The 57,671-nt window shown below is 48.8% G+C and carries 46 protein-coding genes and 1 pseudogene (1 of these 47 running past the window's edge); 26 read left to right on the top strand and 21 right to left on the bottom strand.

Going from position 1 to position 57,671, the window contains the following annotated elements:
- Positions 1 to 418, bottom strand: the 5' end (the start) of a protein-coding gene (locus AC2VDX_RS13675; RefSeq protein WP_378181537.1) for a TrkH family potassium uptake protein. The gene continues 917 nt to the left of window position 1, outside the view; the window shows 418 of its 1,335 coding nt (coding positions 1–418); the start codon lies at positions 416 to 418; its stop codon lies beyond the left edge, outside the window.
- A 92-nt stretch (positions 419 to 510) separates the two neighbouring features.
- Between AC2VDX_RS13675 and AC2VDX_RS13670 the strand changes: the two genes are divergently transcribed.
- The 5 genes from AC2VDX_RS13670 (at position 511) to AC2VDX_RS13650 (ending at position 5,923) form a co-directional block, all read left to right on the top strand.
- Positions 511 to 1,377, top strand: a complete 867-nt coding sequence (locus AC2VDX_RS13670) for a methyltransferase domain-containing protein (RefSeq protein ID WP_378181540.1) — start codon at positions 511 to 513, stop codon at positions 1,375 to 1,377.
- 54 nt (positions 1,378 to 1,431) lie between these two features.
- On the top strand, positions 1,432 to 2,409 hold the full coding sequence (locus tag AC2VDX_RS13665; protein ID WP_378181543.1) for a homogentisate phytyltransferase: 978 nt from the start codon (positions 1,432 to 1,434) through the stop codon (positions 2,407 to 2,409).
- 70 nt (positions 2,410 to 2,479) lie between these two features.
- A complete protein-coding gene (locus AC2VDX_RS13660; RefSeq protein ID WP_378181546.1) occupies positions 2,480 to 2,944 on the top strand; it encodes a tetratricopeptide repeat protein in 465 nt (154 codons plus the stop codon).
- Between the two features lie 30 nt (positions 2,945 to 2,974).
- Positions 2,975 to 4,678: a uroporphyrinogen-III C-methyltransferase gene (cobA, locus tag AC2VDX_RS13655; protein ID WP_378181549.1), complete on the top strand. Its 1,704-nt coding sequence runs from the start codon at positions 2,975 to 2,977 to the stop codon at positions 4,676 to 4,678.
- 705 nt (positions 4,679 to 5,383) lie between these two features.
- Positions 5,384 to 5,923 (top strand): phycobiliprotein lyase, encoded by a 540-nt coding sequence (locus AC2VDX_RS13650; protein ID WP_378181552.1) that lies wholly within the window; start codon positions 5,384 to 5,386, stop codon positions 5,921 to 5,923.
- A gap of 155 nt (positions 5,924 to 6,078) precedes the next feature.
- Here AC2VDX_RS13650 and AC2VDX_RS13645 read toward each other — a convergent pair whose 3' ends face one another.
- Together AC2VDX_RS13645 and AC2VDX_RS13640 are read right to left on the bottom strand one after the other, a co-directional pair.
- Positions 6,079 to 7,848 (bottom strand): diflavin flavoprotein, encoded by a 1,770-nt coding sequence (locus AC2VDX_RS13645; protein WP_378181555.1) that lies wholly within the window; start codon positions 7,846 to 7,848, stop codon positions 6,079 to 6,081.
- 108 nt (positions 7,849 to 7,956) lie between these two features.
- Positions 7,957 to 9,675, bottom strand: a complete 1,719-nt coding sequence (locus tag AC2VDX_RS13640) for a diflavin flavoprotein (RefSeq protein ID WP_378181558.1) — start codon at positions 9,673 to 9,675, stop codon at positions 7,957 to 7,959.
- A gap of 142 nt (positions 9,676 to 9,817) precedes the next feature.
- Here AC2VDX_RS13640 and AC2VDX_RS13635 point away from each other — a divergent pair, with 142 nt between their 5' ends.
- Positions 9,818 to 10,576, top strand: coding sequence for a pantothenate kinase (locus AC2VDX_RS13635; RefSeq protein ID WP_378181560.1), 759 nt, complete (start codon positions 9,818 to 9,820; stop codon positions 10,574 to 10,576).
- Between the two features lie 164 nt (positions 10,577 to 10,740).
- Here AC2VDX_RS13635 and AC2VDX_RS13630 read toward each other — a convergent pair whose 3' ends face one another.
- Entirely contained in the window at positions 10,741 to 11,568 is an 828-nt protein-coding gene (locus tag AC2VDX_RS13630; protein WP_378181563.1) for an alpha/beta fold hydrolase, read from the bottom strand.
- Between the two features lie 73 nt (positions 11,569 to 11,641).
- Positions 11,642 to 12,097 (bottom strand): NUDIX domain-containing protein, encoded by a 456-nt coding sequence (locus tag AC2VDX_RS13625; protein ID WP_378181566.1) that lies wholly within the window; start codon positions 12,095 to 12,097, stop codon positions 11,642 to 11,644.
- A gap of 691 nt (positions 12,098 to 12,788) precedes the next feature.
- On the opposite strand from AC2VDX_RS13625, the gene AC2VDX_RS13620 reads away from it, so the two are divergent.
- The 3 genes from AC2VDX_RS13620 to AC2VDX_RS13610 all read left to right on the top strand — a co-directional run bounded on the left by AC2VDX_RS13620 (position 12,789) and on the right by AC2VDX_RS13610 (position 13,474).
- The gene (locus tag AC2VDX_RS13620) at positions 12,789 to 13,001 is read left to right on the top strand and encodes a hypothetical protein (protein WP_378181569.1); all 213 of its coding nucleotides are present in this window, start codon (positions 12,789 to 12,791) and stop codon (positions 12,999 to 13,001) included.
- Positions 12,985 to 13,179, top strand: coding sequence for a hypothetical protein (locus AC2VDX_RS13615; protein ID WP_190414631.1), 195 nt, complete (start codon positions 12,985 to 12,987; stop codon positions 13,177 to 13,179). Before AC2VDX_RS13620 ends, AC2VDX_RS13615 begins: the two co-directional genes overlap by 17 nt.
- 148 nt (positions 13,180 to 13,327) lie before the next feature.
- A complete protein-coding gene (locus AC2VDX_RS13610) occupies positions 13,328 to 13,474 on the top strand; it encodes a hypothetical protein (protein ID WP_378181572.1) in 147 nt (48 codons plus the stop codon).
- Here AC2VDX_RS13610 and argH read toward each other — a convergent pair.
- The 6 genes from argH to AC2VDX_RS13580 form a co-directional block, all read right to left on the bottom strand.
- Entirely contained in the window at positions 13,426 to 14,829 is a 1,404-nt protein-coding gene (gene argH / locus AC2VDX_RS13605) for an argininosuccinate lyase (RefSeq protein ID WP_378181575.1), read from the bottom strand. The two genes, AC2VDX_RS13610 and argH, sit on opposite strands and share 49 nt — an antisense overlap.
- Before the next feature lie 186 nt (positions 14,830 to 15,015).
- Positions 15,016 to 15,246, bottom strand: a complete 231-nt coding sequence (locus AC2VDX_RS13600; protein WP_378181670.1) for a hypothetical protein — start codon at positions 15,244 to 15,246, stop codon at positions 15,016 to 15,018.
- A 296-nt stretch (positions 15,247 to 15,542) separates the two neighbouring features.
- Positions 15,543 to 16,961 (bottom strand): PP2C family protein-serine/threonine phosphatase, encoded by a 1,419-nt coding sequence (locus tag AC2VDX_RS13595; protein ID WP_378181578.1) that lies wholly within the window; start codon positions 16,959 to 16,961, stop codon positions 15,543 to 15,545.
- Positions 16,962 to 17,353: 392 nt separating this feature from the next.
- Positions 17,354 to 17,605 (bottom strand): hypothetical protein, encoded by a 252-nt coding sequence (locus tag AC2VDX_RS13590; protein ID WP_378181581.1) that lies wholly within the window; start codon positions 17,603 to 17,605, stop codon positions 17,354 to 17,356.
- Positions 17,606 to 17,844: 239 nt separating this feature from the next.
- Positions 17,845 to 18,828: a GntR family transcriptional regulator gene (locus AC2VDX_RS13585; protein WP_378181584.1), complete on the bottom strand. Its 984-nt coding sequence runs from the start codon at positions 18,826 to 18,828 to the stop codon at positions 17,845 to 17,847.
- A gap of 196 nt (positions 18,829 to 19,024) precedes the next feature.
- Entirely contained in the window at positions 19,025 to 20,188 is a 1,164-nt protein-coding gene (locus AC2VDX_RS13580; RefSeq protein WP_378181587.1) for a polysaccharide deacetylase family protein, read from the bottom strand.
- 367 nt (positions 20,189 to 20,555) lie between these two features.
- Here AC2VDX_RS13580 and AC2VDX_RS13575 point away from each other — a divergent pair, with 367 nt between their 5' ends.
- From AC2VDX_RS13575 to AC2VDX_RS13550, 6 genes and pseudogenes are all read left to right on the top strand, one after another.
- A complete protein-coding gene (locus tag AC2VDX_RS13575) occupies positions 20,556 to 21,302 on the top strand; it encodes a dienelactone hydrolase family protein (protein ID WP_378181590.1) in 747 nt (248 codons plus the stop codon).
- Positions 21,303 to 21,365: 63 nt separating this feature from the next.
- Positions 21,366 to 22,268, top strand: a complete 903-nt coding sequence (locus tag AC2VDX_RS13570; RefSeq protein WP_378181593.1) for a S1 RNA-binding domain-containing protein — start codon at positions 21,366 to 21,368, stop codon at positions 22,266 to 22,268.
- A gap of 128 nt (positions 22,269 to 22,396) precedes the next feature.
- Positions 22,397 to 23,494, top strand: a complete 1,098-nt coding sequence (locus tag AC2VDX_RS13565) for a DNA cytosine methyltransferase (RefSeq protein WP_378181596.1) — start codon at positions 22,397 to 22,399, stop codon at positions 23,492 to 23,494.
- 18 nt (positions 23,495 to 23,512) lie between these two features.
- Positions 23,513 to 23,668, top strand: a pseudogene (locus AC2VDX_RS13560) (BsuBI/PstI family type II restriction endonuclease); the annotation flags it as partial.
- Between the two features lie 124 nt (positions 23,669 to 23,792).
- Positions 23,793 to 24,398, top strand: a complete 606-nt coding sequence (locus AC2VDX_RS13555) for a glutathione S-transferase family protein (protein WP_378181599.1) — start codon at positions 23,793 to 23,795, stop codon at positions 24,396 to 24,398.
- 275 nt (positions 24,399 to 24,673) lie between these two features.
- Positions 24,674 to 25,948, top strand: coding sequence for a S41 family peptidase (locus tag AC2VDX_RS13550; RefSeq protein ID WP_378181602.1), 1,275 nt, complete (start codon positions 24,674 to 24,676; stop codon positions 25,946 to 25,948).
- Between the two features lie 260 nt (positions 25,949 to 26,208).
- Here AC2VDX_RS13550 and AC2VDX_RS13545 read toward each other — a convergent pair whose 3' ends face one another.
- Together AC2VDX_RS13545 and AC2VDX_RS13540 are read right to left on the bottom strand one after the other, a co-directional pair.
- Entirely contained in the window at positions 26,209 to 27,069 is an 861-nt protein-coding gene (locus AC2VDX_RS13545) for a fructosamine kinase family protein (protein WP_378181606.1), read from the bottom strand.
- 72 nt (positions 27,070 to 27,141) lie between these two features.
- Positions 27,142 to 28,440 carry a M16 family metallopeptidase gene (locus tag AC2VDX_RS13540; protein WP_378181607.1) on the bottom strand — a complete coding sequence of 433 codons (1,299 nt, stop codon included), beginning with the start codon at positions 28,438 to 28,440 and terminating at the stop codon, positions 27,142 to 27,144.
- A gap of 405 nt (positions 28,441 to 28,845) precedes the next feature.
- Here AC2VDX_RS13540 and AC2VDX_RS13535 point away from each other — a divergent pair, with 405 nt between their 5' ends.
- The 3 genes from AC2VDX_RS13535 (at position 28,846) to AC2VDX_RS13525 (ending at position 36,440) form a co-directional block, all read left to right on the top strand.
- Positions 28,846 to 30,732, top strand: coding sequence for an ATP-binding protein (locus tag AC2VDX_RS13535; RefSeq protein ID WP_378181610.1), 1,887 nt, complete (start codon positions 28,846 to 28,848; stop codon positions 30,730 to 30,732).
- 48 nt (positions 30,733 to 30,780) lie between these two features.
- Positions 30,781 to 32,310, top strand: coding sequence for a C-3',4' desaturase CrtD (gene crtD, locus AC2VDX_RS13530; RefSeq protein ID WP_378181613.1), 1,530 nt, complete (start codon positions 30,781 to 30,783; stop codon positions 32,308 to 32,310).
- Between the two features lie 698 nt (positions 32,311 to 33,008).
- Positions 33,009 to 36,440: a hypothetical protein gene (locus tag AC2VDX_RS13525; protein WP_378181616.1), complete on the top strand. Its 3,432-nt coding sequence runs from the start codon at positions 33,009 to 33,011 to the stop codon at positions 36,438 to 36,440.
- A 58-nt stretch (positions 36,441 to 36,498) separates the two neighbouring features.
- Here the strand turns inward: AC2VDX_RS13525 and AC2VDX_RS13520 are convergent, their stop codons facing one another.
- On the bottom strand, positions 36,499 to 38,763 hold the full coding sequence (locus AC2VDX_RS13520; protein WP_378181619.1) for a chromosome segregation ATPase: 2,265 nt from the start codon (positions 38,761 to 38,763) through the stop codon (positions 36,499 to 36,501).
- A 203-nt stretch (positions 38,764 to 38,966) separates the two neighbouring features.
- The gene (gene hslO / locus AC2VDX_RS13515; RefSeq protein ID WP_378181622.1) at positions 38,967 to 39,866 is read right to left on the bottom strand and encodes an Hsp33 family molecular chaperone HslO; all 900 of its coding nucleotides are present in this window, start codon (positions 39,864 to 39,866) and stop codon (positions 38,967 to 38,969) included.
- Between the two features lie 698 nt (positions 39,867 to 40,564).
- On the opposite strand from hslO, the gene AC2VDX_RS13510 reads away from it, so the two are divergent.
- Complete coding sequence (locus AC2VDX_RS13510) at positions 40,565 to 40,954, top strand: hypothetical protein (RefSeq protein WP_378181625.1); 390 nt, start codon at positions 40,565 to 40,567, stop codon at positions 40,952 to 40,954.
- Here AC2VDX_RS13510 and AC2VDX_RS13505 read toward each other — a convergent pair.
- The 6 genes from AC2VDX_RS13505 to hisD all read right to left on the bottom strand — a co-directional run bounded on the left by AC2VDX_RS13505 (position 40,877) and on the right by hisD (position 45,579).
- A complete protein-coding gene (locus tag AC2VDX_RS13505; protein ID WP_486928178.1) occupies positions 40,877 to 41,128 on the bottom strand; it encodes a hypothetical protein in 252 nt (83 codons plus the stop codon). The two genes, AC2VDX_RS13510 and AC2VDX_RS13505, sit on opposite strands and share 78 nt — an antisense overlap.
- A 162-nt stretch (positions 41,129 to 41,290) precedes the next feature.
- Positions 41,291 to 42,160, bottom strand: coding sequence for a DUF928 domain-containing protein (locus AC2VDX_RS13500; protein WP_378181631.1), 870 nt, complete (start codon positions 42,158 to 42,160; stop codon positions 41,291 to 41,293).
- 103 nt (positions 42,161 to 42,263) lie between these two features.
- Entirely contained in the window at positions 42,264 to 42,590 is a 327-nt protein-coding gene (locus tag AC2VDX_RS13495; RefSeq protein ID WP_378181634.1) for an adenylate/guanylate cyclase domain-containing protein, read from the bottom strand.
- Between the two features lie 117 nt (positions 42,591 to 42,707).
- Entirely contained in the window at positions 42,708 to 43,346 is a 639-nt protein-coding gene (locus AC2VDX_RS13490) for a Uma2 family endonuclease (RefSeq protein ID WP_378181637.1), read from the bottom strand.
- Between the two features lie 480 nt (positions 43,347 to 43,826).
- Positions 43,827 to 44,252, bottom strand: coding sequence for a universal stress protein (locus tag AC2VDX_RS13485; protein WP_378181640.1), 426 nt, complete (start codon positions 44,250 to 44,252; stop codon positions 43,827 to 43,829).
- A gap of 19 nt (positions 44,253 to 44,271) precedes the next feature.
- Positions 44,272 to 45,579, bottom strand: coding sequence for a histidinol dehydrogenase (gene hisD, locus AC2VDX_RS13480; RefSeq protein WP_378181643.1), 1,308 nt, complete (start codon positions 45,577 to 45,579; stop codon positions 44,272 to 44,274).
- A 204-nt stretch (positions 45,580 to 45,783) separates the two neighbouring features.
- Here hisD and rpsT point away from each other — a divergent pair, with 204 nt between their 5' ends.
- From rpsT to AC2VDX_RS13445, 7 genes are all read left to right on the top strand, one after another.
- A complete protein-coding gene (gene rpsT / locus AC2VDX_RS13475; RefSeq protein ID WP_378181646.1) occupies positions 45,784 to 46,116 on the top strand; it encodes a 30S ribosomal protein S20 in 333 nt (110 codons plus the stop codon).
- Positions 46,117 to 46,223: 107 nt separating this feature from the next.
- Complete coding sequence (locus AC2VDX_RS13470) at positions 46,224 to 47,024, top strand: TatD family hydrolase (RefSeq protein WP_378181673.1); 801 nt, start codon at positions 46,224 to 46,226, stop codon at positions 47,022 to 47,024.
- Between the two features lie 25 nt (positions 47,025 to 47,049).
- Entirely contained in the window at positions 47,050 to 47,232 is a 183-nt protein-coding gene (locus tag AC2VDX_RS13465; protein ID WP_378181649.1) for a hypothetical protein, read from the top strand.
- A 519-nt stretch (positions 47,233 to 47,751) separates the two neighbouring features.
- Positions 47,752 to 51,069, top strand: coding sequence for a DNA-directed RNA polymerase subunit beta (gene rpoB / locus AC2VDX_RS13460; protein WP_378181652.1), 3,318 nt, complete (start codon positions 47,752 to 47,754; stop codon positions 51,067 to 51,069).
- Between the two features lie 92 nt (positions 51,070 to 51,161).
- The gene (locus AC2VDX_RS13455) at positions 51,162 to 53,039 is read left to right on the top strand and encodes a DNA-directed RNA polymerase subunit gamma (protein ID WP_378181655.1); all 1,878 of its coding nucleotides are present in this window, start codon (positions 51,162 to 51,164) and stop codon (positions 53,037 to 53,039) included.
- A gap of 22 nt (positions 53,040 to 53,061) precedes the next feature.
- Positions 53,062 to 53,286: a hypothetical protein gene (locus AC2VDX_RS13450; RefSeq protein WP_378181658.1), complete on the top strand. Its 225-nt coding sequence runs from the start codon at positions 53,062 to 53,064 to the stop codon at positions 53,284 to 53,286.
- Positions 53,249 to 57,328 carry a DNA-directed RNA polymerase subunit beta' gene (locus AC2VDX_RS13445; protein WP_378181661.1) on the top strand — a complete coding sequence of 1,360 codons (4,080 nt, stop codon included), beginning with the start codon at positions 53,249 to 53,251 and terminating at the stop codon, positions 57,326 to 57,328. Before AC2VDX_RS13450 ends, AC2VDX_RS13445 begins: the two co-directional genes overlap by 38 nt.
- Positions 57,329 to 57,671: the final 343 nt, after the last annotated feature.

The following is a 57,671-nucleotide window of genomic DNA, read 5'->3' as shown; positions in this document are numbered from 1 at the left end:
CCAGCATCAGTAAAAAGATCCCAGTTATTTCAATAATCAGCGTAGTGGCAATGATTGAGCGCACCAATTCCACCACACCGGCTAATCCTGGCTTGTCGAGCGATTGTTGAATGGCGATTTTCTCTCGCAGTCCAAACTTGCGCCCTAGCAACAGCAACAGGCACGTCGTCGCTGTCATGTAGCCCAATCCGCCTACCTGAACCAGCAAGACAATGAACAATTGCCCCCAAAATGAATAAAATTTCCCCACATCGACCACGGATAAACCAGTCACGCAGACGGCAGACGTGGAAGTAAATAGCGCGATTACCGGATTGCTCCAACTGCCGTCACCGATTGAAAACGGCAGCATCAATAAAATCGCTCCCAACGTGATGACGGCAAGAAATCCCAGGCAAATGGTTCTGGCAACAGTCATGGTCTAGCGGTCTATCTGAAAAAGTCTTTTTAGAGCTTACTGCTTTCCGAGTTCTGGTAGGCTAATTTTCAGCAACACCGCCTGAAAATTTCATGACTTCAACTCTTTATCAACAAATTCAGCAGTTCTACGACGCTTCCTCTGGTCTGTGGGAACAGATTTGGGGCGAACATATGCACCACGGATACTATGGCGCTGATGGCACTCTGAAAAAAGACCGGCGGCAAGCGCAGATTGACTTAATTGAAGAATTGCTCAAGTGGGCTGAGGTGCCGGTAGGGGAAGGTTTGACCGCCCCCGCAAATATCCTCGATGTCGGCTGCGGGATTGGCGGCAGTTCTCTTTACTTGGCGCAAAAATTTAACGCATCGGCAACGGGAATCACACTGAGTCCCGTCCAGGCGGCTAGAGCCAAAGAACGGGCAGCAGTGGCCGGATTGAGCGATCGCACTTCGTTTCAGGTGGCAGACGCCCTGAATATGCCCTTTGCTGACGATTCCTTTGACTTTGTATGGTCGCTCGAAAGTGGCGAACATATGCCAAATAAACAGAAGTTCTTGCAGGAGTGCTACCGGGTGCTGAAGCCGGGGGGAACTTTTCTCATGGCAACGTGGTGTCATCGTCCTGTCGGGGGAGCAGATGGGCAGCTGAGTGATGATGAGCGGAAACATCTGGCGGAAATTTACCGTGTATATGCTTTACCTTATGTGATTTCGTTGCCAGAATATGAAACGCTGGCTGGCAAATCCTTTGAGAATATTCGCACGGCAGATTGGTCAACAGCTGTCGCACCATTTTGGGATATCGTGATTGATTCGACTCTCGATCCCAAAGCCGTTCTGGGTTTGCTTTTCTCTGGCTGGACAACGATTCAAGCGGCGCTTTCACTCGGATTAATGAGCCGGGGCTATGAGCAAGGATTGATTCGATTCGGATTGCTCTGTGCGACTAAGAAATAACGTTTGGGAACAAAAATTGCTTAAAATCAAGCCTGAGTATTCATTCAGGCACGCATGAGCCAGATTTCTCCTGAAAAGTCTTCCCTTCCCAAAACCAGTCCTTCTGAGTCCCACCCAGCGCCTCGCAATGGTTCCTGGCTTTACTCCTTATGGAAGTTCTCCCGCCCCCATACGATTATTGGCACCAGCCTGAGTGTGATGGCGTTGTACGCGATCGCGCTGGCGACAGCCTCCACGGGCGTTACCAGCGCGAGTGTCGGGCAGTTTTTGGGTGCTTGGATTGCCTGTCTGGGCGGAAATGTCTACATTGTCGGGCTAAATCAGCTCGAAGATGTGGAAATTGACAAAATTAACAAGCCCCATTTGCCTATTGCTGCCGGTGAATTTTCTAGGGCGCAAGCTCAAATTATTGTCGCCATTAGTGGAAGTGTGGCGCTGCTGTTGGCACTTCTCCTGGGACGATTTTTACTGTTCACGGTGGGTATTAGTTTAGCAATTGGCACTGCCTATTCTCTGCCGCCGATTCGGTTAAAGCGATTTCCATTTTGGGCGGCGCTGTGCATTTTCACCGTGCGCGGAGTTATTGTCAATTTAGGACTGTTTTTGCACTTCAATTGGGTATTGCAAAAAAGTCAAGTGATTCCGACATCAGTCTGGGCGCTGACTATTTTTGTGTTGGTGTTTACGTTTGCGATCGCTATTTTTAAAGACATCCCCGACATGGAGGGCGATAAGCAGTACAACATCAACACGTTTACGATTCAACTCGGCAAGCCAGCCGTCTTTAATCTCTCTCTTTGGGTGATTATGGTCTGTTACCTGGGCATGATTGTGGCTGGGGTGTTATCGCTAAGTGCGGTTAATTCCACATTTGCGATCGTTACTCATGTATTCGCACTCTTGTTGCTGTGGTGGCGCAGCCGGAGTGTAGATTTGCAGGATCAGAGCGCGATCGCATCTTTTTACCAATTCATTTGGAAACTGTTTTTCTTAGAATATCTGATTTTCCCCGCTGCCTGTCTTTTAGCCTAAGAAATGTTAAAACCCTCGTCAAGGTAAGCTTAAGCAAAATAGGGCTGCTAGAAGTGCCGGAGGGCTACCAATGGTGGAAACGGAAACATCTCAACAAGCTTATTTTCTGGCTGCGGCTGTAGTCGGGATTAGTCTAACACTCCTAGGTTTTTTCCTGGGGAAGACATTCATCGCTTCAAACTTTTTTAAGAAAGGGGTGACACTTTATAAACAAAAAGACTATGCAGGTGCAGAGGCAGCTTTTCGCCAAGTGATTGTGCGACACCGCACCAATGACATGGCTCGATTGCTGTTGGGAAATGCTCTGATGGCGCAAGATAAGATTGACGAAGCTACGCCCATATTCCGGGAATTGATTGAGCGATCGCCCAAAAATGTCGATGCTTATTTGAGGTTGGGAGACACTCTGATGAAACAAGACAAAATCGAGGAAGCGATCGCAGTCCTTCAAAAAGCTAGAAACTTATATAAAGCGGGCACAACCGAGCAACAACAACTCGATCAACTCATCCAGGAAATGGATAGCCCGAAATAAGCTGCAAATTCCTTTGATTACAGCCAAATAATGACTGAGCGTACCGGAAAAGTATATCTGGTGGGGGCGGGACCCGGAAATGTTGCTTACCTCACCGTCAGGGCACAACATCTGCTCGTTGAGGCACAGGTGTTAGTCTACGACGCCCTCGTGGATGCCCAGTTGTTGGAGTTGGTGCCAGACAGTTGCTTGAAGTTGGATGTGGGCAAACGCGGTGGACAACCCAGCACACCGCAAGCTGAAATTAACCAACTGCTGGTAGAACACTGTCAGCAGAGAAAGCGAGTCGTGCGGCTAAAAAGTGGCGATCCGTTTATTTTTGGGCGTTCTACTTCCGAAATTCAGGCATTAATTGCCGCTGGGTGTGCTTTTGAAGTCGTACCGGGGATTTCTTCAGCGTTGGCAGCACCTTTGCTAGCGGGGATTCCGCTGACAGATCCGGTGATGAGCCGAGGTTTCACGGTGATTACTGCCCATGAACCGGATGTTTTGGACTGGGAGGCGCTGGCGCGGATGGAAACGCTGGTAATCTTGATGGGTGGGCGCAATCTCGATGAAATTGTCTATCAGTTGCATCGATATGGGCGATCGCTTTCTACTCCCGTCGCCGCGATTCGTTGGGCGGGAACGCCTCAACAACAAGTCTGGACAGCTACGCTGGGCACTATCGTTGAGCAAACTAGGGGCGAATCTCTCTCTCCCACCGTCATTGCCATCGGGGAAGTCGTCGGTTTGAGAGAATACTTGCGATCGCCAGATGCACCAGTCGTCGAGGCTGGTTTAGCTAAAATGTCGCCAGAAAAATCAGATCGACGCCTAAATCTGCCCGTACAATCATCAGAATCTTCAACCCAAAACTCAGCACGGGTGAGTTTATCAGACATACCTATGGGAAGCCACAGTTCTCAGAAAACCTCGTCCCTAACTACTCAAAACTCTTCCCAACCGCTAGCTGGGAAAACTATCCTGGTGACACGCGCATCTGGACAATCGGGTGAGTTTTGCTTGCGCCTCCAAGAAGAAGGCGCAACGGTGATTGAGATGCCGACGCTGGAAATTGGCCCTGCTTCCAGTTGGGAAGAATTGGATAATGCGATCGCGCACTTATCCGATTTCGACTGGTTAGTTCTCACTTCCACCAACGGTGTTGATTACTTTTTTCAACGGCTGGAAGCGCAAAATCAAGATGCCCGTGCCTTATCTGGTGTCAAAATTGCTGTTGTCGGCAAGAAAACCGCCCAAAGTCTCAAGCAGCAAGGCTTACAACCCGATTTTATTCCCCCAGAGTTTGTTGCAGATTCTTTGGTTGAATACTTTCCAGAACCGTTGACAGGCAAAAAAATTCTGTTTCCCAGAGTAGAAACGGGTGGAAGAGAAGTCTTGGTGAAGGAATTAACCGCCCAGGGTGCAGAAGTGGCAGAAGTGGCGGCTTATCAATCTCGGTGTGCGGAAGCGATCGCACCCGCAGCTTTAGACGCCCTCCAGCGACAGGCAGTGGATGTTATTACTTTTGCAAGTTCTAAAACCGTGCAATTTTTTGGTCAATTAGTCGGCGAAATCGATAAATTGCCCCTACAAGGTGTCTGTATCGCCTCAATTGGCCCCCAAACTTCTAAAACCTGTCTTTCTCTGCTGGGGCGAGTGGATGTAGAAGCCCCAGAATACACTTTAGACGGCTTAACGCAAGCGATTGTCCAGTGGGCGACATCTGAGGGAAATGTCAACAATCGCTGATGTCTAGAACATCGGTACACTCATCAATTTGCTTGCCCGCAAATCTGTAGAATCCCCCAAAAGCCTCTCTGTGAAAGGGGAAAATAAAACCTTTCCGGCTCCCTCTCCGTTGCGGGGAGGGCTGGGGAGGGGTTCTTTCAGGATCAGGACTTACGCAAATATCACCACATCTGCCACCGCAACCACAGGGGGATTGCCCCTACAAAGCGCTATATGTATAAACTTTGCGTAAGTCCTGAGTTTTCCGGCTCCCTCCCCAGCCCTCCCCGCAACGGGGAGGGCTGGGGAGGGGTTCTTTCAGGATGGCTGTACCGACGCTCTAGAAAATCTGGGGGAGAAAAGAAATTTTCCTCCTTTCCTCGTGCCCTTAGGGTATAGAGGGTTTTGAGATTCTTCCGGATGACAGAGCCGATAGTAAGTATTTTTAGCTATTATCTATTATTAAGATTGTTAACAGTGTCTTGCGTTTTGGCAGCCTTACTACTCTGCCTGGGGTGGTACGCCAGCCAAGTACGAGATAGCTGACCAGATCGAGTGACGCTCAACTGTACCCAGATCGGGTGTCACGAGAAAAAGCGACTTGCATAACCGTTTATCAGATTGCTTGCATAAATGTCAAATAAAAGGGTGATAAGTCCCATAGCTACCTAGCAAAAATTGACGCTTGCAAGAACTCTATTTCACTTCGTATGAGGACTGGTACTGGTGACATCACTAAGACAACTTGCCCAAACAGATGAGGAATCCTTAATTGCAGCGTTTTTTCAGGAATCAGAGGGCAAATGGCGCTCTGAAAGACGCTACTATACGCTGCCGGATGGAGAAACCAAGGAGATGGTTAGTCTGATTACCGTCCGGTTTCTGGAACAGGGAAGCTCCGAATTGGTGCATTTGGCAGAGTTACACAAATTGGAAGATCCAGCAGCGCTAATTTGTGGTTCTTATGTAGAGTGGAACAGCACAAATTCAGTAACGGGGCGCAAAGAGTCCAAGGGTTCGACACTGTTTGGCGCATTAGGAACCATACTATATCGCGATCGCGGCTTTGCCACTCCCAAACCAGTCACAGCCGAGTATTATTTCTCCAATCCCAAAACTTTGTGCTTGCGGACAGAGTACAGAGACTCTTCATTTGAAGAAGAATTAAAACTGATTGGTCGAAGCTACCGCACCCGGCAAACGATCATCTCCCGCGCCGGAGAACAGCAAATGATCGGTCAATATCTGGAAAAGCGCCTTAACTAGGACGAAAGCGGTCAAATGCATAGGGCAGAAAGTCGGGGCTAATGCCAATGCCTGTGTCGCTAATTTGGATTTGGGCAAAGAAAGTTGAAGGTTGCGGGTTATTGGCTTGAGAGTTAGTGGGTTGCAGGTTAGTTAAAAGTTGCAGATGGCGTTATTTAATAATGGCTACCCGATTTTCGGTGATGCACAGCGGTGACGCCTTCTTGCTGTAACACCTTGCCATTTTCCACCACAGCGTAGACCAACCAGTGATCGCCACATTCCATCCGGTTGCGGACAATGCATTCCAGATAAGCTAGGGCGTCGGTGAGAATCGGACAACCATTTTGGGCGTCTTGCGTAGCGACATCGGCAAATCGGTCTTCAGCGGGGCCAAAAGGTTTAAGAAAATGCTTCATCAAGCCGATGTGCTTACCTTCTCCCAGAATATTTAAAACAAATTTTTCGCCAGAATGCATCAGCGATTCAATCGCTCGATCTTTGGCGACAGCAATAGTTAAACCGGGGGGATTAAAAGTTGCCTGAGACACCCAAGAAGCCAACATCGCCCCGCTGAGTTCGCCTTGTTTCGTTGTTACGACGGAAAGAGAGCCAACCAGATGCCCTACCGCTTGTTCGATCTTGGCAGATTGCGAGGGCGAAATGGGTTGCACTCCTAACTGTTGTCGGGCAACTTTGGCTTTCTTAGCTTTTTTCAATGTTTGGGCGAAGTCTGTCCCGGCTTCTTCGCAATATTTCAGCGTCACCTCGGTGGGTTTAAATTTGACCCGAATCGGGTCGAAGCCAAAGCGATATCCAGCATCTTTTAACTTGCCTTCTAGTAAATCAATCGCTTCCCCACTCCAGCCATAAGAACCAAAAACACCCGCCAGCTTGCCTTTGCTAGCGTTGGATAGGACAATACCCAGTGCAGTTTGAATCGGCGTGGGAGCATGACCACCGAGGGTAGGAGAACCCATGATAAACCCATCTGATTTTTCTACAGCTTCTTGAATTTCAGAGGGTTCGGCAAATTCGCAGTTAATCGATTCGACAGCAACCCCCGCTTTGGTAATGCCACTAGCGATCGCTTGCGCCAAGGTCGCCGTATTCCCATAAGCTGAAGCATAGAGCAGCGCCACGCTCGTTTCAGTTGCCCTTTGCTGCTGGTTCCATTGCCGATAAGCTTGAGTCAGCGGGATCAGACTGTAGCGCACCAACGGCCCATGACCCGTAGCATAGAGCCTAGCTGGCAACTCCTGTGTCAGTTTATCCAGCGCTGTTTCTACTTGCCGAGCGTGAGGAGCCATCAGACAATCGTAATAGTAGCGCCGATCTTCGCTAAACACCGTCCACCCTTCATCTAACACCTGATCGCCGCAGACGTGCGCCCCGAAAAGCTTATCGGTATACAAAATTTCGGTTAGGGAGTCGTGGGTACAAAGGGCGTCAGGCCAACGGGGACTGGGAGTGGGGATAAATTGTAAGTAATGACCTTTGCCTAAATCGAAAGTTTCTTCCCCCCGCATCACAGCAATTTGCAGATTGTGTTCTTGTAAAGTGTCTGGGAAAGTACTTTCAAAAAGATTTCGCAGCAGGATTGACCCTGGATTTGAGCAAACAAAAGTAATTTGAGGAGCCAGTTTTAGTAAAGCATTCAGCGTAAAAACTCGGTTAGGATTGACGTGCCCTAAAATTACATAATCCAGTTTTTCTAGGTCAAACCGCTGCTGTAAAGCGGAGATAAAAATGTCTGTAAATGATTCTCCTGGCGGATCGATGAGCGCTGTTTTATCCGCTTGAATCACATAAGAATTAGCGGTTGTGCCCCTTTGTAGAGCATATTCGATTTCAAACTTAAGCCTGTCCCAAGTGCGCGATCGCAACACAGTTGTATCTGCACCAATCGGGAGAACCTGAACATCGCGGGGTTTAAAGACTTTCATAGGTCACGGATTGGGACTAAGAGCAATTTTGTTTCTTCCCGCCAAGACGCCAAGAAGTAATTAACCTTTATTTTCTTTGCGCCTTGGCGTCTTGGCGCGAACCAAATCCTAATAATAATTTCCGATCTTACGATGGTGAACAGCTGTGAGCGCGTCGGGTTTGGAGACACGACCCGCTTGAACAGTGCTGTAAACTATCCAATGATCGCTGCATTCCATGCGACTTGCAACTTCGCATTCCATATAAGCGACAGCTTCCGTCAGAATGGGGAAACCGTTCTCCGCTGGCTGAATTTTGACTCCGGCAAATCGATCCGCGCCAGGGGGGAATCGTTTTAAAAAGTGCCGCATCAAATGTTGATAATTTCCCTCTTCTAAGACGTTGAGGATGAAGCGATCGCCTACTTGCATCATGGACTCAATTGCCCGGTCTTTCGCTACGGCTATTGTGAATCCTAGGGGTTGGAAGCTGGCTTGTGCCACCCAGGAGGCTAACATGGCACCTTTGACTTCGCCTTTTTTGGCGGTAATGATGTATAGTCCACCGCTGATCCGTCCCAGTGCTTTTTCTAAGTCGGCATCAAGGGACTTAATCTGTTTGATGTTGCGATCGCGGGTGAGCAATTGTCCCAAGTCAGTTCCGGCTTCTTCACACAGCTGATAGATGGCTTCTCCTGGCGTGTCTTTAATCCGAATCGCTGGAAATGCTACTGTCAGCCCTAACTCTCTAAATTTACTCACCAGCGGATCGACGGGTTCATCATCTCCTCCGTAGGACTCCAGAATGCCAACCGCTTGTTTTTCCTTGGCAGCGGCTAAAACGGTGCCAATCGCAGTTTGGGCGGTGGCAGAGGCGGCTGGGGGTGTGGCAATGACTAAGCCAGATGAACGCCCCACTAATTCTTGCACTTCCTGGGGATCGGCGGATTTCAGGTCGAGTGTCTCGACGGCGACGCCAGTTTTGGTGATACCTTTGGCGAGGGATTGGGAAAGGCGATCGCTATATCCATAATCGGAGACGTAAAATACCGCTACTGTCGTCTCTCCCTTGGTTTGAGCTTGACTCCACTGCCGATAACGTCCCGTCAGTTCCACGACGTTGTGGCGCAGCAGAGGGCCGTGTCCGGTGGCGATGGTGTGTACTTCCGGCAGTTCTCCCATCCGCTTCAGTGCAGATAGCACGGAACGGGCATTGGGAGCCATCAGGCATTCGTAGTAAAAGCGATAATCGGCTTCGATGGCGGCTAAATCTTCGTCAAAGGTGCTATCTGAGCAATAGTGCAAGCCAAAGGCATCGCAGGTATACAGGATTTGGGTTTTGTGGTCGAATGTGAAAATGGTGTCGGGCCAGTGCAAGTTGGGGGCAATCACGAATTCCAATTCGTGTCCGTTGCCTAAATCCAACTTGTCGCCATTTTTGATAATTCGCCGCTCAAACGGCTGATGCACAAAATCTTCGATAAACTGGATTGCGACTTTTGACCCGACTACCGTTACCTGAGGAGCCAGTTTCAAGATGTCTTTGACTAATCCGCTGTGGTCTGGCTCGGTGTGGCTGATAATCAGGTAATTAATTTCTTTTGGGTCAATGAGTCCATGTAATGCATCCAGATATAGCTGGCGAAACTTTTCGTGGGAGGTATCCACTAAAGCCGTCTGCTCACCCCGAATGATGAAGGAATTATAGGTGGTGCCGTTTTGCAGTCCAAATTCAATGTCGAAGCGATCGCGATCCCAGTCAAGCGAGCGAATCGCTGTGGTGTCAGGGGCGATTTCGCCTGTCTGCATTGTGAGGCGTTTTTGGGTTCGGTCGGTGAGCGCTACCATCTCTGGTCTCCTTCTGTTGCAACCCATTTAGGTATTTTTTCTTCTTTCATTCTGCCACGAGTACCTTGTAAAGATTTATTAAAAAACCTATGAGTGAGTTAAGAGTTCTAAAAGTGTCGAACCCGCAGAGGCACTGAGGACGATGAATTGGCTAGGTTTGATGATTGGAAATTCGCGGCTGCACTGGGCGTACTTTGAAGGAGAGACGCTTCACAAAGCCTGGGATACTCAATATCTTACGGAAGCATCTGTCAAGGAGCTGGCGCAGGGTTTGACGGCTGGTGACTTACCAGCGGAAATAATGTCACCACCCAGTCAGCTACCTATTTATCTGGCTTCGGTGGTTCCGGAGCAAACGGCACTTTGGCAAAGTTATCCTAATGTTCGCAACATTACTTTAGACCAATTGCCGCTGGAGAAACTTTATCCGACGCTGGGAATTGACCGGGCTTTAACGGTGTTAGGTGCTGGCGAAGTCTGGGGTTTGCCTTCTTTGGTAATTGACGCCGGAACCGCATTAACATTTACGGGTGCAGATGTCAATAAAAGGCTGGTGGGTGGGGCGATTTTGCCTGGGTTAAGGTTACAGCTACAATCTCTAACTCAAAGAACTGCTGCCCTGCCACCCATAGAATTACCCCAAGAAATGCCGCCGCGTTTTGCTGTAAATACAGCGGAGGCGATTCAGAGTGGCGTTATCTACACTGTCGTGGCTGGAATTAGAGACTTTATCCAGGCTTGGTGGCAAGAATTTCCAGGCAGTCGGGTGATTTTGACGGGAGGCGATCGCACTATTTTACTTTCCTACCTGCAAACCCAGTTTCCTGAAATAGCAACTCAGATAATTAGCGACCCCAATCTGATTTTTATGGGAATGCGGTCAGTCGTCATTAGTTCTTAGCCATTCGTAAAGCTACTAAGCTCAAATCCGCTTAATTATTCACAATCAAGAGAAACCTCACCCCGTCTTCAGCTCCAGCTCCGGCTCCCCTCTCCGCAAGCGGAGAGGGGTTGGGGGTGAGGTTCTTTTATTAACTCCAGTAAAAGCGCACAGCCTATGCGCCCCTACTGCTTACTAACGAAACCTCGAATATACTGAGCCACGACATCTGGCAGCGCTTCGGGTAAATCGTTTCCCCCATAGCTAATAATTTCCAACTGAGCTGATGGAGTTAAGTCGGCGTAGGCTTGACTTTCGGCAATTCTAGAACGACTGTCTCGCTCGCCTTGCAAAATTAAAACGGGGACTTTCAGCCACTCCAGTCTTTCCTTCAATAATTCTGCTTGAATTTCGGCGCGACGGCGTTGAAATAATAGCTTGTCGGTGGTGGGAAACTGCACCGACTGTTCTTGTCGCCGCGTCTTTTGCCCAGTGCGCTGGCGAGGAAACAGGCGATTGTTAGAGACACGATTGAGCGCATCTATGAGCGATCGCCACCAGGAGGATACCATCTTAGACAAGCGTTTAAATAGAGATGGGCGCGATCGCTCTGTTCTTAATCCCTCAGCTTCTACTCCAATTGGAGCTGACAGCACTAATCCGCGCACCTGTTCCAAATATTTCAGCGCGAAGCTTGCCGCAATCCATCCTCCCAGCGAGTGACCAATTAAATAAACTTCCCGCTGGTTTAACGCTTCTAACAACTCAGCGAGACATTCCACCTCTAACTCAATCGAGTAGTGGACATCTGGGCGTTCTGAGTCCCCAAAGCCAAGTAAATCTGGGGCAAAGCAGTGGTAATCTTGACTCAAACAATCGATGACAGGTAGCCATTGACTGCTATCGTGAGCCGATCCATGTAAAAAAACCAAAACTGGCCCTTGACCGACTTCTCGCCAGAAGATTTGTCCTTGGGACAGCTTAATTCGAGAATTGCGTAACGGTAGAGTCATCCTAGATTTTAGATTTTAGATTTTAGATTTTAGATTGACGATGGATTCACGCATCCAAAATCGAAAATCCTGCTCATGCGAGGGTTGTCAAGCCGTTCAAGTAGTCCTGCAACTGCTGGTCGTGGTCATGGCAGAGTTTCCCTTGAGGCAATGATGTCACAGAGAAAGCTTTTACTTCCATAATTTCCAGCGTATCCCGAACCTGCATTTCTCCCTGCACTTCTGCTTCTAACGCTACACAAATCGAATGAATTCTGGGATCGCGGTCTGGGGAAGAGTAAACTCCCACTAACCGGCGAATTTTTACTAACTCCAGTCCGGTTTCTTCCGCCAACTCCCGCCGCGCTGATGTCGGAATGTCTTCACCCCAATCGACAATGCCGCCAGGAAAACCCCATTCACCCGTATCTGTGCGTCGAATGAACACAATTCGACCATCCGGCAAAATCGGGATGATAGTTGTGCCAATGATGGGATGGCGGAAAATAATCCCTAGCACTGTTTGTATAAATCGCCATGACTGACGCATAGACAAAAGAAGCTTTACTTCAACGCAGGAAGGAACTTTTACTTTTAGAGTCAATTTTTGAGCGGGAAGTTCTCCGATGACAGATAAAATTTAAACCTTTGCAAAAGTAGGGTTTCCCCAATGGCTGACTCCGCATGGTTCTGGGGATGCCAGAATTGCTTATTCATCCACCTCTACAAATTCAAATTTTTAAATCTGCAAGAATTTCCGCTTTTTGAGATTCAGGTCTTACCTTAAGATAAATCTTCTCAATGTTACCATCCGAGCTGATCGCTCATCTGCGGCGCTGAATGCATATCAATGGCTTGCTGCGGAATTTTTCAGCTCTTTGCTGTCGTTGCGGCTGGCAATTTTACCCACCAAAGGAGCAGTATCGCTGAGTTTTAGGGACATGGGGATGTTTTCAACCGCAGCAAGTCAGGGCTTTTTAATAGGCTGCTGACAGGCTGTTATGATATACGTTACGGATGCAAGTTCGGTCACGTCAGTCAGCGACCTGCCGTTTTTAGGCTAGCCTGTTTCGGTGTTTCTTCCACAGGTTTGAAGGCAGAGGCTTCCAGCGCCCAAAAAATGCTCTGGGGGAGCAACTCTCTTTCTGGATTCGCTTGGTCAAGAGTACGTTCTGAGAAGTTGCTAGAGACGCTTTAATTTCGCAAAAAGAGACGGCTATTTCGGCACTGGATGGTGCAAAATGAATGGGGCGTCAGATGCAGCTCAAACCTTGCCAGACCGCAGGAGAACCCCCCAAAAGAGGGCGATCGCGGCAGATTGGCAGATTCTAGCACCTGCTTTTACAAGCCTTGGGCGTGACTGGCAACACCAACAAGCATCAGGTGCGGGGGAAAACCCAAAGGCACCATTTTTAGTTGTATATCAAAGAGGTGAACATGGCGAAGCGCCGTAACCCTAAGAAAGAAAAGGCGCAGCGTAACCAAGCATACGCCCGCAAGTTTCGTAAACGTCAAACTACGGGTCGGTTCTCTAAATTCCGGCGTCAAAGATCGCCTGGAGAGAGAACTAATGAGGAGGATGAAGACAAAATGGGAGGAGGCATGGGAGCAATGGGCGGCGCGATGGGTTAGCCATTGATTAAGTGCTGAGGAGTGAGGGCTGAGGGCTGAGGGCTGAGGGCTGAGGGCTGAGGGCTGAGGGCTGAGGGCTGAGGGCTGAGGGCTGAGGGCTGAGGGCTGAGGGCTGAGGGCTGAGGGCTGAGGGCTGAGGAAGAAGAAAATGCTTCCTCTGCTACTAAACTCTCTTGCGAAATTGAGAAATCCCCTATTGAGTCCTCATTACTCAGTCCTCAGTCCTCAGTCCTCAGTCCTCATTACTCAGTCCTCAGCCCTATTGTCAGCACTCAGCCGAGACTGGGCAGCTTGAATCGCTTGTCTCACCTGCTCGAATCCGGTACCGCCGTAACTGTTACGAGCGGCAACTACTTGTCTTGGAGAGATGGCTTCATAGATGTCTGCCTCAAAAGCTGGGTGCAATTCCTTCCATTCTTCCAAGCTCAAATCCTTGAGAAGTTTACCGGCAGCGAGGGAAGTTTTTACGACCTTGCCAACGAGATTGTAAGCTTCCCGGAAGGGGACACCCCGCGCTGCTAGGTAATCAGCGACATCTGTCGCGTTGGAGAAATCTTCCGCGACGGCTTCTGCAAGGCGAGAGGTACGAAATTCTATCCCCTCGCGCAACAAAATGGTCATTGCTTCCAGGCAGCCTTTAACGGTCTTTACGCTGTCAAATAGGCTTTCTTTGTCGTCTTGTAAGTCTTTGTTGTAAGCCAAGGGTAGCCCTTTCATCAGCACTAGCATTCCTTGCAGATGCCCAAAAACGCGACCTGTTTTGCCCCGCACGAGTTCAGGCACGTCGGGGTTTTTCTTTTGGGGCATGATGCTGGAGCCGGTGGCGCAGCTATCTTTGAGGGTGACAAAGCCGAATTCGTGGGATGACCAGAGGATGACTTCTTCTGATAGACGGCTGAGGTGAACCATGATCAGGCTGGCGCTACAGAGAAATTCAATCGCAAAGTCGCGATCGCTCACGCCATCCATACTGTTAGCATAGACCCCATCAAAGTTCAGCAGTTTGGCGGTGTAGTGTCGATCGATGGGGAAAGTGGTTCCGGCAAGCGCACCACTCCCCAAGGGCGAGACATTGACGCGCTGATAGACTTCTCCTAGCCGCTCCCAGTCCCGCTCTAGCATTTGAAAATAGGCGAGGAGGTGGTGAGCTAAAGAGACTGGCTGGGCGCGTTGTAGGTGCGTGTAGCCGGGAATCAGGGTTTCGACGTGATTCTGGGCAAGGTCGATGAGAACTCCCTGAAATTCGCGCAACTGGCTGCGAATTTGGGAAATTTGATCTCGCAAGTAGAGGCGGGTGTCGGTGCCTACTTGATCGTTGCGCGATCGCGCCGTGTGCAGTTTTTTGCCGACATCTCCGGTAATTTCTGTCAGTCTGCGCTCTACCGCAAAATGAACATCTTCGGCATCTATCCCTGGGTTGAAGTTTCCTTCCCGGTATTCCTGGCGGATTTGTTCTAAGCCTGCGACTAGCTGTTGTGCCTCCGACTCTGAAATAATGCCGGTATGGGCGAGCATTTTGGCATGGGCAATAGAGCCGGTGAGGTCATATTCGATGAGTTCGATGTCGAAGCCGATACTAGCGTTGAAACGAGCGATCGCAGGATGCAATGCCGATTCAAACCGTTGGCTCCAAGTTTTTTGTTCAGTCACGAGCTTGTTGTTAACGTTGGAAAGTTGACAGATTGAAAGGCGTGCCGGTTGAAAGTTGCTTTGGCGAACAGGTTGAAGCTTGCCAAAGCAAGCATATTACTCAATAGCAAATTTCAGCACGAGTAAGTTGTATCAAAACATTCAACCTTTCAACCTTCCAACTCTTAAACCTTCAAATGCCCTTAACTAAGCCGTAATTCCTCGAATCAGGTATCCAAAAAACAGCCCAATTAGGAGTGCCCAGACTTGTCCTGATTTAATGAAGTAGTTAAAGGCATTTTGCATCTGATCCAACACCTTTGGGTCTCTGATTTGCTGCGCCAAGACGGGCCAATTGACCGGCGAGTGCGAAAGCCACACCGATACAGTATCGTAACCGTGGGTCAAATTGGGCAACAAACCGATTATTTCGTGCATTTCGTTAAGCACCATGAGTCTGATTTCCTCACAACAAATAGAGATGTTGGCAGTTGCTCGCGCATCCGTTCAGATTGTATTAACACTAAAGCTGACACCTTGGCTAGTGGGAAGGCCTTAGCTATACCTGATTAGTTATTTGTCATATGCTAATGATTAATGACTAAGTAGGCGGGATTAATTATTTGTAGGACGGGTTAGCGATAGCGTAACCCATGCAGGTGTTGGGTTTCAAGGGCGTTTTCCCCGCTCTACGAAAATCTTCAATTTGATTGCATCCGCCTACTTACTGACTACTAACTTTTGACCTGCATCACCACTAGCGTCATATCATCTCCGTTCCGGTTGGCTGGGCCGATAAACTGCTGTACCTGCTCAAATAGGTAATCTAAAAGCGCTTGGGGGCCATTGCAATGCTGGCAAGCCCACTGGAAGGTGCGGCTGAGCTTTTCTTCGTCAAAGCGATCGCCATTTTGATTTGCCGCATCGGTAAAACCATCGGTGTAATAAATAATCGTGTCCCCAGGATACAGCTGTACTTGGGCATCTTCATACTGGGAATCGGCATCCAGACCAATCAGCATTCCCCAGGTATCCAGGCGCTTGATGGAACGGGTTGACGCTTGCCACAACAAGGGAGGATGGTGCGCGGCATTACTGTAAGACAGGATGCGGGTTTGCGGATCGTATTCGGAATAAAACAGGGTGACAAACCGATGGGAGTTTTCCAAATCGGCGTACATCACCCGGTTTAAATGTTGTAGAATCTTCGCGGGTGAGTGCCTGTTTAGCACTTCGGCTCGCAACATCCCCCGCGTCATCGTCATAATTAGACCGGCTGGGACGCCTTTGCCCATGACATCCCCAATCACCAGGCTCCAGGGAACCGATCCTCTTTGAGCGGTTTCTACTTCCGAATCGCTGTTCGTTTTGGATCGCAGCTGGTCATAATTGGCGGGAATGAAATCATAGTAATCTCCGCCGACGCGACTAGCCGTTTGGCACTTTGCCGCCAGTTCGACTCCATAAATATTAGGACATTGTCGCGGCAGTAGGCGTAGCTGGATATCGGCACCAATTTCTAATTCTTTGTCCAGGCGTTCTTTTTGGCGGAGTTCGACGGTGAGTTCATCGTTAGCGATCGCAACTGCTGTTTGATCTGCAACTAACCGCACCAACTTCTGCCGGGTGTCTGTCCAAATATAGTTGGGATCGCGGCTGAATACATAAAGACGCCCTCGCTCTGTATTTTTCACCAGAATCGGAGTGCCAAATACCTGAATGTCTGGTCCCAAAAACCGGGTCAGTTGAGCATCCAATGATGGCGGTGCGGCGATCCCTTCTGCCGTTGTCGAGGGATTACTCGCCTGACGGGTTGCTGTGTTAAGCGCCTTGCGAATATCCTGACAAGACTGACCTTCCTGACAGTGCAACCGCTCTAGCCGCACCTGACCATTCGGCAAAAACCGGATGAGAATGCCGCCATCGGCATCTGTCACCCGCGTTGCCATCAGCGGAATTAACTCCAAAAACTGATTCAAGTTATTGAAGCTACGCAGGGCAAACCCTAACGACGAGAGTAAGTCTTGAATCTTGCGCTGTTCTCGATGCAAACGCGCCACCAGTTCTTTGAGCGCAAAAACAGGCGTCGTTTCGGCGGTGGTACCGCCGTCAGGCAATGGAGATGGCTGGCGAGGTAGGGGCACAGCAGTCATAGCATCAGGAGTCAGAGTTCCGCACAAAGGTTTTAGCTGTCAGGATATCTTCACAGATTCTGGCTTAAGGATTGCCACTTTTGGCAACGGTTGGGGGAGAGCGCCTTTTATTTAAAAAACAATGAGCAGGCGTTAGAGGAAAATTATTCCCGATTACTATCGCAACTGTTGCCGGTTGCAGCTAGCCGTCTGGACGCCACCGTTCAGCCTTCATGAGCCGACTTGGCTGTTCTTGAGGTGTAAATGATACCCTTAATTCGGGTTTCTGCCAATCATCCGGAGGGGCACGCTTGAAAACTTATTCATAAGTCTATAGACGGAAATCACCATAATCGCCATAGTAAACCCGATCTAGACCAAAGCGCCCCTCATCATCAGGACTTACGCAAAGCTTATACATATAGCGTTTTGTAGGGGCAATCCCCTTGTGGTTGCCCCCCAGATGTGGTGATGTTGCGTAAGTCCTGATCATGTTTTACTGGTTCATCGGCGGCATAGCCTAAGAGGAGCAGAAAGCAAACATCTACCTGTGGAGGGGTTTTAAAAGCTTCTTTGACTTGAGTTGTTACAAAATCTTCGATTAGGCAACTCTGGAATGGGATCGGGTCGGAAAGCTCTAGTAGCAGGGCGTTTCTCAATGGCATCTTTATAAACCCATAGAAGGTTTCATGTCAATTGTCATCTTTGCTCCTAAAAGAATTGCCAATTTTAGAAAGGGGCTTCTGGGTGAGAAACTTGAATCCCTGAGGACTACCTTACAGCATCTGTTCATCCAAAAGTTCAGCCTAAACCGAAGGGTGCAGGTGGGGATTGCCCACCTGAATGAGCAATTTATGCTGCCAAATGGTATAAGTTATGTCTCAATCATCGAAATCCAAAATTGTCAACCTAAACCGAGTTCGCGCTTGAGCAAGTTAATTGACTTGGTGCCAATATAGTTTTCGCTACATAATAGCTCCGGAGGACGAATAATGTCTTCACGGGCGGCGGTGACTGCCGCTTTGACGGTGGCAAAACTGGCGCGATCGCTAACAATCGTTTGGGCACTGCGAACGATCGCGTTGAGTTTGTAGGTGTCTTTTACCTGGGCTGTCATCACCAGCAAATCATCCCCGCGCAGGCTGTGGATCAGAATTTCTGCAACTCCGAGAATGCCTGAACTGAGACTCACCAGACCCATACAGCTGTCTTTAGGGAGGCGTTGAACTAGATTGAGTTCTTGCGCGTAGTCGTAAATATCGACGGGGATGACGCGCACTGCTCGTGGGGCAGCGATCGCTTCCGCATCCCCAATAAAATAGCGGCTAGTCACCACAGTACCAGAGTGGGTTTGATCCAGTACTTTAGTGAGTTCCTCCATCGGCACCAACTGCACGGGTATCCCCAAAGATTTTTCCAGTTCCTGAACCATCAACTCCCCAGCACCTATGTCTCGTGACGGAACCGTGACCAGCACCCGCGCACTACAGCGTAAGCGCCAGTCAATTTCTGCTAGGAATAGTTCCCTGGCTTGGTTGAGGGTGCAGCCTTGGTTGAGCAGGTCATCCAGGCTGTGCTGTACCAGCTTGTAGGCTTGAGGATATTGTTCGTGTATGGGGCCGCTGTGTCCAGTGCCGCCCTCGTTTCCTTGGGATCTGACATAAATTCCCGATCCGGCTTGGGATTCCACTAATCCAGTTTCTTCTAGCTGCCGGTACACCTTGCTAATGGTATTTCGGTGCAAACCTGTCTGCATTGCCAGCTGCCGAGTGCTAGGCAATCGATGACCAGGGGGAAACTGCCGCGAGGCGATCGCAAACTGCATTTGGTCAAATAGCTGTTTTGACGCTGGAATTTCACTGTCTGGCTGAATATGAAATTGAACCATTTGCGAGCCTCCAAGGACTCTGATTCTCATGAAGCCGTGAGAGGGGCAATTCTTTAATAGCATAATGCGCTACAGAAGCTGAGTTATCGCGCTGGTTTTTCCATATTCTGCCTCCCGATCAATTGACCTATCTATTTGTCGTGACGCTACTCGCTGCAAGTCTTCTACAATCCAACATCTAAACTCCAAAACGATCTCACCCAGGGAAATGATTTTCGGGTTGTTCTGCGGATGGGTGCGGAATTTCCTCCAATAGAGTGGGAATCTGTGTTTCTACTTCCCCAGTAGAGACGGAATCAGTGGCGTCTGTCGTCTCTTGGTTCTGTAGCAGTTCCGGCAGGGTGACAAACTTATATCCCTGCTTTTTGAGTTTCTCAACGATCTGGGGTAAAGCCTGAACCGTTGTCGAATGGTTGCCACCACCATCATGCAATAGCACAATAGAGCCGGGGAAGGCACTCTTGAGAATATTTTTGACCAATTTGGGCGCGGCGAGGCGGTGGCGACTACTGTCCACCGAGTTAATCGACCACATCATCACGGCGTAGTTGTTCTTTTGGGCATAAGCCGCTAATCCATTTTGCAAGATGCCGCCGGGAGGACGGAAGTAAGAGGTTGTGACTCCGGTTGTCTTGTAGATGAGTGCGGCTGTGTCGTCAATTTCCTTTGCTGCCCTAGCCTCGTCCATCTGACGATACGAATGATGCCAGGTGTGGTTGCCAATGGCGTGACCTTCAGCAACCACTCGTCGGGCTACTGCTGGATAACTTTGCAGTTGCTCTCCTACCCAGAAAAATGTGGCTTTGATGTCGTTTTTCTTGAGGATGTCCAGCACTTGCAATGTCGTTTTACCCCAAGGGCCATCATCAAAGGTGAGGGCGATGACTTTTTCCTGATGCTTCGGCTTCACCTGATAAATGGTTTTTCCCTGATACTCAGTAGGCACTGGGAAGGTTTTTTCGGCTGCGGGTGATGGAGCGATCGCCCAAAGCGTTGTTTCACTTGGCGAATTTTCGGGTTCGACAATGGGGAGTTGCTGATGAACCGGGTTTGATGGTGCGATAGGTGCGATCGCCAAGTGTATGCGCTCTAGCGAGGCGTGTGCCCTTTCGGCGATCGCGCTACTCCCTGGCGGTATTATTTCCCTCGGCGGCAAATTTTCGGGTTCGACACTGGGGAGTTGTTGATGAACCGGCTTGTCCTGAGGAACCTCTATGGCGGACAGATGCTGAGGGGAAGGTTGAGGTGACGACTTGATGATTTTATTGACGATGAGCGCCGTTAAGGTAACGATAGCGATGAAGGTAAGTTGCCGAGTTAATAATCCGGTCGGTTTTTCTTTTTCTCTCCAGTCTGCCAAGGTCGAACTCCTTCCCTTACACCTTGATAATTTTTGAGTTTTTAATGATTACAAAAGCCAGCTATAGTTCTTGACTCATTTCATCAAAAATCCCTTTTCTCGACAGCCAGCAATTCTTCAATAACCGCACAAAACTATACAATAAAGCCAGCAAAGATTACAAATTATTTAAAAATTGGGATTTCTTAAACAAAAAAGCTATGGTTCGTTTTATATAAATTTCCTTGATAAAAAAATGCGATAATTGGTGCAGCACTTCCATAAACTTTTAAATACTTTATTACAGTAAAAAGTAGGGCAATTTGCTGGTAGACAAAATAGTAGCACTATCTGCTAAAAAAATGGCAGAGGACAGAGAAAAATTATCATGACAGACAGCAAGATTCGGACAAAAAACCTCAAAATTGCCAATGGCGATCTAGAAATTGCGGCTTACCTGGCAATGCCGGAAAGGAAGGAGCCTTTTCCAGGGATTGTGGTGTTGCAGGAAATTTTTGGGGTGAATGCCCACATCCGGGAAGTAACAGAACGAATTGCCAAGGAAGGCTATGTAGCGATCGCGCCTGCAATCTTTCAACGCCAAGCTCCGGGTTTTGAAACCGGCTACACTCCAGAAGACATTCAAATTGGCAGACAGTACAAGGCGCAAACTCAAGCCTCAGAACTACTAGGCGATATCCAGGCGGCAATCAATTACCTCAAAGCCCTGCCCGAAGTAAAACCTGTCTTTGGCTGCATCGGCTTCTGCTTTGGGGGTCATGTTGCTTACCTCGCCGCTACTTTACCCGATATTAAAGCCACTGCGTCATTCTACGGTGCTGGCGTTGCCACTGACACTCCCGGCGGCGGCGAACCAACAATTGCGCGGACAAAAGACATCAAAGGCACGCTTTACGCCTTTTTCGGCATGGAGGACGCCAGCATCCCCGCCGAACAGGTAGATCAAATTGAAGCGGAGCTACAGAAACACCACATTCCCCATCGTGTCTTTCGCTACGATGGAGCTGAACACGGATTTTTCTGCGACCATCGCGCCAGTTACAATGACACCACAGCCGCCGATGCCTGGAAGCAGGTAAAACAGCTGTTTGAACAAGAACTTCAAGCGGCATAAATTTTTTCCCATACAAGCAGTAAGCGAGTTGGGAATTACTTTTTTTTCAATCAATAAGTTGTCATGAATTCCAAATCGACCTCTTCTCAAGATGCAAAATCGTCATTTTCTATGGACGATTTTGCCAAAGCTCTCGAACAACACGACTACCAGTTTCAAAAGGGACAAGTCGTGCGCGGTAAAGTGGAAACCCACGAAAGCGATGGTGCCTATGTAGACATTGGCGGCAAGTCTTTGGCTTTTTTACCCGTTGATGAGGCGTCGTTGAGACGGGTAACAGATTTATCCATTGTGCTGCCGTTGCAGGAAGAACGGGATTTCCTGATTATCCGAGAGCAAGATGCAGATGGTCAGGTGACGCTTTCAGTGCGGCAGATGGAGATCAAGCAGGCGTGGGATAACCTGTCTGATATGCAGGAAGCGAGTCAAACAGTGCAAGCCCGTGTCACTGGTGTCAATAAGGGGGGCGTTACGGTGGAAGTGCAAGGGTTGCGGGGGTTTATTCCGCGATCGCACTTGGTGGAACGCGATAACCTGGAGTCGCTGGTTGGTGAAAAGCTAACTGCTAGCTTTCTAGAAGTTTCTGCTGACACCAACAAACTGGTGCTTTCGCAACGGGAAGCGACTCGTTCTGTTGCCATCACTCAGTTAGAAATCGGGCAGTTAGTCGAGGGGAAAATTACTGGCGTGAAGCCCTTCGGTGTGTTTGTCGATCTGGATGGGATTACTGGTTTGCTGCATATTAAGCAAGTAAGCCAAACCTACATCGAATCTCTACCATCATTGTTTCAGGTGGGTCAAATAATCAAAGCGCTAATTGTTGACATTGATGAAGGTAAAGGTCGGGTTTCTTTGTCTACCAGAGTCTTAGAAAATCATCCAGGAGAAGTGCTGGAAAATATGGCTGAGGTAATGGAATCAGCTGAGGCGCGTTCTGAACGGGCGAGGAAAAATATCACTAAATAGGTGTTAGGAAGATAGGAAGCGATCGCACTTGGTGATGAAGAGTGCGATCGCTTGCGTCTCTGCCCCTCCTAGCAGTTCCGCGCACCCGATTTATTCCCTAAGTGTTTCCTTACCTTAGTGTTGATTTGATGAAGACAACAATCTTCAGCAACCGTCTTCCTTGCCTTGATTTTGTCGAAAAAGAGCTTCGACTCTCTCCCCAGGCAGCAACTGAACTCTTAGTTATCGATTTATTTGCTGGGTGTGGAGGACTAGCTCTCGGTTTTGAAGCCGCAGGTTTTCAAACCGTTGGTTATGAAATTTTAGAGGATGCCTGCGCGACTTATCGACACAATCTGCATCGTTCATGCCACCAGGAAACTTTAACACCATCATCGAATTTAATTGAGGAGGCAGTAGTAATTATTGGTGGGCCTCCGTGTCAACCTTTCAGTGTGGGTGGACATCAACTAGGACTAAAAGATGGTCGGGATGGCTTCCCAACTTTTATTTCTGCTGTTGAGCGTTATCGTCCACAAGTTGCCTTATTTGAAAATGTGCGGGGAATGCTTTTTCGCAACAAGGCATACTTTGAAGAAATTGTTATAGCTTTACAGGAACTCGGATACATTGTTGAATGGGAAATTTTAAACGCTGCACATTATGGTGTTCCTCAAAAAAGAGAACGCCTCCTTTGTGTGGCACACAAAGGAGGATGGAAATGGCCTGAAAAAACTCATCTTCATTTACCCTACACTGCCGGTGAAGCTTTGGGAAAACTAGCATTTTCCGCGCTACCTAACTCAAAATTTCTCACGCCTAGTATGGATGAGTATGTCAAAAAGTACGAGATAGCATCTCAATGTATCAAACCCAGAGACCTTCATCTGGATACCCCTTCTCGGACAGTAACCTGTCGAAATCTCTGCGGTGCAACGGGGGATATGTTGCGGATACGCTTACCTGATGGACGTAGGAGAAGGCTAACAGTTCCTGAAGGTGCGCGTCTTCAAAGTTTTCCAGATTGGTTCCAATTTCAGGGTTCTGAGAACAGTCAATTTAATCAGATTGGTAATGCAGTACCTCCACTCTTAGCAAAGGCTTTAGCGGATTCTGTTAAAGCTTGTTTAGAAAGTAATCAACAAATCTCCCCAAAAGAAATTCATCAACCAACTCAATATAGCCAGCTATCACTGGAACTTGGAATAGATATTGTAAAAAAACAGCCCGAAAAAACTAAAAATTAAACCATCGAGGAGTTGCAATCAATAGCTGGACTGGTGTTTGTCACCGCCTTTCAGCGCCGCAGCGATATGGCGAGATGTTTGAATGAAATATCTTGGGAAACGGAAGTCTGGGTAGCTGAGGCACCGACTCACATCATCCACTTCAACGGTGATCGCTTCTTGGGACCATACTGATAAAAGCGATATGTGTTAGCTTATGCTTCGGGCAAGCTTCGCGTGTGACAATACTTATTGTTAACGCTCACGCACTGGCGATCGCGCTCCAAAAATTCACTATTGAAGTAGTTTAGGTATAAATATGCTCAAACTGTATCAATTTTTCTCCTCTGGTAATTGTTACAAAGTTCGTCTTTTGTTAACTCAACTGGAAATTCCCTTCGATAGGATAGAAGTTAACATCCTCAAAGGTGAAACTCGGACTCCAGAATTTTTAAGCAAAAATCCCAATGGTCGGATTCCTGTTTTGGAAATAGAATCAGGTCAATTTCTGGCAGAATCCAACGCAATTCTTTTTTATCTGAGTGAAGGAACTGATTTTTTGCCTAACGACCGTTTTGAACGCGCAAAAGTGTTGCAATGGTTATTTTTCGAGCAGTATAGCCATGAGCCTTATATTGCTACTTCCCGATTTTGGATTTCTATCCTTGGCAAGGCGGAGGAATATAAGGAGGCACTTAATCAAAAGCGCGAACCAGGTTATGCAGCGCTAACGATTATGGAAAAGCATTTAACAAATTGTAATTTTTTGGTGGGAGAACGCTATACGATTGCTGATATTGGGTTGTTTGCTTACACTCATGTGGCGGATGAAGGTGGATTTGATTTAACAAGATTTCCAGCAATCCAAGCTTGGATAGAACGAGTTAAAGCTCAGCCTCGGCACATTAGGATCGCGCAATTATAATAGAGTTTGGTATGGCGATGTAGGATAGGCGATCGCTTCATTCGCATCCCCTAATTTAGGTAACTGTACCTAAACCAACCTATCTGTAGAACTATTGGTTAACAGTGCCTAGCATACAACATCTAGTAATGAATTTGAAACCCTCCTACGCGGGTTTGTCTGTGTAGGTGTGGTTTCTAACCGCAGCATATATTTGTAAAAATGAGATACTTCCTACCCTGATTTAAGTAGATGATAAGCTATACTGACTGAAGATAAATTTAAATAATAAAAAAATGATAAAGCTTAACCGTTTTTTGGCTACTTTAAGTCTTAGCATTTTAGTTATTCTTACTTTAACATTTTCACTTTTACCCGTCAGTTCAAAACTTCAAGAATCACCGACATTAGCTGTTTTTGAAGAAGTTTGGCAAACAGTCAATGACAACTTTTACGATCCCAAATTTAACGGTATTGACTGGAAAGCCATGCGAGAGAAGTATAAACCTTCAGTCAAGCAGGCAAAATCTATTGATGAAGCATCAATTGTCATCAATCAAATGCTATCTGAGTTGCATACTTCTCATATAGGCTTTTATCCGAAGACAGAACCCGCTTACTATCAACTTTTGGGTATATTTAATCAAGGTTCTTTCTTAGAAAAGATACAAAAGTTATTTCCCAACGGCTTAGAGTACACCGGCATCGGAGCTTTCACTAAAGAGATAAATGGGAAGACCTTTATCACTGCTATTCTCGATGGCAGTTCTGCTGCTCAAGCGGGACTCAAAGTAGGCGATCAAATATTAGCAGTTGATGGCAATCAGTATCAGCCAATTGAATCTTTTGTTAACAAAGCAGGGAAAGAAGTCAGTATATCGATTCAACAGACTCCCGATTCAAACAGCAATAAAAATGTAATTGTAGTTCCAAAAAGAATAAAACCTACTACAGTTTTCTTAGACGCTATGCGGTCGAGTATCGAAATAATTGAAAGCAATGGAAGAAAACTAGGCTATGTCCATATCTGGTCTTATGCTGGCGATCAATATCAGGAATTACTGGAAGAAGAAATTGCTTATGGAAGGCTTAAAGATGCGGATGGGTTGATTTTAGACTTAAGAGATGGCTGGGGTGGAGCTACTCCGAATTATCTGAGTATTTTTTCCAAAAAAGTTCCAGTATTAACCCAAATTCCCAGAGACGGGATAAAAAGCACCTTAGATTATCAGTGGAGAAAACCCGTTGTGATGCTGGTGAATAAGGGAACCAGAAGCGGAAAAGAGATTTTAGCTTACGGTTTTGAGCAGTATGGAATTGGAAAAGTTGTTGGTAGCCAAACAGCAGGAGCAGTTGTTGCGGCTCGTCCTTTCTTGCTAAAAGATGGCAACCTTCTTTATCTAGCTGTAGTTGATATTTATGTGAATGGAGAACGCTTAGAAGGCAAGGGAGTGAAACCAGATATTGAAGTGCCGTTCCAGTTAGAATATGCTGGGGGAAACGACCCTCAAAAAGCGAAAGCTGTAGAGGTTCTGGTTGAAGCTGTTAAGAATCAGAATCGAGGTCCATAATTGCAATATACTTTTTGTGAAAATCTCTATAGTCCGCCAGCAATTTAAATCGCTGGCTAATAGCTGGCATTCCGTTAAAACAGACTAAATTGTTAATATTATTAGTTGGTCTTAACCGACTTGCGCTATTAGGCAAAGACTTAAGTCTCTGGTGGACTGAAACGAAGGCTTAAGCAAAGCAACGTCTAAAGACAAATTTCAAAAGGACGAATAATTTGCTCTACTTTCACTGATATTTAAAGGCGCGATCGCTCATTCCTCTATCTCAAAATACGCTCAATCATCCCGTTGGCTTGCGAACTATAGCCGCCGCCAAACAAATTAAAGTGATTGAGGATGTGATAGAGATTGTAGAGCCTTTTCCGGCGCTCGTAGCCTGGATCTAGAGGAAATACTTCGTTATAGCCGCGATAAAAGGCTGGGGGGAAACCACCGAAAAGTTCTGTCATAGCGATATCAACCTCGCGATCGCTATAATACGCCGCCGGATCAAAAATGACGGGTTCTCCCGATGCCGTAAAGCCTGCATTTCCCCCCCACAAATCGCCGTGAACCAGCGATGGTTGAGGGTGATAATCCGCTAGCAATTCGGGAATTGCCGCCAGCAATTGCTCCTGTTGGGGAAAATGAGCGCCGCGACGTGCCAACTGAAATTGATAACCGAGACGATGCTTGGCATAGAATTCCGCCCAATCTGCTGTCCAATTATTGATTTGCGGCGTGGAACCAATCGTGTTATTTCTGTCCCAGCCAAAGGCGTCTTTTCCAGCACATTTGTGCATCGCCGCTAACATCCGTCCCATTTCTTCCCAAGAATGGGTGTCGCCGCGCCCTATTTCCAGCCACTCCAACACGATATAGGCAGAATTGCCTCCAGTACCCCAGCCAATCGGTTTCGGAACCCGGATAGTGTGAGTTTCCAGCATTTGCTGGAGTCCCAGCGCCTCTGCCTCAAACATATCAACCAAAGACGCTTGGTTGATTTTGATGAAGTAGGTGCGTTGTCCATCGCTGACGGCATAGCCTTGATTGATGCAGCCACCACTAACCGATTGCCGCTGCTGACTTTGAAACCTTTCACCCGTTAGGCGAGTAATTTGAGCGTCTATTTCTGTCCACATGGGAGAAATTTTAACGCAAAGGTGCGCGAAACCAGATTGATTTCTTTGCGTACCGAGAGCGTTAAAAAACTTTTAGCTAGCAGGCTTAATCGCAACCACACCATAAGCATCACAAGAGAGATACTGTTGAGCAGCTGACTGAAGATCCGCCGCCTCCAACGCTTGAATCCGAGCCGGATAATTCAATGCTGGAGCCAAATCACCCATCATTGTTTGATAGTAGCCGTATAAGTTGGCGCGATCGCTCGGCGTTTCATTCCCAAAGACAAACCGATTCGCTACTTGCGTCCGGAAGCGGGAAATCTCTGCCTCACTCACGGGTTCTGTCTGGAGGGTGCGAATATGAGCAAGAATCGCCGCTTCCACCTCTGCCAAATTCTCTACCGGCAACTGCGCCCCAATATAGAAGACACCTTGATGCCGATGGCTCATATTGCTCACCCCAATATTAGTGACTAGGTGCCTATCTTCCCGCAAATCTCGGAACAGCCGCGACATCCGACCTTGTCCCAAAATCACCCCCAGCACATCCAGCGCGTAGGTATCGGATAAGTGCGTCAATCCAGGCACTCGCCACACCATCACTAACCGCGCCTGCTGCAAGCTTTCATCAACATACTCGCGGCGGACAATTTCCCGGAAAGCGGGTTCGGGAGTCAAGGTTGGGGTGATAGCTTCCTGACTTTTGACTTCTGACTCCTGAGTGCTGACTCCTATCTTCGTCAATCCCTCTGCCACAATTTCAATTAATTCCTCGACAGGCAAATTGCCCACAACTGCCGCTGTTATCGATTGCGGTTGATACCGACTAGCATGGAAATCGCGCATCTGCTGCGCCGTCAGTTGCTCAATCACCGCTGCTGGCCCTAGTACCTGACGCCGGTAGGGCAGGGTGTCAAATGCCACCTCCATCGCCCGCTGGTAAGTGCGACGGCGAGGATTATCTTCCGATCGGCGAATTTCTTCTAAAACGACTAATCGCTCTCTTTGAAAGGCATCCTCTGGAATGCTGGGATTTAGCACCACATCTAGTTGCAATGGTGCTAAATGGGCAAAATCTTTGGGAGCTGTTGTGATGTAGTAGTGGGTATAGTCCTGACTGGTTGCTGCGTTTGTTACGGCACCCCGCTCTTCAATCAGTAGCTCGAATTCCCCACTTTTGAGTCTTGGCGTCCCCTTAAACACCATGTGTTCTAGAAAGTGAGCCATGCCGTTAATGGGGTCTGGCTCATCGGATGAGCCGACATTTATCCACACGTTCAGGTTAACGGCTTCGACGGGCATCTGCTCCGCCACAATCGTTAAACCGTTAGGCAGGCGGTGGAGAGTAGGGGCGTTGAGTGGCGTAGATTTGAGCAGAGTTGAGGTCATGTGTTGTTCGTCGCTCGGCTATTTCTCCTTTTATCTTACTCAGTCCGCACCCGTCTCCTCAGCCAGCTACCCAGCATTGCCCGATCGCTCTCCAGATGTTTAAAAAAAGTTTCTCGCTCATGTCGGGTCTAGCGCGTATCACCTTTCACTGCCATTTTTTAAAGTTGATTGAGAGAGTCAATCATTTCTTTAAAATCTGGCTTATTTATTAAATTTTACTTATTTATGTATTTTGAAATACCTTTTTTATGAAATATTTATTTTAAATTTTAAAAAGTTTGAAATAAATCAGTATCTTTAGAGAAATTTAATAATTTCAAAAGCTTTATCAGTCTATAGACAGATACTATGCTTTAGTCAGTTAGACCAGACTAAAGCTTAATTTAACTGGAGTGAGTTTTACTCATGCTGAGTGGACTTTCAGTAAGTAAAAATACATTCATTGCAGCTTGTTATTATACGACTGCATTTTTGAGCGATCGCGCTTTTCTCCGAGGGCAGCATCTACTCAGCAATCCATTGATACTCGCAACTCTAGCAATCTTCTTGAGCTGTGCTGTAGAACATTCAGTGCAGCTTTTAAAATTAGTCTTTGGTGGGCAAAACGGCTCCCCAATGATACTGACAATTCAGGGAGGTATCGTCCCACTCGTGGCTTTAGTCGTGGGAGTTTTCATGGCTCTAAGGCGTTATTACTCGCTCCTGTTTGAAAATTCCCAATCCAAAAGAACACTCATGCACCAACTGGATCAGGCTAATGTTGAGTTGGAAAGAGCGATCGCCAATTCGGAAGTTTTGGTAGCACGTACCAAAAAGTTATTGCAGACAAATCAACAATTAGAAAGGGAAATCATCGAGCGCAAACAGACACAAGAAGCAACGCGATCCACTCAAAATTTATTAAATTCCATCGTAGAAAATCTGCCGATGGGAATTTTTATTAAGGAAGTGAATGAATTGCGGTTTGTCTTCTGGAACAAAGCCAGCGAGGAACTCACTGGTTATTCTCCCGAAGAAGTGTTAGGCATGAACGACTATGATTTTTTCCCGCCAGAGCAAGCTGCTTTTTTCACAAATTGCGATCGCGAAGTGTTGGCATCTGGGAAACTTCTGGACATTCCGGAAGAGCCAATCCAGACTAAGCATCAAGGTTTGAGGATGCTGCACACTAAAAAAATCCCGCTTCTCGACGAATCGGGAATTCCCCGATATTTATTGGGCATTTCCGAAGATATCACCGAGCGAAAACAGGCGCTGGAGGCTTTAGGAGAATCAGAAGCTGCACAGACGAGAGCGATCGCGTCTTTACAACAACAAGCAACCCAGATGAAAACAGCGATGCAGACGCTGCAAAACAGCCAATCCCAACTGGTTCAGAGCGAAAAAATGTCCAGTTTGGGACAGTTAGTTGCGGGTGTTGCTCACGAAATTAATAATCCAGTCAGCTTTATTTACGGCAATCTCGCTTACGCAGATCAATACACCCAAAATTTGCTGCACCTGCTGCAACTCTACCAGCGTTATTATCCCCATCCAGTACCAGAAATCGAAGCTTATGAGGAAAATATCGATCTTGACTTTGTCTGGGAAGACCTACCGAATATACTATCTTCCATGAAGCTGGGAGCAGACCGCATTCGCCAGATTGTGCTGAGTTTGCGGAATTTTTCTCGGCTCGATCAAGCAGAAATGAAGGCAGTCGATATTCATGAGGGGTTAGATAGTACGCTGCTGATTTTACAGCATCGACTGAAAGCAAAAGTGGGAAATCGGGGAATTGAGCTGATCAAAGAGTACGGCGATCTCCCTCTTGTGGAGTGTCATGCTGGACAGATGAACCAAGTGTTTATGAATATCCTCACCAATGCGATTGATGTTTTAGAGGAGTACAGCTATCAGCACTTAGCGATCGCCACCATAGAGAATTTGCATACACAGTCTCTTCTAGGTCAAAACCTCCCCATTCTCAATGCCCAAGCGCCAGTTGCTTCGATTAAAATTCGCACTGAGGTTGTCGCAATTGATGACAGTCCTCATGTAGTGATTCGGATTCGAGATAATGGCTCTGGCATCCCTCCAGACGTGAAAGCACGACTGTTTGACCCTTTCTTCACCACTAAACCTGTTGGCAAGGGGACAGGCTTGGGTTTATCTATTAGCCATCAAATTGTGGTCGAGAAGCACGGCGGGGTTCTGAAGTGTTTCTCAGAACCCGGACAAGGAACTGAGTTTTACATTGAAATCCCGATTGTTCATCGTCGAGCGCGAACCTGTCAGGAAGCCGAAACTTAATGTAACGTAATATTAAGTCTCCCAAGAGGGAATCCTCGTTCTCAATTCATGCCAAGCCGTCATGTTGTCGTCATCGGTGCTGGAATTGGTGGTCTTACTGCTGGGGCATTACTGGCTCGTCGAGGCTACCAAGTATTAATTTTGGATCAGGCTCTGGTGCCTGGTGGATGTGCTTCCACATTTAAACGCAAAGGATTTACCTTTGATGTAGGAGCGACTCAGGTGGCTGGACTGGAACCGGGAGGGATTCATCACCGCATTTTTCAGGAACTAGAAATTGAGCTACCAGCGGCGACGCCTTGCGATCCAGCTTGTGCGGTGTATCTACCGGGAGAAACCGAACCGATTAACGTCTGGCGCGACCCCCAAAAGTGGAAGGCGGAGCGAATTCGGCAGTTTCCGGGAAGCGAACCATTTTGGCAGCTGTTGGCGACTTTATTCCGAGCGAGTTGGGCGTTTCAATCGCGCGATCCGGTGCTACCGCCGCGAAATTTGTGGGACTTATGGCAGCTGGTATCGGCGGTTCGTCCCGATACTTTGATTACTTTGCCCTACACTTTTTTGACGGTGGGGGACGCTTTGCGGGGGTATGGATTGGGCGATAATCAGCGTCTGAGAACGTTTCTGGATTTGCAGCTCAAGCTTTATTCTCAGGTAGATGCTGAAGAAACGGCTCTGCTGTATGCAGCCACTGCTTTGAGTGTTTCCCAGGAGCCGCAGGGACTATTTCATCTCAAAGGCAGTATGCAGGTGTTGAGCGATCGCCTAGTCTCCTCTTTAGAGCGAGACGGTGGCAAGCTGTTGATGCGCCACACCGTTGAACGCATCCACACCACAAATGGCAAAGCCACTGGTGTCGTCATTCGCCATCAAACAACCGGCGTTGTCTGGACAGAACCCGCCGACCATGTTGTTGCCAATGTCACCGCGCAAAATCTGGTGCAGCTGTTGGAAACACATAAACCAGAGGGATTTCCCAATTCTCAATCCAAAATCCCAAATCGATATCGTCGTCGAGTCGATAAACTGCCCCCATCGTCGGGAGCATTTGTGGTGTATCTAGGTGTAGATCGAAGTGCTATTCCCTCAGAATGTCCGCCTCATTTGCAGTTTCTCTACGATTATGATGGCCCGATTGGGGAAAATAACTCCCTATTTGTCTCAGTGAGTCACCCTAGAGATGGTCGCGCCCCAGAAGGCAAAGCAACTATCATCGCCTCTTCCTTCGTTGACACTCGGAATTGGTGGCAATCTGAGGATTATGAACAGCTAAAGCAACAATATACCGAGGAAGCGATCGCCCGCCTTAGTCAATTTTTTCACTTGACACCAGAAACCATTGTCCATCAAGAAGCCGCTACACCCCGCACCTTTGCCCGCTTCACAGCACGCGATCGCGGTATTGTCGGCGGGATTGGTCAAAGAGTTTCCACCTTTGGTCCCTTTGGCTTTGCCAACCGCACACCCGTGAATCATTTGTGGCTAGTGGGAGACTCCACCCATCCCGGCGAAGGCACCGCAGGCGTCAGCTACTCCGCCCTCACCGTGGTGCGCCAAATCGAAAATACCGAGAATTGATCGGACTGTGATAGTCACTCTGAATCCAGCTTGCGCGATCGCTACATCAATCGGGGCGCTTTCATTAATCAGCCCGTTTGCTAATTGTGTTTTCCTTAGGTGCAAGATTAGACTGCTTGCAAAAGTGCCTTGAAATAAATTTCCGGCTTAAAATTTAAACCCGTTAAAACTGACATCTTGCACCATTCTCAAGTTTGCCCCAAGTCCGTCTTGAACTCAATTTTCTTGGCTCATAGCTTGCATTCCACAGGACTTACGCAAAGCTTATACATATAGCGTTTTGTAGGGGTAATCCCTCTGTGGTTGCCCTCAGATGTGGTGATGTTGCGTAAGTCCTAATTCCATTGAAATGGACTGAAATTCTTACTAAGTCTTCTAAGAGAAGACTTGATTCTGTAAGAGAGGGGTTTAAACCCCAGGCGGGTAATGCGACTGGTGCCAGATGTGAGTTAAAACGGACTTGAGCGATTAGAAGGGGGGAATTTTATTCTCCGGCGGAATTGAAGTAAAACCCAAGTTTTAACAGAAGTGGGTAATGACACCAGCTGGAAGGGCAGGCGAATTAGAACTCTTTGAGGCAAAAACTCCGATTCTGTGTAATATGTAACAAAAATTCTACACAGCAATTTCTCCGCTGCATAACAATAAGTAATAGTGGCTTCAGCCTGTTTTTCTCAGAAACAGCTACAGACAAGTTTATGTACGTCTATCGCACCTCTCAGTTTAACCGGAAGGCTCTGTGCTATGGTGTTCAGGCTCAAGTAGATAAATTATGCAATGAACTTGAGCCTTTGAGTATTGATGAGTCACAGGCACGTTTTGAGAGAGTTTATCCCTACTTAAAGCGGAGAGGGGAAAACAATTTACGCCTCATTGCCAGGATTCGACCCGTACAGGACGACCTGGTGCTATGCTTACTAGACATTTTTCTCCGTGGCTCTAAAGAATACAAAAAGTTCCTGCGAACCCCAGAAGAGTACGGCACAAAGAATCTCGACTGCCAATTGGATGAGGAAGCGCTAACTAACTGGCTTGGGCAGCAGCAACCGTCAGCCAGCAACGTGTCTTCAAGACGCGAGTCGCTTCCAGACGATTTGCTTCCTTGGCTAGAACCTCCAGGCTGGGAGATAGAAAACGATAAAGACTCTTGGGCAATCCTCTACGAAAGCGATGAGTGGATTGCCAGGTTCAAGAGTCCAGAAATCGGAGAAGACTGGGAAATTTACTATCAAATTATCTCTGGAATAGAAGAAAAATCTAGGAACGCTGAAGAAATTGCCCAATGGCCCGGTGTGTATCTGTGTGGCGAAAATAATGGGTATGTGCTATTTAGCCAGCTTGAAACCGCCGATACGCCACCTCGAAAAGTATTATTTCTCCTAGCGTCTTTTGCTCATCGACCTTCTACAGAAGAGATAGCCCAAATAGGGCAGGCAACCAATTTATTTGATAGTTATAAAAATGTTTTATCTAAGCCTTTAACGCTGGATGAACTCACTCCCTTTGCGCGACGGTCTTATCCGAGTTACTTAGTAACTGATAAACAAAGTTGGCTTGCAATTCAAAGAGGCGCAGAGGTAAATTTAGCCCTTTCAGCAGAAGAAGAGGCAATTCTTAACTCAGTTTCAACAACATCAACATCGGGAAATAATTGTCTGCCGCTTTTCTTAAATGGGCGAGCGGGTAGCGGTAAATCTACCATGCTGCTGTATTTGTTTGCGGATTATTGTTATCGAAAATATTACTACGAGCCGGGAAAAGAACTTCCAGGAAAGCCGCTTTTTCTCACTTATAATAAGCGGCTATTAGAGGTAGCTAAAGAGTTCGTGCGCTGTCTGCATACGTTCCATCACCGCTTTGTGGCAGATCGAACAGAAGGTTCGGAAATCCCCGATGTCAGTGCTTTCTTTCAGCCGTTTGGGACATTTCTTCTGAACTTACTACCTTTAGAAGCGGACGCTGCGTCGTTGGCTAACAGGATGATCCAGCAACCTTACGCTGCGGGAAACCCTTCGGGCTACCGGCATACACTCCAGGAGCGTTTCGATTCCCAGAAATATATTTCTTTCCATCGCTTTCGACAGCTTTACCGAGACTCGAAGCTGCCACAAGCACAGGTGTATTCCCCAGAACTTTGCTGGCACGTTATCAGAACCTTCATCAAGGGGTACAGTCTCAGATACATGACTCCAGAAGACTACCAGGATGAAGTGCCGACTCAGGAACGCACTGTCCCAGTTGCTCAGTTCCAAGAAATTTACAAAACCATCTGGGGACGTTGGTATAAGCGGCTAACAACCGAGCTAGGGTACTGGGACGATCAAGACTTGATTAGATTGGTGCTGGAACTCAAGTGTTACCGTGCTGAGTACACTGCCATTTTCTGCGACGAGGCGCAAGATTTCACCCGGCTAGAGCTTCAGTTGATTATGCGGCTGTCTGCGTTCTCTCAGTGCGATCTGGGATACCAGCCTATGCGTAACCTGCCTTTTGCCTTTGCTGGAGATCCTTTCCAAACCTTGAACCCGACGGGATTTCGTTGGGAGAGCGTACAGGCAGCATTTTACAATGAAGCGATCGCCGCACTCGACCCCACACAGCGATTAAATCTGCGGATGAATTTCCCGGAGCTGAAGTCTAACTATCGCTCCTGCGCTCCGGTTGTGCAAGCAATTAACCTGATCCAATTGTGTCGTCAGGTTCTGTTTAAAATTCCGGCACTTCAGCCGCAAACCGCCTGGAAACAAGGTCACTTTCCCGCTCCGCAAAAATTTATTATTGGCCGAAATATTCAAATCGAGCAACTCAAACGCTACCTGAGAGACACGATAATTATCGTGCCTTGTGAAGAAGGGGGAGAGCTTGCTTATGCTCAAAACGATGCGGTTCTTTCTCAAATTTTGGCAGAGATCCCAGAGTCAGAACCGCTCAAAAATGTATTGAGTGCCAGTGCGGTTAAAGGATTGGAATTTAAACGAGTCGTTCTCTACAAATTCGGCGAGGAATGTAACAAAGCTGTCTGGAATCTGGTCAATAGACGGGAAGACTCGAAAGACCTTTTGGCAGATCGTTTGTACGAATTTGAATTTTTCTTTAATAAACTCTACGTGGCTGCTTCCAGAGCCAAAGAACGTCTATTTGTCGTTGATTCTCAAATCGGAGACCAGCGGCTTTGGGGGGTCACAGAAACTTATTTAGAAGTGCTTTTACAGCATTCACAAAACCCTGCTTGGCGAGAAAACGTTCAACCCATCCGTTTGGGAACACCTGAAAGCGCACGGGATCTGCAAGAAGATGATTGGCACTCGATCGCGCAGGAGTTTGAAAGTAGGGGAATGAACTCGGAAGATCCAGATTTCATGAGACGTGCCAGACAGTGCTATAGCGATCGCGCCTACGCTAAAAAAGCCGAAATTTGTGAAGCTTGGGCACTCAAATTTGAGCAGAAATTTGGCGATGCCGGTCAACGTTTTCTCATGCTTGACAAAACAGAGGACGCTTGGGATTGTTTTTGGCAGGGGATGTGCTGGTCAGCATTGTTGAAGCAGTTTGACAAGTCTCCGCCAGGTCGGGAATTAGAGCGGCAAATTGCCCTATTCATGGATCAAAAATTGAGTCAAGCTTCTTTAAAGGAGTTCACTCGCTTCCTCCAGAACTTTATCAAAAGCAACCAGTTGGAGATTCACCGCAACAGCCGACAGTGGAAAATAGCCTTGGAGGAATATGCGAAGGGAATTGGGGCTTTAATTACCGGGCCAAACCTCCACTGGCATGAATGGCAGCGATTTGGAGAGGTTCTGGAAGCTTTAGGAGAAGGCTGGAATGGGATGCTCTACCGTGCTGGAACTTGCTTCTACCGCGCCAAGAACTATGAACGTGCCGCGCAATGTTGGGAACGGTGTGATTCTACTCAACAGCGTAAATATTATCTGGCTAAAGCTTCTGTTCTCGGTTTGCCAAATGGTTTGGAGTATTTAGAAAAAGCCGGGGAATCTGAGCAGATTGTTAATGAGTGGAATAAGGCTGGCAGACCTCACACTCAATTGTGGTTAAAGTATGTTGCGCCAATACTAGAAAAAGGAAAAAGAAAGAGCGGTACGGCAACAAAGGCGAAACAGAAAAAGCGGTAATTAGTTATTAGTTATTAGACTTTGGCAAAACACCTAACAATTGACTAATAACTAATAACTAAAAGGATGGTGAGTTTTCAAGGGACTGAGGCTGTAGACTTTGTTTCCAACCTTCGATTGCCCGTTGAGCGTCGGTGTAGGCAGATGAACCGTCGGGGATGTTTTGGGCGATCGCGATCGCTCTTGGTACATCATTCCGAGCCTGCTCCTGTGCTATCGCCAACAGTTGATAACTCCAGCGATTAATTACCTCTCTGGCTTCAGCACCGACTCGCGTTGAGTTACGTACCTGACGAGCCGTTTGAATTGCTTGCGCGATCGCATCCGGTGTTCCTGGATTCGCTAACTGATAAGCGGACTGCAAAATCTCTTGCGATCGCAGTTCTGTCCGCCAACTTTTAATTTTTTCCTGAGCTTCACCGTATAGCGCTCGTCCCGATCTAATCTGTCCCGCTGCGGTAATTGCGCCCGGAAGATTGCCCGAACTCGCCAAAGCTTGCGCTTGATCCAAATAAGGCTGGTCTTGTACCCGCTGAATTCTGTCTTGCCACCGTCTGATCTTGCCTTGAGCTTCACCGTAGAGCGCTCGTCCCGGTTGAATCTGTCCTGCTGCGGCGATCGCGCCGGAAAGATCCCCCGCATTCGCCAAACCAGTCGCTTGTTCCAAATAAGGCTGGTCTTGCATTCGCTCGATTTTATCAGTCCACTGTCGGATTTTGCGCCTCGCCTCTGTATAAAGAGCGCGTCCTTGACCCACTTGACTGGCTTCGTTAATGGCTTCTTGCAGGGAACTCATATCCCCCAAACTTGCCAGTTGATCGGCGCGAGCCAGATAGGGACGATCTTCTACCGTCTCTATTTGACTCGTCCAGTTACTGACGAGGGATTTTGCTTCTGAGGAGCGGGGATTAGTGCTGGGAACCAGTTGTGCTTCCGCGATCGCTGCGCTTAAGTCACCCACTGTTCCACCTTTTGCCAGTTCCCGCGCCCGATCTAAATGGGCGACATCTTCAATTTCTCGCTGCCAGCGAACAATTAAATCCTGGGCTTTATCGTATAGAGGGCGTCCGGGATTTAACTTTTGGGCTAGGGCGATCGCGTCTTCCAAATCTGAAACCGTTCCCTTCTGAGCGCGAGACTGGGCACTTGCCAAGTCGTTCAAATCTTGCGCTTCGCCTTGTAAATTGAGACTTTCGGGAATTTTACTGGTAATTAGGATGACCGTTTGCCAGTCTTTTCTATCGAGCGCCTCTTGAGCCATATCGATTAATTTGCGCCCAAATTCTGTCACCGCGCCTTGGGCTTCCTTGTATGCCAAACTGCTGGGCGGAATTGCCTGTGCCAGTTTGATCGCCTCCAACAGATTATCTAATCCTCCGCTCTTAGAAAGTTGGAAGGCTTTATCCAACTTGGCGCTTTCTTCCCGCGCCGACTGAATCAGACTCACCAGTTGATCGTACTTGGTCGTTGCCCAGTAGGTATTGCCGATATAGACCAGTTGCACGGCATCTCGAAAAGCCTGAGTCCAGTTAGATTCGCGCACCTCGTCTTGGGCTTTTTCATAAAGCTTTTCTGCCTTCGACCAGATCGATTGCCAGCGATTTACGCGCTCATCCACCAACTTGTAGGCTGGCACGCCAGTGGGGATTTTGCGAGCCATTGCGATCGCTTCCGACAATTGACCCGCTTGGAAGGATTCCTCTCCTAATTTCAAAATCTCCAGCGACCACTCTTCCAGATGCTTGTCAATTTCTGGGCGTAGCGGGTGATCTTCTGGTAAACCGTTCACCAATGCGATCGCCTCTAGCAAATCTTTTGCCGTCTGCTTAGAAGCCGCTATCTGAGCGCAGCTGAGGCGCAGCGATGCCGAAGCCGTAGGCCAAAAAATAGCTGGGCAGTTGGGGAGGGCTGGCAGCTTAAACAATAGCGCCACCGCCATAAAACCCAGCCCTCCAGAGATCAGCACCACCAATACGCCCCAGAATGCCCAGCTAGTCGGCAAGCGTAAAAAACGCCTAGGTCGAGGTGGCTTGGGTGTCTCTGACGGCGAGGGGGGCTGTGTAGCCGGAATTTGCTGACCCCCCTGTGCTGGTGCAGAACTACTACCCACCGGACGCTTAGGACGATCCGTTGGTGGAGGAAGTGGCTGTTTCCCCGGACGCGGTGATTTTCCGGGGACAGGTCGTGAAGAGTTCTCGCTCGCGTGTGGTTTGCGATCGCTCGGACGCCCAGACGCAGGCACTCGTTTTTGGGATGTCCACCCAGTCGAATTTGAAGACTTGCCGCTCCCCCCGCCATCTGGAATTTCGGGATTTCTAGTCATAGCTTACTCACACCACAACGCGCTTCGCCTGGGACGAAAGCTTTTTAGCACAGGCAGTAGTTGCAATCCTACTCCCCTCAGCCGCAAAAAGCTATATTCTAATCCAGAAGTCAAAATTTATAATTGATCATTCACAAGTAAATTCTTAAGTTCGCTACAGAATCTAGAATTTTTTCTCCCTTGTGACTTCTAACTTCTGATTCCTAAACAGACTCCGCGCGTAAATCCTCAATCAAAGCCGCCAATTCTTCACTGTTCGCTTTGTAAACTTCTCCACAAAAATGGCAAGTCGCTTCGGCTCCATCATCTTTTTCAATCATGTCTTGCAGTTCGGCTTCGCCCAGCATCTTCAAAGCACCCAAGACGCGGCTCATCGAGCAACCACAGTGAAAGCGCAGCATCTGCACTTCTGGTAGGATGACCAGACCCATGTCTCCCAGCAGTTGTTCTAAAATCTCCGGCAACGTCTTGCCTGCCTGTAATAAGGGTGTAAATCCCGCCAGTGTTTCCATTCGAGATTCCAAAATTTCCACCAGGTTCTCGTCTCTCGCCGCCTTGGGCAGGACTTGCACCAGCAACCCACCAGAAGCCCGTACTGTACCCGCTTCTATAAATACACCCACTGCTAGCGCTGAGGGCGTTTGTTCGGAAGTCACCAGATAGTGGGCAACGTCATCCCCAATTTCACCGGACACCAGCTCAACGGTACTCGAATACGGGTAGCCGTATCCCACATCGCGCACGACATAGAGGTATCCCTCCCGACCGATTCCTCCCCCGACATCCAATTTTCCTTTGGCCTTTGGGGGCAGTTCCACGGTTGGGTTATCTACATACCCTCGTGCGGTTCCGTCTAATCCGGCGTCAACGAGAAGCCCGCCGAGTGGCCCATTTCCCTTAATGCGAATGTTGACCCTTGACCCCTCTCGCTTCATGCTAGAGGCAAGTAATAGCCCTGATGATAGGGTGCGCCCCAGTGCAGCGGTTGCCACGTATGAAAGGTTGTGACGCTGTCTGGCTTCTTGGGTGAGGCGTGTGGTGATGACCCCAACGGCTCGAATTCCACCCTCTGCCGCCGTGGCACGGATTAACTGATCAGCCATGAAAAGACCTTACATTTCTTAACACACTATACTTTTATTGTAAGCATGGCAGTTGATGGTGAGGTGGCATCTGCGTTCCTAATTATTTGAACTGCCAAAAGCAGCCAGTTCTTCAAAAAGAGTAAAAACCTGAATCTTCTATCAGGCGCAAATGGATAAACCGGCTAAAAATCAGTATCGGAATCAAATAACTATTTTTGATAATTATTTTTGGGTTATTTTAGTTAATTTAAAACCCGATCTTATATTAAAATTATTTCTCTATTTCAGGTATAAAGATTAATTGGATTCTGCATTATAATTTTTATCGTAAAAGGCTAATTAGCCGCTATTCTCAAGAAAAACTATTACATTAGGGTTAGGAACAGTACATAGAAAACAGGAGCATCCCGATGACAGCAAATATACGCCCACAGGCTAGAAGAACGAAGCCTGCCAACGCAACTGCTTTATATTAGCCTGCTCTCGTCAGGCTTTGTTTGTTTAGCCGCGAATGCGAGTCGTCGGACTTTAGTAGTCGGACATTTTTACTTTCAGGACTTACGCAAAGCTTATACATATAGCGTTCTTGTCGGTTCAATCCCCCTGTGGTTGCCCCAGATGTCGCGCAAGTTGCGTAAGTCCTGACTTTCATTGGGATGCTCCCATAGAAACCTCTGTACCAGTAACAACTAATAACCAAGAAATCACAACTGTTTATGCTAGGAAACTTTCAACAAAGCCATCTCAGAATAGAAGTAAATTCCCCAGCAGCAGCCATCGGCGACAGTCTGCTTCGTCCCAGCCAGCTAAGCCAGTGGCTGTGGCCCCAGCGCCTTTCCGCAGGGCTACCGGAACATCTGTCTGAGGGGTTAACTTACACCAGTTGGGTGGGGCCAGTGGCGATACAACACCAAGTGGAAGTGGCTCAACCTTACTGTCTGCGCCTGCTATTGAGTCAGGGAATTGACGGTTATCACGAGTGGTACTGGGGAGAACATTGGATACAGTCACGTCTGGAAGGGGTATCTCTACTGCCGCTGAGTTTGGGGCAAACACTCAGTTTGCTGCGCTTGCGTGAATTTCTGACATCCCACTCCGAGGGGTGAGGAGTGAGGAGTGAGGAGTGAGGAGTGAGGAGTGAGGAGTGAGGGCTGAGGGCTGAGGAGTGAGGGCTGAGGAGTGAGGAGTGAGGGCTGAGGGCTGAGGAGTGAGGACTGAGTAGAAGAACAATTTTCATTGTTGGTGATAGCGCGATCGCTATTAAAGACTAACTTGAACACGAACTGAGCAAGAAAGACAGAGAAAATAGATTCTTCTTTCCAGTGGCTTTTTGCAAATAGTTTTGCCTTCAGCCTGTGGAACAAAAGAAACCCGTTTTCTAGTAGAAAACGGGTTTTTATTCAGGCGGAGACAATTTTACATTTATCTTGAGTGTCAACTAGCTAGTGCTTCACCAACCGTTGCTGCTCTCGCTCTTTCACCTCTGTCAGTCCAATTTGCTCTAAGAGCGATAGAAACTCCTGGCGGATTAACGGATCGTTGGGGTTGGCGGCATGGGCGGCTAAAATTACCACTAGAGTATCGTACCAGTATGTTGACCGAGCGTAGATTGCTGCCTTGCCAATCTGCGATCGCGCAGCTGCCAGTTGTTTCTCTAGAGCAGGTGTCGCTGGTACGTGCTTAATCCAGCCTTGAGCAATCTGATTTTCAGAGGGTCGATTCGGATTGCACTTCACAGTGACTGTCCATCGATATTCCCGTCCTGGAACCAGTTCTGGCAGGTCTTTGGACATCTGGAGTTGATTAATCCCAGCCTGGGGTCTTTGGATTTGTTGCTCAATAATTGGCTCAGATACTCCTGATTCGACCAGTGTAAAGGCGATCGGTACTGATGGGGTGCCCGACAAGTACCAGTAAAAGATGGGACGACCTGATGCAGTCAATCCGGTGTGAGTAGTAGGAGCCAGCAAAGTCACAGATGTAAACTGAGACTGAGAGCATCCTTTTGGCGATTCATCAGCGCCTCTACTACCGCCGCCTCTGGGAATATTCACATCATCGGGTGGCTGATAATGAACTCGCGTTCCCGTTCCGATGGTGTCTACGGGAACACCCACATGACCCGGCTCGTAACCAGAACTTGTTGGCGTTTTCGGCAGAACATCTGCGTAAGCGGTCGAGCTAAACCCTAAATCAATTGATAGGCGGCTCAATAGAGAATTGAGGGGAATTTCTATTAAACCGAGAAACTGTATCAAAATCACTGATGCAGTTCCTGCTACCTTTGTCCCTAATTTACGGGAAATAACCATAGAGCTACAAATGATCTAATGCCAATAAATTTTTAGACGACAATTTGGCGATCGCAGTTTCCAGATCCCGGTACTGCAATACGGGTATTTGTTGTAATTTTTATTACTCTATCAAAACCTGATAAACTGCGGTCTGCTGTTCGCGCCCTTTGAGCATGACACTGCCGAGCCTGTTTGTGGGAAATTTGCCCTGAATATGCTGGGTTTGTTTCTTCATTACAGGACTTACGCAAAGCTTATACATATAGCGTTTTTTCGGGTTCAATCCCCTTGTGGTTGCCCTCATAGATGTGGTGATGTGCGGCGAGTCCTGATTAATTAAAATCCGGCAAATACCGCCATCCAGAGATTTATCGTGGCTTTCCAGTCGGGCTGCCACATTAACGCTGTCGCCAATCGTGGTGTAGTCCAGTCTTTGGGAACTGCCCAAGCTACCCGTAACGACATTGCTGTTGCTGACTCCTGACTTCTCAAAGATTGGATGTTGACGAGAGGGTAGCGATCGCCTGCGAACAAAGAGCGATCGCCCCTTTTTCCACTGCCTCTCTTATTCTTCTCTTTCTGGGGGGTTCTCTGCGTCTGTGGGGTTCGTTTCTGAATCTTCCTCTGTCACATTAAACTTAACCCCTTCATACAGGTTGCTGAAGGAAATTTGGAATTCTATTGAAGCTAGGGCTAATACAGAATCAGCACCTTCATACTCAGTAAGTACCCATTTCCCTTCTGCATTTTTAGCAAACTGCTTTACATACAATTTATACTGGTCAATCAGAATATATTCTGTAAACCCAGGAATTGACCGATAATAATCAAACTTATCTACTTGATCGTAGTTTTTAGTAGATTTAGATAAAACTTCACTAATCATCAACGGATTGGTTACAGTAGTCGTGCCAGTTCCCTCATACACTGGCTCTCCTTGAATCACCATGATATCTGGATAAGTGTAAACTCGATAACGCGGTATCCACAACCGCACATCACCCATAAATATTCGAGAGTTCTGCCTCCTCATTGCCAATTTAAAATAGGCGTAAAAATTCCCTGCGATTTCGTTATGTTCGGTTGTTCCACCCGTCATCGGTACGATTTCCCCATTTCTATATTCACTTTTGTATTCAGCCGTTTCTTCTAGTTGTAGATATTCCTCTGGGGTGTAGGAACGTATTTGTGTTTGTGTTTGCATATCATTTTCCTCAAATTATAATAATTTTGTCTATATTATAGTTATAAATAAACTGCGCGATCGCATCTGGGATGTGATGGTAAAAGGGCGCGATCGCACTTTCTCTTACTCATTCTCACTATGGTGAATTTTGGTGCAGAATTTTTGCGCGATCGCACTTGTATTTATCTTAGTTTTCAGAAATTTATCTTTGATTTAATTAGTCTCGTAATTAGCACATTTTGTAGAGACGCGATTAATCGCGTCTCTACGAATTCTTGAGCCAACATAACCATACCTGATTCACATAAATTGAGGTAAGTTTTATGAAAACTAACGACTGATGCTAATCACTAGGAAAGTGTTACATCCGCTCAGAGCATCGGCTGAAAAAACTCAAACTCAAACGCGAAATACTTCCGCAGTTATTCTGGCAAAACGCGATCGCTATAGGGGCGAACATTGCCCACTCCTAGCAGGTTCATTTTTAATTTTTAATTTTTATGCCTGCTTCACCACTAGCACGGAACAAGGGGCATCAGCAACAACTTGGCTGCTGACAGACCCCTCTATAATTCGCTTCAAACCCGTTAAACCCCGACTGCCAATCACAATCAAGTCAGCTTGATAAATATTCGCAAGGCGGATAATTTCTTCAGCGGGATCGCCAGTAACGATTTCTAGTTCGCTGTGGCAGGGTAGAGCAGCCTGATAAGATTCCATCTGCCTTTCAATCTGTCGATAGGGCAGCTCCTCCGAACAGGCGTGGGGCTTGTCAACAGCAATTTCTACCTCAGACCCCGACGAAGGAATGACGTGGGAAAGAATGATTTTGGTCGTTGGCTGTAGTTGGAGTTCTTTCAGGGACTGAATCACTCCCTCCGAAAGCTCTGAACTGTCGAGAGCCACCAGAATAATTTTTAGCACCCCAAAATCTCCTTTTTCGTTATTCGTCAGACCTCTTCTCGGTTCGCAGCCGCACGGAGTCAGCGTGGGAAGGCAAACCCTCCGCTTGGGCAAGAATCTGGATAGCGTTGCCAAGCTTCTGGAGCGCTGTGGGCGAGTATTGAATCAGACTGGAGTGTTTCAGAAACGTTTCAACTCCCAGTGCTGAAGCGTAACGGGCAGCGCCGGAGGTAGGCAGCGTGTGATTCGGCCCTGCTAAGTAGTCTCCCACAGCTTCGGGCGTTGAGGAACCCAGGAAGATAGCACCCGCGTGGCGAATTTTTTCCAGCAGATCCCAGGGTTCTTGGACTTCCAGCTCCAGGTGTTCGGGGGCAAACTCGTTGGAGAGTTCGGCAGCAACCAACAGAGAGTCTACCACCACAATCAAACCGTAATGAGCGATCGCTTTCTCTGTGAGTAGCCGTCGCGGATGATCTTCCAACTGACGTTCTACTTCTAGCTGTACTTTCTTCGCCAACCCGGTTTCTGTAGTCAGGAGAATTGCCGCTGCCATTGGATCGTGTTCCGCCTGCGCCAACATATCTGCCGCCACATAGACGGGATTGGCGTTTTCATCGGCAATAATCAGTACCTCAGAAGGCCCTGCTAGCGAGTCGATCCCCACAGTGCCGTAAACGAGCTTTTTCGCCAGGGTGACGTAGATATTACCGGGACCGGTGATCACATCTACCTTAGGAATGGTTTCGGTGCCATAAGCCAAAGCCGCGATCGCTTGAGCGCCCCCAATCCGATAAATTTCCTGCACCCCGGCTTCCTGGGCTGCCACTAGCACCGCTGCATTCATCGTTTTTTCTTGCCCTGGTGGCGTCACCATGACAATTCTAGGCACACCCGCCACCTTTGCAGGGATGGCGTTCATTAATACCGTACTTGGATAGGACGCTCGACCGCCAGGAACGTAAAGCCCTGCTCGGTCTACCGGCGTATAGCGCTTCCCCAAAACAATATCATCGTCCCCGAATTGAACCCAAGATTTCGGGACGCGCTGCCGGTGGAATGTTTCTATTTGTTGACGTGCCAGTTGAATCGCGTTGAGTAACTCCTTGGACACCTGTTGATAGGCAGCATCCAGTTCTGAGCCACTAACGCGCAGCTGTTCGAGACTTAAAGTTTGTCGATCGAATTCAGCCGTGTAGTGCAGCAGCGCTTTGTCGCCCTGGCGCTTCACAGCCTGTAAGACTTCCCGAACAGTTGCCTCTTTATGAACAATCTGGTCGTCATGGATGCGATCGCAGATACGCCGCAGTTCAGTTCTTGCCTCAGCTACCTGAGTAATGATTCGCAGCATGGAGTCGGAATCACCATCTAGGAATTACCCGCCTGAGTTCAGGTATATAACCATCCTCATCCCTGGAGATGAGGCAGCCTACTACCTGTACTCGTTTCTATAGCTTAACCTGGATTTTTCAAGGGATCGCTATACTTTATAGAGAGATGGTATATTAATCTATCTAGTTCTGTTTGTTAACTGTACAGAGTTTTCCTCAAGACTGTGGCCAATACTAAGTCTGCCCTAAAGCGAGTCCAAGTAGCCGAACGCAACCGGCTGCGTAACAAGACCTATAAATCAGCCGTAAAAACGCTGATGAAGAATTATCTTGCAGCCGTCCAAACCCACGCAGCCAATCCCACTCCGGAATCGCTGCAAGAAGTACAGCGGCGGATGTCAGAGGCCTACAGCAAGATTGACAAAGCGGTAAAGCGGGGGGTGTTGCATACCAACAACGGTGCCCGTAAAAAATCCAATCTCGCCAAGGCTCTCAAACGCACGCAACCCCAGCCAGAAGCTTCAACCCCGGCTTCGTCGGATGCTTCTGCTTCCTAGTTGCTAGCCGCTCGTCAGCAGTTAGTTGTTTATTGGTAGTAGGCTGTAGGTAGAATTCCCACTACCTCTTACTTGCTACCCATGCTTGATGACCAATGACTGAACAGATACAGTTGTTCGATACCCACGTCCATATAAACTTCGATCTCTTCCAGTCCGATCTGGAAGAGATTAAGGCTCGGTGGTGCGAAGCGGGTGTCGTTCGGCTAGTTCATTCGTGCGTGGAACCTGCGGAGTTTTCAAGCATTCAAGCGCTAGCAAACCGATTTCCAGAACTTTACTTCGCCGTGGGGTTACATCCCCTAGATACCGAGAAGTGGACATCAGAAACTGCCGAACAAATTCGTTCCCTGGCTAGTTCTGACCACCGAGTGGTAGCAATTGGCGAAATGGGTCTGGATTTTTATAAAGCGGAAGATTGGGAGCGGCAAAAAGCAGTGTTTGAAGCACAGCTAGCGATCGCGCAGCAACTAGATTTGCCTGTAATTATTCACTGTCGGGATGCTGCTGCGACCCTGCACGGACTGTTGCAAGATTTCTGGAAGCGCACAGGTTCCGTGCGGGGCGTCATGCACTGCTGGGGGGGCACTCCGGAAGAAATGCAATGGTTTTTGGATTTGGGTTTCTATATTAGTATCAGCGGCATCGTGACGTTTAAAAACGCCACTCAGATTCAGGAATCGGCAAGGATAATCCCCAGCGATCGCCTCCTAATTGAAACCGATTGCCCCTTCCTCGCACCCGTTCCCAAGCGTGGCAAACGTAACGAACCCTCCTACGTCCGATATGTCGCCGAGTGTGTTGCCCATCTGAGGGGTGTCTCTTTAGAGACTCTAGCAACGCAAACCACCCAGAATGCCTGCAATCTGTTTCGACTTTCCGTACCTCAGCCTAGTGCGGCGATTTAGTGCCCAATGGTAAGGGCTTCTATCCATGCCGTCTGCCATACCCGTCCTGAGTGCTGTAGACACCTGGAAGGGAGGGGGGAACCACGACAGAGACATCCATACCGAGAAGGCAAGAACTTTTGGTGGCAAATCTCTTTTCTCCCCCTCTGGGTTTTATTACCCCAGTCTAGAGGCAGGTGTCAACAAAGAAAGTCAATTTGCGACATAATATTTAAAAGACCCTCTATGAACAGAATTCTGGCAATCAGACTGGGATGGCTGCCTGCTCCCCCTTTCACAGACTTCATACCCCTGCAATCACTGTCCTTATACCTGGTAAAGAAGCACTAAATATTATCTTTGAGCAAACAAGTCGGAGCGAACTGCTGGTTCGCTTATAAAACCAACGAAAAACAACCCTGAGACGTTTCCTTCCTAGTGGGGACTAAACGGCTCAGGTTATTCTTGCGAATCGCTTGTCCTTGGGAATGAGTGAGGCAGACTTCGCCGCTACCGCTTACTTTGGCACGAATTCCATCCCCCTAGATGGGAAGGATGTAAAGATGAAGGACGAATTCGGAACCATCAACGATAAAGGATGAATCCATTTGGCATTCATCACCCTAACGGATGACTTTTGAGTCCTAGACGATCGGGTTGATCGGGAAGTCGGGTCTCCCCACTGGCATTCTTCTTAAACCCACCCTTACGACAGGTAACTCCTGAATTCTTTTGCAAGAGGAAAAGCATGACTAATCAGACCTCCACTCCAGTTGCTTATATGTTGCCAGACCTGGTTGAAATTCAGCGAGCCAGCTTCCGCTGGTTCCTGGAAGAAGGTCTGATTGAGGAACTTAACAGCTTTTCGCCAATTACCGATTACACCGGCAAGCTGGAGTTGCATTTCTTGGGCAAAGACTACAAACTCAAGCGACCCAAGTACGATGTAGATGAAGCCAAGCGTCGGGACGCAAGCTATGCCGTACAAATGTACGTTCCTACGCGGCTAATTAATAAAGAAGATGGGACGATTAAAGAGCAAGAAGTCTTCATCGGCGATTTGCCCCTGATGACCGACCGAGGCACGTTCATTATTAATGGTGCTGAGCGGGTGATCGTCAACCAGATCGTGCGAAGCCCCGGAGTTTATTACAAATCGGAAACAGACAAAAACGGACGTCGCACCTACTCAGCAAGCTTGATTCCCAACCGGGGAGCGTGGCTGAAGTTTGAAACCGATAAAAACGACTTGGTGTGGGTGCGAATCGATAAGACGCGCAAGCTGTCGGCGCAGGTATTACTCAAAGCTCTGGGGCTTTCCGACTCGGAGATTTTTGATGCATTGCGTCACCCGGAATATTTCCAGAAGACCATTGAGAAAGAGGGGCAGTTTTCCGAAGAAGAAGCGCTCATGGAGCTATATCGGAAACTCCGTCCGGGGGAACCGCCAACCGTTTCTGGTGGTTCTCAGTTGTTGGAATCGCGCTTCTTTGACCCGAAGCGATACGACCTGGGCCGAGTCGGTCGCTATAAGCTGAACAAGAAGCTGCGGCTCTCGGTGCCGGATACAATGCGAGTGCTGACCCCGACAGATATTCTGGCGGCAGTAGACTACCTAATCAACTTGGAATATGACATCGGGATTACGGATGATATCGACCATTTGGGCAACCGAAGAGTGCGCTCGGTGGGTGAACTGCTACAAAACCAAGTGCGCGTCGGGTTGAACCGTTTGGAGCGGATTATCCGAGAGCGAATGACCGTTTCGGATGCCGAAACGCTAACACCTGCTTCTTTGGTGAACCCGAAGCCTTTAGTGGCGGCGATTAAGGAATTTTTCGGTTCTTCTCAGCTATCCCAGTTTATGGATCAGACAAATCCCTTAGCGGAGCTGACCCACAAGCGGCGACTCTCGGCGTTGGGTCCGGGGGGATTAACGCGGGAACGGGCCGGGTTTGCGGTGCGGGATATTCATCCGAGTCACTACGGACGGATTTGCCCAATTGAGACGCCAGAGGGACCGAACGCGGGATTGATCGGCTCTTTGGCAACTCATGCGCGGGTGAATGCCTACGGATTTATAGAGACGCCGTTCTGGAAGGTAGACATGGGGCGGGTACTCAAGGAACAAGCTCCGGTGTATATGACGGCGGATGAGGAAGACGATTTGCAAGTCGCGCCGGGGGATATCCCGATGGATGTGGATGGGTGGATTTTGGGAGAATCGGTGGCGGTGAGGTATCGCCAAGATTTCACGACCACAACCCCCGACATGGTGGACTATGTAGCGGTATCGCCGGTGCAGATTATTTCTGTTGCCACATCGTTGATTCCCTTTTTGGAACACGACGATGCCAACCGGGCGTTGATGGGGTCGAATATGCAGCGGCAGGCGGTGCCGTTGTTGAAGCCAGAGCGACCCTTAGTGGGGACTGGATTGGAAGCCCAGGCGGCGCGGGACTCTGGGATGGTGGTGGTGGCGCGGGAAGATGGGGAAGTCACCTTTGTGGATGCGACGCGGATTGCGGTGCGGAGTTTCGATGAAGCGGGAGTTCCCTTAGGACCGCAGATCGAGTATGAGTTGCAGAAGTATCAGCGCTCAAACCAGGATACCTGCTTGAATCAGCGACCCTTGGTGTATGAAGGCGACTTCATCGTTGCCGGACAGGTACTTGCTGATGGCTCTGCGACCGAGGGGGGCGAACTGGCTCTGGGGCAGAATATTCTGGTGGCGTATATGCCCTGGGAGGGCTACAACTACGAGGACGCGATCTTAATCAGCGAACGGCTGGTTTACGACGATGTCTACACGAGCATCCACATTGAGAAGTACGAAATCGAGGCGCGGCAAACCAAACTAGGACCCGAAGAAATTACGCGGGAAATCCCCAATGTTGGGGAAGATAGCTTGCGAAGCCTGGATGAAACCGGGATTATCCGAATTGGAGCCTGGGTAGAGGCGGGGGACATTTTGGTGGGGAAGGTGACGCCGAAGGGGGAATCTGACCAGCCGCCGGAAGAGAAACTGCTGCGGGCAATTTTCGGTGAAAAGGCGCGGGATGTGCGGGACAACTCCCTGCGGGTGCCGAACGGAGAGAAGGGGCGAGTGGTAGACGTGCGCGTCTTCACCCGCGAACAGGGCGACGAACTGCCCCCCGGAGCGAACATGGTGGTGCGCGTCTATGTCGCGCAGAAGCGCAAAATCCAAGTGGGCGACAAGATGGCGGGACGGCACGGCAATAAGGGGATTATTTCCCGGATATTACCCGCCGAAGATATGCCCTACCTGCCAGATGGGACGCCTGTGGACATCGTGCTGAACCCCCTGGGGGTGCCATCGCGGATGAATGTGGGGCAGGTGTTTGAGTGCTTGCTGGGATGGGCTGGCGAGAACTTAGGCGTCCGCTTCAAAGTGATTCCCTTCGACGAAATGCACGGAGCGGAAAAAAGCCGCGAGTCAGTGCATGGCAAGTTGGAGGAGGCGAAGAAGAAGACTGGGAAGAACTGGCTGTTTAACCCTGATGAAGCCGGGAAGCTCCGAGTCTTTGATGGGCGTACTGGGGAAGCCTTTGACCGCCCGATCACAGTGGGCAAGGCGTATATGCTGAAGCTGGTACACCTGGTAGACGACAAGATCCACGCCCGTTCTACGGGACCCTACTCTTTGGTGACGCAGCAACCCTTGGGAGGCAAAGCGCAACAGGGTGGGCAGAGATTTGGCGAAATGGAAGTGTGGGCGCTGGAGGCTTTTGGCGCTGCCTACATTTTGCAGGAGTTGCTGACGGTGAAATCCGACGATATGCAGGGGCGGAACGAAGCGCTGAATGCGATCGTGAAAGGCAAGGCGATTCCGCGACCGGGAACACCAGAGTCCTTCAAGGTGTTGATGCGAGAACTGCAATCTCTGTGTTTAGATATTGCCGTCCATAAGGTGGAGACGACCGAAGACGGAACCACGGGACACGTAGAGGTTGACTTGATGGCGGATGTGTCAAATCGCCGGACACCGACGCGACCCACGTATGAATCTCTCAGCCGCGAGGAACTGGAAGAAGACGAAGTTTAATCAATGAAAAATGAAAAATTAAAAATTAAAAATTAGGAATTCTTTAATTTTTAATTTTTCATTTTTAATTTTTAATTGGAGCGCAGCGACAGATGAGACATCAGCTAGAACAGCGGTTTGACTACGTCAAGATTGCTCTGGCATCGCCAAAGCGAATTCAGGAGTGGGGGCAAAGAAACCTGCCCAATGGTCAAGTGGTGGGTGAGGTCACGAAACCCGAAACGATCAATTACCGGACGCTCAAACCAGAAATGGATGGCCTTTTCTGCGAACGCATTTTTGGTCCCGCAAAAGATTGGGAATGCCACTGCGGCAAGTACAAGCGGGTGCGCCACAGGGGTATCGTCTGCGAACGCTGCGGCGTAGAAGTGACAGAATCGCGGGTGCGTCGTCACCGCATGGGCTACATTAAGCTGGCGGCACCTGTGGCTCACGTCTGGTATCTCAAGGGCATTCCCAGCTATATGTCGATTCTGCTAGATATGCCCCTGCGGGATGTGGAGCAGATTGTCTATTTCAATGCCTATGTGGTACTCAGTCCCGGCAACGCGGAGAATCTCAGTTACAAACAGTTGCTGACGGAAGATCAGTGGCTGGAAATTGAGGAGCAGCTCTATAGCGAAGATTCTACCCTGCAAGGTGTAGAGGTGGGAATCGGTGCTGAGGCGCTGCAACGTCTCTTACAGGACATTAACTTGGAAGCAGAGGCTGAGTCCCAAAGAGAGGAAATTGCCAATGCTAAGGGTCAGAAGCGGGCGAAACTGATTAAGCGCCTGCGGGTGATTGACAACTTTATCGCGACTGGTTCTAAGCCAGAGTGGATGGTGCTGACGGTGATTCCGGTGATTCCGCCAGATTTGCGTCCAATGGTGCAGCTGGATGGCGGCAGATTTGCCACTTCTGACTTGAATGACTTGTATCGTCGGGTAATTAACCGCAATAACCGCTTAGCACGGCTCCAAGAAATCTTGGCACCAGAAATCATCGTCCGCAACGAGAAGCGGATGTTGCAAGAAGCGGTGGATGCGTTAATTGATAATGGTCGTCGGGGGCGGACGGTAGTAGGAGCCAATAATCGACCGCTGAAATCTCTGTCGGACATTATTGAAGGTAAGCAGGGACGTTTCCGGCAAAACCTGTTGGGTAAACGAGTAGATTACTCCGGACGTTCTGTAATTGTGGTGGGACCGAAGCTAAAAATCCACCAATGCGGCTTGCCACGAGAAATGGCAATTGAGTTATTCCAACCGTTTGTGATTCACCGGCTGATTCGCGGCGGACTGGTCAATAATATCAAGGCAGCCAAGAAGCTGATTCAGCGAGGGGATGCCTCTGTGTGGGACGTGCTAGAGGAAGTAATTGCCGGTCACCCGGTGATGCTGAACCGGGCACCAACGCTGCACCGTTTAGGGATTCAAGCGTTTGAGCCAATTCTGGTAGAAGGTCGAGCCATTCAGCTGCACCCGCTGGTATGTCCGGCTTTCAACGCCGACTTCGACGGCGACCAGATGGCGGTTCACGTACCGCTTTCTTTGGAGGCTCAGGCAGAAGCGCGGTTACTGATGCTGGCTTCTAATAACATCCTCTCGCCAGCGACGGGACGACCGATTGTAACGCCTAGCCAAGACATGGTATTGGGCTGCTATTACCTAACGGCAGAAAACCCAGCAGCGACCAAGGGAGCTGGAGGTTATTTCGGCAGCTTGGATGATGCGCTCTTAGCCTATGAGCAGTCTGCGGTAGATTTACACGCCTACATCTGGGTGCGCTTTGAGGGGATGGTAGAGAATGATAAACCGGATGCGGAGCCGGAAAAGGTGGAAACCCTAGCTGATGGCACCGTGTGGAAAACCTACAACTTCCGCCGAGTGCGGGAAGACAAGGGAGGAAATGTCTTGACTCAATACATTCGGACGACGCCCGGTCGAATTATCTACAATAAGACGATTCAAGAGGCATTGGCAGTATAAATCAGTGCTGAGGACGGAGTGATTGAGGACTGGGCAAAGAGTTTTAACTTTCCTACTCACTCACGTCCTCATTCCTGTGTTCTGTGTTCGCTCAGTCCGCGAGTTGAATGCCGCTACGCTAACACTCCTCATCGCTCAGTCCTCTTTAAATACTCAGTCGCGAGTAGAGCGCCGCTACGCTAACAGTCCTTATACCTCAGTCTTAACTTATGGCAGAGCAACCAGAAATCAAACATATTTTTCATAATCGGATGGTGGACAAAGGGCAACTGAAGAAACTGGTTGCCTGGGCATTTACCCATTACGGTAGTGCCCGCACCTCCCAAATGGCAGACCGCCTGAAAGATTTGGGCTTCCACTACGCCACTAAAGCAGGTGTCTCAATTAGTGTGGATGACTTGCAGGTGCCGGATTCTAAGCGGCAGTTGCTGGAAGCCGCAGAAATTGAAATTCGCGCTACAGAAGCACGCTACACGCGGGGGGAAATCACCGAGGTAGAGCGCTTTCAAAAGGTTATCGACACTTGGAATAGCACCAGTGAAGCGCTCAAGGATGAGGTGGTTCGCAACTTTAGACAAAAAGATCCCCTGAATTCGGTCTATATGATGGCGTTTTCTGGGGCGCGGGGAAATATTTCTCAGGTGCGTCAGTTGGTGGGGATGCGTGGATTGATGGCAAATCCCCAGGGAGAGATTATTGGTCTGCCGATTAAGACGAATTTCCGGGAAGGGTTGACCGTCACGGAATATATCATCTCGTCTTATGGGGCGCGGAAGGGATTAGTAGATACTGCTCTACGTACGGCAGATTCCGGCTATCTTACCCGCCGCCTGGTGGATGTGTCTCAGGATGTGATTGTTCGGGAAGTGGACTGCGGCACCCAGCGAGGGATTCGCTTACGCAGCATGACTTCGGACGATCGCGTGCTGATTCCTTTGTCAGATCGCCTGCTGGGCCGCGTTTTAGTAGAAGATGCGGTTCATCCTACCACGGGTGAAGTGGTAATGCCGTGCAATCAGCCGATGTCAGAAGAAATGGGGCTGAAAATTGTTAAGGCTGGGGTAGAAGAAGTTTTTGTGCGATCGCCCTTGACCTGCGAAGCCGCCCGTTCCGTGTGTCAATATTGTTACGGCTGGAGCCTCGCCCACGGACATCTCGTGGATCTGGGGGAAGCGGTGGGCATTATTGCTGCTCAATCGATTGGGGAACCGGGCACCCAGCTCACCATGCGGACGTTCCACACTGGCGGCGTCTTCACTGGCGAAGTAGCGCGACAAGTCCGTGCGCCGATGACCGCCAAAGTGCGCTTCAGCCGAGGGATGCGGACGCGGGGGATGCGGACGCGACACGGGGAAGATGCCCTGCTGGTGGAATCGACAAATGCGGAATTGATTCTCGATCCGGTAGACAGCACTCAGCAGCAAATCTCGATTCCGCTTACTCAAAATTCCACCCTGTACTGTGTCAATGGCGGTACGGTAACGGCAGAACAGCTATTGGGTGAAGTCGCGATCGTTTCTCCCACTCGCGCCCATACAGAAAAAGCCGCTAAAGACGTTCCCACTGACCTGGCAGGCGAAGTGAAGTTTGAAGGTCTGCTTCCAGAAGAAAAAACCGACCGCCAAGGGAACACCACCCGAATTGCGGCGCGGGGTGGCTTACTGTGGATTTTGTCTGGAGAAGTTTACAACCTACCTCCAGGTGCTGAAGCCGTCGTGCAGAACGGTAAAGTGGTGAATCGCCACGACGTACTCGCAGAAACCAAGTTGGTGAGCGAACATGGTGGCGTCGTCCGGCTAAAAGCTGATGACGCTGGTTCGCGGGGACGAGAAATCGAAATTATCACCGCTAGCGTGCTGCTAGACCAGGCACGGGTGCGAATGGAAGCCACTCAAGGTCGCGACCACTATGTAATTTATACCGGCGACAATCAGCGCTTTTCCCTGAAGGCCACACCAGGGACAAAAGTGCAAAACCACCAGGTAGTAGCCGACTTAATTGACGATCGCTATCGCACCCAGACCGGGGGAATTATTAAATACGCCGGTGTGGAAGTTGCCAAAAAAGCCAAGGCAAAACAAGGATACGAAGTCATCAAAGGCGGCACCTTGCTGTGGATTCCAGAAGAATCCCATGAAGTGAACAAGGATATCTCCCTCCTGCAAGTGGAAGACGGTCAATACGTAGAAGCCATGACAGAGGTCGTCAAAGATATCTTCTGTCAAACGGCTGGGATAGTGGAAGTAACCCAGAAAAACGATATCCTGCGGGAAATCGTAATTAAGCCCGGTGAACTGCATTTGGTCGATGACCCAGAAGCAGTGATGGGAACAGATGGGTCGCTGTTCTATCCGGGACAGGAAGTTATGCCAGGGCTAACGGTTAGCGAGTTGCGCTATACCGAATTTGTGGAAACCCCTGAAGGTCCTGCATTGTTGCTGCGTCCGGTGACTGAGTTTCACGTTCCGGATGAGCCGAGCGTACCGTCTCAAGCTTCTATTTCTGGCAGGGGACGTTACAAGATTGAGCTGCGGGCAGTGCAGCGGCTTCCTTATAAAGATGGGGAGCGGGTAAAGTCCATCGAAGGGCTGGAACTGCTGCGGACGCAATTGGTGCTGGAAATTGGCTATGGAACCGAGGGCGAAAGCAGTTCCGAGAGCATCGGTGCTTTGGAGCTACTGGCGGCGGATATTGAGTTGCTGCCAATTGAAGGGAAGGAAGTTGAGGCAAAAGGCAAGGGCGAACAAGAAAGCTCCGAGCTTTCAGCCGTTAGTTCGGAACTTTCGCCTCGGACTTCAGAGATGCGGTTACAGCTCTTGGTTTCCGAATCTCTGGTGATTCGTCGCGATACGGCGGCAGATCCGCTTTCTGGCAGTACGCATACGCGGATTATGGTGACAGACTCTCAGCAGATCGAGCCGGGAGCCGTTGTGGCTCGCACGGAAATTCAGTGCAAGGATGCCGGAGAAGTCCGGGGGATTCGCGCTGGAGAAGCCTCGATTCGCCGGGTGCTGCTGGTTCGGGATACCGACCGGATGAGTGTTGACACGAAAGGCGCTAAACCCACCGTAAAAGTGGGAGCGCTCGTAGTAGCAGGGACTGAAATCGCCTCCGGCGTACTTGCTCCAGCGTCGGGTCAAATTTCCGCCATCTTAGAGGATTCGATCCAGTTGCGTCTGGCGCGTCCTTATCGCGTGTCTTCCGGAGCCGTCCTGCATATCGATGATGGAGACTTGGTGCAGCGGGGTGACAACCTAGTGCTGCTAGTCTTTGAGCGGGCGAAAACTGGGGATATCATCCAAGGTTTGCCGCGTATTGAAGAACTGCTGGAGGCGCGGAAGCCAAAAGAAGCGTGTATTTTGACGCGGCGTGCGGGAACTGCTCAGGTCGTTTACGGAGATCAGCAGGACGCAGAGGAGATTAAAGTCATCGAGTCAGACGGCGTCGTGGCTGACTATCCCCTTGGCCCCGGACAGAACGTCATTGTCGGAGATGACATGGTTGTGGAGACTGCGGAGGCGCTAACCGATGGTCCTGCCAACCCCCATGAGATTCTAGAGATTTTCTTTGAGCATTACCGGGAAACGATGGGAGTCTACGAAGCGGCGCTTATGGCGTTGCAGAAGGTTCAGACTTTCCTGGTGAATGAAGTGCAATCGGTGTATCAATCTCAGGGGATTGATATTTCTGATAAGCATATTGAGGTGATTGTGCGCCAGATGACCTCGAAAGTGCGGGTGGATGATGGCGGCGATACCACGATGCTGCCTGGAGAGTTGGTGGAACTGCGGCAGATTGAGCAAGTGAATGAAGCGATGGCAATTACTGGCGGGGCACCGGCGCAATATACGCCGATGTTGCTGGGGATTACCAAGGCATCGCTGAATACAGATAGCTTTATTTCTGCGGCATCCTTCCAGGAAACGACGCGGGTTCTCACAGAAGCGGCAATTGAAGGCAAATCTGACTGGCTGCGCGGTCTGAAGGAGAATGTGATCATTGGGCGACTGATTCCGGCAGGAACCGGGTTCAATGCCTATGAGGACAGCATCAGCTCAGATGTTGATATATCGGTATCTGGCTTCGGTACCGGACTGGATGTTGAGGAGGACGCGCTGGACGTGGTGCTGGATGACCGAACGGCTCGTGCTTACAGCCCAGGACTCGGATTTGAAGAGCGGCCTACTTATGGAATGGGTGGTAGCGCTATCTCTCCAGTTCTCGATGATGACGACGACCTCGTTGAGGATGTTGAGGATGACGACGACTTTGAGGATGACGAGGATTAAAGAGTAATGAGTACCGAGGACTGTAGGCGCTTCGCCTTCCCGAAGGGTGGAGAGAGGAGAAAGAGGAAGTAAAAAGTAGTAAACGCGGTGTGCAACTTTCTGTATTTCTCCCCCCTTAAAAAGGGGCTAAGAAAAAGTTGCACGTGGCGTTAGTAAGTAATAGAGAAGAGAATTTTCTCTCTCTTTTCTATTACTTTTGACTTCTAACTCACTCAGTCCTCAGTCCTCAGTCCTCAGTCCTCAGTCCTCAGTCCTCAGTCCTCAGTCCTCAGTCCTCAGTCCTCAGTCCTCAGTCCTCAGTCCTCAGTCCTCAGTCCTCAGTCCTCAGTCCTCAGTCCTCAGT

Source organism: Coleofasciculus sp. H7-1, from assembly GCF_057473865.1.
Note: the sequence above shows the minus strand (reverse complement) of the source record. Positions and strands in the feature narration are given on the sequence as shown.

What these genes read in the sequence shown, in the direction of transcription:
- hisD (WP_378181643.1), bottom strand. Translation starts at nt 45,579, where the DNA reads ATGCTGCGAATCATTACTCAGGTAGCTGAGGCAAGAACTGAACTGCGG.
- AC2VDX_RS13645 (WP_378181555.1), bottom strand. Translation starts at nt 7,848, where the DNA reads ATGAAAGTCTTTAAACCCCGCGATGTTCAGGTTCTCCCGATTGGTGCA.
- AC2VDX_RS13600 (WP_378181670.1), bottom strand. Translation starts at nt 15,246, where the DNA reads ATGCACGAAATAATCGGTTTGTTGCCCAATTTGACCCACGGTTACGAT.
- AC2VDX_RS13520 (WP_378181619.1), bottom strand. Translation starts at nt 38,763, where the DNA reads ATGACTAGAAATCCCGAAATTCCAGATGGCGGGGGGAGCGGCAAGTCT.
- crtD (WP_378181613.1), top strand. Translation starts at nt 30,781, where the DNA reads ATGCCAAGCCGTCATGTTGTCGTCATCGGTGCTGGAATTGGTGGTCTT.
- AC2VDX_RS13575 (WP_378181590.1), top strand. Translation starts at nt 20,556, where the DNA reads ATGACAGACAGCAAGATTCGGACAAAAAACCTCAAAATTGCCAATGGC.
- AC2VDX_RS13555 (WP_378181599.1), top strand. Translation starts at nt 23,793, where the DNA reads ATGCTCAAACTGTATCAATTTTTCTCCTCTGGTAATTGTTACAAAGTT.
- AC2VDX_RS13660 (WP_378181546.1), top strand. Translation starts at nt 2,480, where the DNA reads ATGGTGGAAACGGAAACATCTCAACAAGCTTATTTTCTGGCTGCGGCT.
- AC2VDX_RS13665 (WP_378181543.1), top strand. Translation starts at nt 1,432, where the DNA reads ATGAGCCAGATTTCTCCTGAAAAGTCTTCCCTTCCCAAAACCAGTCCT.
- AC2VDX_RS13500 (WP_378181631.1), bottom strand. Translation starts at nt 42,160, where the DNA reads ATGGTTATTTCCCGTAAATTAGGGACAAAGGTAGCAGGAACTGCATCA.
- AC2VDX_RS13585 (WP_378181584.1), bottom strand. Translation starts at nt 18,828, where the DNA reads ATGGTTCAATTTCATATTCAGCCAGACAGTGAAATTCCAGCGTCAAAA.
- AC2VDX_RS13630 (WP_378181563.1), bottom strand. Translation starts at nt 11,568, where the DNA reads ATGACTCTACCGTTACGCAATTCTCGAATTAAGCTGTCCCAAGGACAA.
- AC2VDX_RS13625 (WP_378181566.1), bottom strand. Translation starts at nt 12,097, where the DNA reads ATGCGTCAGTCATGGCGATTTATACAAACAGTGCTAGGGATTATTTTC.
- AC2VDX_RS13590 (WP_378181581.1), bottom strand. Translation starts at nt 17,605, where the DNA reads ATGCCATTGAGAAACGCCCTGCTACTAGAGCTTTCCGACCCGATCCCA.
- AC2VDX_RS13525 (WP_378181616.1), top strand. Translation starts at nt 33,009, where the DNA reads ATGTACGTCTATCGCACCTCTCAGTTTAACCGGAAGGCTCTGTGCTAT.
- AC2VDX_RS13535 (WP_378181610.1), top strand. Translation starts at nt 28,846, where the DNA reads ATGCTGAGTGGACTTTCAGTAAGTAAAAATACATTCATTGCAGCTTGT.
- AC2VDX_RS13570 (WP_378181593.1), top strand. Translation starts at nt 21,366, where the DNA reads ATGAATTCCAAATCGACCTCTTCTCAAGATGCAAAATCGTCATTTTCT.
- cobA (WP_378181549.1), top strand. Translation starts at nt 2,975, where the DNA reads ATGACTGAGCGTACCGGAAAAGTATATCTGGTGGGGGCGGGACCCGGA.
- AC2VDX_RS13595 (WP_378181578.1), bottom strand. Translation starts at nt 16,961, where the DNA reads ATGACTGCTGTGCCCCTACCTCGCCAGCCATCTCCATTGCCTGACGGC.
- AC2VDX_RS13545 (WP_378181606.1), bottom strand. Translation starts at nt 27,069, where the DNA reads ATGTGGACAGAAATAGACGCTCAAATTACTCGCCTAACGGGTGAAAGG.
- AC2VDX_RS13670 (WP_378181540.1), top strand. Translation starts at nt 511, where the DNA reads ATGACTTCAACTCTTTATCAACAAATTCAGCAGTTCTACGACGCTTCC.
- AC2VDX_RS13445 (WP_378181661.1), top strand. Translation starts at nt 53,249, where the DNA reads ATGGCAGAGCAACCAGAAATCAAACATATTTTTCATAATCGGATGGTG.
- AC2VDX_RS13490 (WP_378181637.1), bottom strand. Translation starts at nt 43,346, where the DNA reads ATGCAAACACAAACACAAATACGTTCCTACACCCCAGAGGAATATCTA.
- AC2VDX_RS13455 (WP_378181655.1), top strand. Translation starts at nt 51,162, where the DNA reads ATGAGACATCAGCTAGAACAGCGGTTTGACTACGTCAAGATTGCTCTG.
- AC2VDX_RS13640 (WP_378181558.1), bottom strand. Translation starts at nt 9,675, where the DNA reads ATGGTAGCGCTCACCGACCGAACCCAAAAACGCCTCACAATGCAGACA.
- rpoB (WP_378181652.1), top strand. Translation starts at nt 47,752, where the DNA reads ATGACTAATCAGACCTCCACTCCAGTTGCTTATATGTTGCCAGACCTG.
- AC2VDX_RS13550 (WP_378181602.1), top strand. Translation starts at nt 24,674, where the DNA reads ATGATAAAGCTTAACCGTTTTTTGGCTACTTTAAGTCTTAGCATTTTA.
- AC2VDX_RS13610 (WP_378181572.1), top strand. Translation starts at nt 13,328, where the DNA reads ATGCTTCCTCTGCTACTAAACTCTCTTGCGAAATTGAGAAATCCCCTA.
- AC2VDX_RS13465 (WP_378181649.1), top strand. Translation starts at nt 47,050, where the DNA reads ATGCCGTCTGCCATACCCGTCCTGAGTGCTGTAGACACCTGGAAGGGA.
- AC2VDX_RS13615 (WP_190414631.1), top strand. Translation starts at nt 12,985, where the DNA reads ATGGCGAAGCGCCGTAACCCTAAGAAAGAAAAGGCGCAGCGTAACCAA.
- AC2VDX_RS13565 (WP_378181596.1), top strand. Translation starts at nt 22,397, where the DNA reads ATGAAGACAACAATCTTCAGCAACCGTCTTCCTTGCCTTGATTTTGTC.
- hslO (WP_378181622.1), bottom strand. Translation starts at nt 39,866, where the DNA reads ATGGCTGATCAGTTAATCCGTGCCACGGCGGCAGAGGGTGGAATTCGA.
- AC2VDX_RS13620 (WP_378181569.1), top strand. Translation starts at nt 12,789, where the DNA reads ATGAATGGGGCGTCAGATGCAGCTCAAACCTTGCCAGACCGCAGGAGA.
- AC2VDX_RS13540 (WP_378181607.1), bottom strand. Translation starts at nt 28,440, where the DNA reads ATGACCTCAACTCTGCTCAAATCTACGCCACTCAACGCCCCTACTCTC.
- AC2VDX_RS13635 (WP_378181560.1), top strand. Translation starts at nt 9,818, where the DNA reads ATGAATTGGCTAGGTTTGATGATTGGAAATTCGCGGCTGCACTGGGCG.
- AC2VDX_RS13510 (WP_378181625.1), top strand. Translation starts at nt 40,565, where the DNA reads ATGCTAGGAAACTTTCAACAAAGCCATCTCAGAATAGAAGTAAATTCC.